The organism is Faecalibacterium prausnitzii (assembly GCF_003324185.1).
In the GTDB taxonomy this organism is placed as follows: Bacteria; Bacillota; Clostridia; order Oscillospirales; family Ruminococcaceae; genus Faecalibacterium; species Faecalibacterium prausnitzii.
This window is the reverse complement of sequence record NZ_PXUP01000018.1, coordinates 1-57,243: the sequence shown is the minus strand read 5'-3', so window position 1 is coordinate 57,243 and position 57,243 is coordinate 1. Positions and strand designations below refer to the sequence as shown.

General features: G+C 56.6%; 53 protein-coding genes and 1 pseudogene (1 of these 54 only partly in view). 16 read left to right on the top strand and 38 right to left on the bottom strand.

What is annotated here, in order from left to right; genetic code table 11:
* The 17 genes from C7J97_RS11875 to C7J97_RS11795 form a co-directional block, all read right to left on the bottom strand.
* A protein-coding gene (locus tag C7J97_RS11875) for a leucine-rich repeat domain-containing protein (RefSeq protein WP_113993043.1) crosses the window boundary here: on the bottom strand, positions 1–1,514 show its 5' portion. Its footprint begins 1,024 nt before the window's first position; only the first 1,514 of its 2,538 coding nucleotides appear in the window; its start codon is at positions 1,512–1,514; the stop codon falls past the left edge of the window.
* 50 nt (positions 1,515–1,564) lie between these two features.
* Positions 1,565–3,070, bottom strand: coding sequence for a bifunctional metallophosphatase/5'-nucleotidase (locus C7J97_RS11870; protein ID WP_113993042.1), 1,506 nt, complete (start codon positions 3,068–3,070; stop codon positions 1,565–1,567).
* 34 nt (positions 3,071–3,104) lie between these two features.
* Positions 3,105–4,178 carry a hypothetical protein gene (locus C7J97_RS11865; protein WP_113993041.1) on the bottom strand — a complete coding sequence of 358 codons (1,074 nt, stop codon included), beginning with the start codon at positions 4,176–4,178 and terminating at the stop codon, positions 3,105–3,107.
* A 35-nt stretch (positions 4,179–4,213) separates the two neighbouring features.
* Positions 4,214–4,843 carry a gamma-glutamyltranspeptidase gene (locus tag C7J97_RS11860; protein WP_242983510.1) on the bottom strand — a complete coding sequence of 210 codons (630 nt, stop codon included), beginning with the start codon at positions 4,841–4,843 and terminating at the stop codon, positions 4,214–4,216.
* A gap of 24 nt (positions 4,844–4,867) precedes the next feature.
* Entirely contained in the window at positions 4,868–5,413 is a 546-nt protein-coding gene (locus C7J97_RS11855; RefSeq protein WP_015537005.1) for a DUF6935 domain-containing protein, read from the bottom strand.
* A gap of 34 nt (positions 5,414–5,447) precedes the next feature.
* A complete protein-coding gene (locus C7J97_RS11850) occupies positions 5,448–5,879 on the bottom strand; it encodes a hypothetical protein (RefSeq protein WP_223474545.1) in 432 nt (143 codons plus the stop codon).
* A 13-nt stretch (positions 5,880–5,892) separates the two neighbouring features.
* On the bottom strand, positions 5,893–6,741 hold the full coding sequence (locus C7J97_RS11845; RefSeq protein ID WP_113993038.1) for a TPM domain-containing protein: 849 nt from the start codon (positions 6,739–6,741) through the stop codon (positions 5,893–5,895).
* A 14-nt stretch (positions 6,742–6,755) separates the two neighbouring features.
* A complete protein-coding gene (locus tag C7J97_RS11840) occupies positions 6,756–7,847 on the bottom strand; it encodes a TFIIB-type zinc ribbon-containing protein (RefSeq protein WP_005922432.1) in 1,092 nt (363 codons plus the stop codon).
* Positions 7,848–7,937: 90 nt separating this feature from the next.
* Positions 7,938–9,029, bottom strand: a complete 1,092-nt coding sequence (locus C7J97_RS11835; protein ID WP_113993037.1) for a twin-arginine translocation signal domain-containing protein — start codon at positions 9,027–9,029, stop codon at positions 7,938–7,940.
* A 20-nt stretch (positions 9,030–9,049) separates the two neighbouring features.
* Positions 9,050–9,916, bottom strand: coding sequence for a DUF4428 domain-containing protein (locus tag C7J97_RS11830; RefSeq protein ID WP_113993036.1), 867 nt, complete (start codon positions 9,914–9,916; stop codon positions 9,050–9,052).
* Between the two features lie 29 nt (positions 9,917–9,945).
* Positions 9,946–11,382 carry an SPFH domain-containing protein gene (locus C7J97_RS11825; protein WP_113993035.1) on the bottom strand — a complete coding sequence of 479 codons (1,437 nt, stop codon included), beginning with the start codon at positions 11,380–11,382 and terminating at the stop codon, positions 9,946–9,948.
* A gap of 71 nt (positions 11,383–11,453) precedes the next feature.
* A complete protein-coding gene (locus tag C7J97_RS11820) occupies positions 11,454–13,010 on the bottom strand; it encodes a hypothetical protein (protein WP_113993034.1) in 1,557 nt (518 codons plus the stop codon).
* A 37-nt stretch (positions 13,011–13,047) separates the two neighbouring features.
* Positions 13,048–14,625 (bottom strand): acid-shock protein, encoded by a 1,578-nt coding sequence (locus C7J97_RS11815; protein WP_113993033.1) that lies wholly within the window; start codon positions 14,623–14,625, stop codon positions 13,048–13,050.
* Between the two features lie 19 nt (positions 14,626–14,644).
* Positions 14,645–16,171 (bottom strand): acid-shock protein, encoded by a 1,527-nt coding sequence (locus C7J97_RS11810; protein WP_113993032.1) that lies wholly within the window; start codon positions 16,169–16,171, stop codon positions 14,645–14,647.
* 26 nt (positions 16,172–16,197) lie between these two features.
* The gene (locus C7J97_RS11805) at positions 16,198–16,866 is read right to left on the bottom strand and encodes a twin-arginine translocation signal domain-containing protein (protein ID WP_113993031.1); all 669 of its coding nucleotides are present in this window, start codon (positions 16,864–16,866) and stop codon (positions 16,198–16,200) included.
* A 75-nt stretch (positions 16,867–16,941) separates the two neighbouring features.
* Positions 16,942–17,511 (bottom strand): twin-arginine translocation signal domain-containing protein, encoded by a 570-nt coding sequence (locus C7J97_RS11800; protein ID WP_113993030.1) that lies wholly within the window; start codon positions 17,509–17,511, stop codon positions 16,942–16,944.
* Between the two features lie 78 nt (positions 17,512–17,589).
* Positions 17,590–18,216, bottom strand: coding sequence for a twin-arginine translocation signal domain-containing protein (locus C7J97_RS11795; RefSeq protein WP_113993029.1), 627 nt, complete (start codon positions 18,214–18,216; stop codon positions 17,590–17,592).
* A gap of 403 nt (positions 18,217–18,619) precedes the next feature.
* On the opposite strand from C7J97_RS11795, the gene C7J97_RS11790 reads away from it, so the two are divergent.
* From C7J97_RS11790 to C7J97_RS11780, 3 genes are all read left to right on the top strand, one after another.
* On the top strand, positions 18,620–19,951 hold the full coding sequence (locus C7J97_RS11790) for an ABC transporter substrate-binding protein (protein ID WP_005922450.1): 1,332 nt from the start codon (positions 18,620–18,622) through the stop codon (positions 19,949–19,951).
* A gap of 32 nt (positions 19,952–19,983) precedes the next feature.
* Positions 19,984–21,528, top strand: coding sequence for a helix-turn-helix transcriptional regulator (locus C7J97_RS11785; protein ID WP_005922453.1), 1,545 nt, complete (start codon positions 19,984–19,986; stop codon positions 21,526–21,528).
* Positions 21,529–21,760: 232 nt separating this feature from the next.
* Positions 21,761–21,997, top strand: coding sequence for a DUF3873 family protein (locus C7J97_RS11780; RefSeq protein WP_005922458.1), 237 nt, complete (start codon positions 21,761–21,763; stop codon positions 21,995–21,997).
* A 109-nt stretch (positions 21,998–22,106) separates the two neighbouring features.
* On the opposite strand, the gene C7J97_RS11775 is transcribed toward C7J97_RS11780, so the two are convergent.
* Positions 22,107–25,241, bottom strand: a complete 3,135-nt coding sequence (locus C7J97_RS11775) for a PAS domain-containing hybrid sensor histidine kinase/response regulator (RefSeq protein WP_242983509.1) — start codon at positions 25,239–25,241, stop codon at positions 22,107–22,109.
* Between the two features lie 375 nt (positions 25,242–25,616).
* Here C7J97_RS11775 and C7J97_RS11765 point away from each other — a divergent pair, with 375 nt between their 5' ends.
* Positions 25,617–26,417: an SDR family oxidoreductase gene (locus C7J97_RS11765; RefSeq protein WP_005922462.1), complete on the top strand. Its 801-nt coding sequence runs from the start codon at positions 25,617–25,619 to the stop codon at positions 26,415–26,417.
* A 288-nt stretch (positions 26,418–26,705) separates the two neighbouring features.
* Here C7J97_RS11765 and C7J97_RS11760 read toward each other — a convergent pair whose 3' ends face one another.
* The 6 genes from C7J97_RS11760 to C7J97_RS11735 all read right to left on the bottom strand — a co-directional run bounded on the left by C7J97_RS11760 (position 26,706) and on the right by C7J97_RS11735 (position 33,805).
* Positions 26,706–27,251, bottom strand: coding sequence for a GNAT family N-acetyltransferase (locus C7J97_RS11760; RefSeq protein WP_005922463.1), 546 nt, complete (start codon positions 27,249–27,251; stop codon positions 26,706–26,708).
* A gap of 17 nt (positions 27,252–27,268) precedes the next feature.
* The gene (locus C7J97_RS11755; RefSeq protein WP_005922465.1) at positions 27,269–28,015 is read right to left on the bottom strand and encodes an N-acetyltransferase; all 747 of its coding nucleotides are present in this window, start codon (positions 28,013–28,015) and stop codon (positions 27,269–27,271) included.
* A gap of 20 nt (positions 28,016–28,035) precedes the next feature.
* Positions 28,036–28,461 carry an RNHCP domain-containing protein gene (locus tag C7J97_RS11750; RefSeq protein WP_044960087.1) on the bottom strand — a complete coding sequence of 142 codons (426 nt, stop codon included), beginning with the start codon at positions 28,459–28,461 and terminating at the stop codon, positions 28,036–28,038.
* Positions 28,462–28,641: 180 nt separating this feature from the next.
* Entirely contained in the window at positions 28,642–29,271 is a 630-nt protein-coding gene (locus tag C7J97_RS11745; RefSeq protein ID WP_113993027.1) for a TetR/AcrR family transcriptional regulator, read from the bottom strand.
* A 186-nt stretch (positions 29,272–29,457) separates the two neighbouring features.
* Positions 29,458–32,697 carry a response regulator gene (locus C7J97_RS11740; RefSeq protein ID WP_242983508.1) on the bottom strand — a complete coding sequence of 1,080 codons (3,240 nt, stop codon included), beginning with the start codon at positions 32,695–32,697 and terminating at the stop codon, positions 29,458–29,460.
* A 388-nt stretch (positions 32,698–33,085) separates the two neighbouring features.
* The gene (locus C7J97_RS11735) at positions 33,086–33,805 is read right to left on the bottom strand and encodes a 4Fe-4S binding protein (protein WP_113993025.1); all 720 of its coding nucleotides are present in this window, start codon (positions 33,803–33,805) and stop codon (positions 33,086–33,088) included.
* 99 nt (positions 33,806–33,904) lie between these two features.
* Here C7J97_RS11735 and C7J97_RS11730 point away from each other — a divergent pair, with 99 nt between their 5' ends.
* From C7J97_RS11730 to C7J97_RS11700, 7 genes are all read left to right on the top strand, one after another.
* The gene (locus C7J97_RS11730) at positions 33,905–34,570 is read left to right on the top strand and encodes a Crp/Fnr family transcriptional regulator (protein ID WP_113993024.1); all 666 of its coding nucleotides are present in this window, start codon (positions 33,905–33,907) and stop codon (positions 34,568–34,570) included.
* 137 nt (positions 34,571–34,707) lie between these two features.
* Positions 34,708–36,195: a sensor histidine kinase gene (locus C7J97_RS11725; RefSeq protein WP_113993023.1), complete on the top strand. Its 1,488-nt coding sequence runs from the start codon at positions 34,708–34,710 to the stop codon at positions 36,193–36,195.
* Positions 36,192–36,983, top strand: a complete 792-nt coding sequence (locus C7J97_RS11720) for a response regulator transcription factor (RefSeq protein WP_113993022.1) — start codon at positions 36,192–36,194, stop codon at positions 36,981–36,983. Before C7J97_RS11725 ends, C7J97_RS11720 begins: the two co-directional genes overlap by 4 nt.
* Before the next feature lie 215 nt (positions 36,984–37,198).
* The gene (locus tag C7J97_RS11715; protein WP_113993021.1) at positions 37,199–38,233 is read left to right on the top strand and encodes a TRAP transporter substrate-binding protein; all 1,035 of its coding nucleotides are present in this window, start codon (positions 37,199–37,201) and stop codon (positions 38,231–38,233) included.
* 11 nt (positions 38,234–38,244) lie between these two features.
* The gene (locus C7J97_RS11710; RefSeq protein WP_113993020.1) at positions 38,245–38,799 is read left to right on the top strand and encodes a TRAP transporter small permease; all 555 of its coding nucleotides are present in this window, start codon (positions 38,245–38,247) and stop codon (positions 38,797–38,799) included.
* Positions 38,800–38,802: 3 nt separating this feature from the next.
* The gene (locus tag C7J97_RS11705) at positions 38,803–40,104 is read left to right on the top strand and encodes a TRAP transporter large permease (RefSeq protein WP_113993019.1); all 1,302 of its coding nucleotides are present in this window, start codon (positions 38,803–38,805) and stop codon (positions 40,102–40,104) included.
* Between the two features lie 123 nt (positions 40,105–40,227).
* A complete protein-coding gene (locus C7J97_RS11700) occupies positions 40,228–41,214 on the top strand; it encodes a TRAP transporter substrate-binding protein (RefSeq protein ID WP_113993018.1) in 987 nt (328 codons plus the stop codon).
* A gap of 142 nt (positions 41,215–41,356) precedes the next feature.
* Here the strand turns inward: C7J97_RS11700 and C7J97_RS11695 are convergent, their stop codons facing one another.
* The gene (locus C7J97_RS11695; protein ID WP_113993017.1) at positions 41,357–42,253 is read right to left on the bottom strand and encodes a LysR family transcriptional regulator; all 897 of its coding nucleotides are present in this window, start codon (positions 42,251–42,253) and stop codon (positions 41,357–41,359) included.
* Between the two features lie 116 nt (positions 42,254–42,369).
* Here C7J97_RS11695 and C7J97_RS11690 point away from each other — a divergent pair, with 116 nt between their 5' ends.
* From C7J97_RS11690 to C7J97_RS11680, 3 genes are all read left to right on the top strand, one after another.
* A complete protein-coding gene (locus C7J97_RS11690) occupies positions 42,370–43,761 on the top strand; it encodes a sodium-dependent transporter (protein WP_113993016.1) in 1,392 nt (463 codons plus the stop codon).
* Between the two features lie 234 nt (positions 43,762–43,995).
* Positions 43,996–44,928, top strand: coding sequence for an AEC family transporter (locus C7J97_RS11685; protein WP_113993015.1), 933 nt, complete (start codon positions 43,996–43,998; stop codon positions 44,926–44,928).
* Between the two features lie 65 nt (positions 44,929–44,993).
* Entirely contained in the window at positions 44,994–46,121 is a 1,128-nt protein-coding gene (locus tag C7J97_RS11680) for an SLC13 family permease (protein ID WP_113993014.1), read from the top strand.
* A gap of 225 nt (positions 46,122–46,346) precedes the next feature.
* Here C7J97_RS11680 and C7J97_RS11675 read toward each other — a convergent pair whose 3' ends face one another.
* The 3 genes from C7J97_RS11675 to C7J97_RS11665 all read right to left on the bottom strand — a co-directional run bounded on the left by C7J97_RS11675 (position 46,347) and on the right by C7J97_RS11665 (position 48,918).
* Positions 46,347–47,189 carry a class I SAM-dependent methyltransferase gene (locus C7J97_RS11675; protein WP_113993013.1) on the bottom strand — a complete coding sequence of 281 codons (843 nt, stop codon included), beginning with the start codon at positions 47,187–47,189 and terminating at the stop codon, positions 46,347–46,349.
* Between the two features lie 88 nt (positions 47,190–47,277).
* Complete coding sequence (locus C7J97_RS11670) at positions 47,278–47,889, bottom strand: class I SAM-dependent methyltransferase (protein WP_113993012.1); 612 nt, start codon at positions 47,887–47,889, stop codon at positions 47,278–47,280.
* A 246-nt stretch (positions 47,890–48,135) separates the two neighbouring features.
* Positions 48,136–48,918: a ZIP family metal transporter gene (locus C7J97_RS11665; protein ID WP_113993011.1), complete on the bottom strand. Its 783-nt coding sequence runs from the start codon at positions 48,916–48,918 to the stop codon at positions 48,136–48,138.
* A gap of 290 nt (positions 48,919–49,208) precedes the next feature.
* On the opposite strand from C7J97_RS11665, the gene C7J97_RS11660 reads away from it, so the two are divergent.
* Entirely contained in the window at positions 49,209–50,045 is an 837-nt protein-coding gene (locus tag C7J97_RS11660) for a hypothetical protein (RefSeq protein WP_113993010.1), read from the top strand.
* 120 nt (positions 50,046–50,165) lie between these two features.
* On the opposite strand, the gene C7J97_RS11655 is transcribed toward C7J97_RS11660, so the two are convergent.
* The 5 genes from C7J97_RS11655 to C7J97_RS11635 form a co-directional block, all read right to left on the bottom strand.
* Positions 50,166–50,372 (bottom strand): YbaK/EbsC family protein, encoded by a 207-nt coding sequence (locus C7J97_RS11655; RefSeq protein ID WP_242983507.1) that lies wholly within the window; start codon positions 50,370–50,372, stop codon positions 50,166–50,168.
* An 18-nt stretch (positions 50,373–50,390) separates the two neighbouring features.
* Positions 50,391–51,149, bottom strand: coding sequence for a cyclase family protein (locus C7J97_RS11650; RefSeq protein WP_113993009.1), 759 nt, complete (start codon positions 51,147–51,149; stop codon positions 50,391–50,393).
* A 286-nt stretch (positions 51,150–51,435) separates the two neighbouring features.
* Positions 51,436–52,203 carry an EFR1 family ferrodoxin gene (locus C7J97_RS11645; RefSeq protein WP_113993008.1) on the bottom strand — a complete coding sequence of 256 codons (768 nt, stop codon included), beginning with the start codon at positions 52,201–52,203 and terminating at the stop codon, positions 51,436–51,438.
* Between the two features lie 59 nt (positions 52,204–52,262).
* Positions 52,263–52,673 carry a hypothetical protein gene (locus C7J97_RS11640; protein ID WP_242983506.1) on the bottom strand — a complete coding sequence of 137 codons (411 nt, stop codon included), beginning with the start codon at positions 52,671–52,673 and terminating at the stop codon, positions 52,263–52,265.
* Positions 52,674–52,758: 85 nt separating this feature from the next.
* A complete protein-coding gene (locus C7J97_RS11635) occupies positions 52,759–53,742 on the bottom strand; it encodes a Gfo/Idh/MocA family protein (RefSeq protein WP_113993006.1) in 984 nt (327 codons plus the stop codon).
* A gap of 202 nt (positions 53,743–53,944) precedes the next feature.
* Here C7J97_RS11635 and C7J97_RS11630 point away from each other — a divergent pair, with 202 nt between their 5' ends.
* A complete protein-coding gene (locus tag C7J97_RS11630; RefSeq protein ID WP_113993005.1) occupies positions 53,945–54,598 on the top strand; it encodes an NAD(P)H-hydrate epimerase in 654 nt (217 codons plus the stop codon).
* A gap of 94 nt (positions 54,599–54,692) precedes the next feature.
* On the opposite strand, the gene C7J97_RS11625 is transcribed toward C7J97_RS11630, so the two are convergent.
* The 5 genes and pseudogenes from C7J97_RS11625 to C7J97_RS11605 all read right to left on the bottom strand — a co-directional run.
* The gene (locus tag C7J97_RS11625) at positions 54,693–54,887 is read right to left on the bottom strand and encodes a hypothetical protein (protein WP_207657496.1); all 195 of its coding nucleotides are present in this window, start codon (positions 54,885–54,887) and stop codon (positions 54,693–54,695) included.
* 46 nt (positions 54,888–54,933) lie between these two features.
* On the bottom strand, positions 54,934–55,989 hold the full coding sequence (locus C7J97_RS11620; protein WP_113993004.1) for a macro domain-containing protein: 1,056 nt from the start codon (positions 55,987–55,989) through the stop codon (positions 54,934–54,936).
* A gap of 186 nt (positions 55,990–56,175) precedes the next feature.
* Positions 56,176–56,553, bottom strand: coding sequence for a desulfoferrodoxin family protein (locus tag C7J97_RS11615; protein WP_044953414.1), 378 nt, complete (start codon positions 56,551–56,553; stop codon positions 56,176–56,178).
* A 116-nt stretch (positions 56,554–56,669) separates the two neighbouring features.
* On the bottom strand, positions 56,670–56,885 hold the full coding sequence (locus C7J97_RS11610; RefSeq protein ID WP_015536963.1) for a hypothetical protein: 216 nt from the start codon (positions 56,883–56,885) through the stop codon (positions 56,670–56,672).
* 97 nt (positions 56,886–56,982) lie between these two features.
* A pseudogene (locus C7J97_RS11605) lies at positions 56,983–57,243 on the bottom strand (hypothetical protein); the annotation flags it as partial.

Sequence of the window (57,243 nt, the reverse complement as noted above, 5' to 3'; positions counted from 1 at the left end):
TAAAGTGTTTCCAGAAATTTACTATTTCTGACATCCAGTTGCTCCAGATCGTTGTGCGAGCAATTGAGCATCACCAAATCTTTCAGATGCGATACATCCAGTTGTTTCAATTGGTTCTCGGAACAATTCAGATAGTCGATATCCGGGTTCTTGCTCAGGTCCAGCTGGGTCAGTTGATTCTTATTGCATTTCAACGTTTTCAGCTTTGGATTCTGTCTCAGGTCTAATTTCTGGATAGAATTGTTTCCGCACTTCAATTCGGTCAGGTTGGGGAACGCCTCAATGCCTCTTAAGCTGCTGATGTTCTTTCCTTCGACTTCGATTGTTTCGACTTTTCTTTGTTCTTCCACCGTGAGGACATCTCTGCCACCTGCTTTGTAGGTTTTGATGTAATTTCTAAAGCTATCGTCGGGGAAATTATTCTTATTGATGGGCAGACTGGTTTCAAAGATGAATGTGGGCTTTACTCCATTGCCGCAATTGTATTGGTAGCTCACCTTATCCTTGCCATTTTCCACTGTCAGAATCGTGCCAGAAACAAAGCCGCCGTTCCAGTTGGTTGCCTTTCCCACGTTAAAGCCGGGCAGTGTGGTCAAGTCAAACTTTCCGTCTGTACGGACAGCAATGGGACGCCTGTTGCCATTAGCCGTTATCGTACCGCCGCTGATTCCAGTAACGTCCAAACAAGCCAACCGATTCTTTGCACAATTCAGATTACTCAAACTGTGATTTTGGCTCAGGTCCAGCGTTGTCAGCTGATTATCATTGCATATCAGAGATGTCAAGTTGCCATTCTGTTTCACGTTCAGTTCCGTCAATTTATTATTGCTACAATCCAGCTGTGTCAGCTGCTTCTGGTGCCCGACATCCAACTCCATCAATTGATTTCCAGAGCAATTCAGTTCTTCCAGCTTGAGGCATTGGCTGACATCCAACGTCATCAGGTCGTTGTTGGAACAATCAAATTTGACCAATTCCCCCACGCTATCCATTACGATATTCGTTATTTTGTTATTGGAGCAATTCACCTCCTCAAGATTCAGCCCATAGAGAATGCCCAGATTCATGTAGGTCAGTTTATTATTGGAGCAATTCAGTTTTTTCAGTCCGCTTGAAAGAATATCAACCGACTTTTTCAGTTGATTCTGGGAACAATCCAGCTCCTTCAGTTTGAAATTTTTGCCAACATTAAGTGTTGTCAAGCCGATACCGTGGCAATCCAGCTTTTCGAGATCTTCAAAGAAACGAATTCCTTCAAGACTTTTGATTGCATAACTGGTTGGAATCGTCATATTCTTGATATCCACATCGAGCTTGCCATCGCCGTTTTTGTCACAGCATTCTTTGAGAAAGCGCCGAAATTCCTCATCCGGGAAATTAAGCTTAAAATCCGGCGAATTAAAATCAATTTCTGTGTTCGCCGCAAAGGCACTGAAGGGCAAAAAGGTAAACACCATTGCCAGCGTCAACAAGGCGCTGACAAGGCGCGTTCGTTTTGAGAATCGCTGTTTCATGGGGTGCTCCTTTCGTTTTTCGTGTTGTTATTGCTGTGCGGTAAAGGGGTTCAGCCGGTCTGCGCGGTAGAGGGCAGGATGGTCATTCTGCCGTCCACCACCGCGTCCACCATCTCGTGCTCCCGGAAATACTCCATCAGGATATCCTGACAGGAGGTTGCCACGCTGCGGGGCTTCTGGAGCTTGCAAAGGGTGTCGTAGGAGATGTTGAAAAAGCTTTCGATGTTTTTAAAGTGGTAGTTCTGCAAGCCCACGGTGAACAGGGCGTCATCGCCGATCTCCTTGCCGATCTCCTTGCCCACCTCCCTGCCGCAGTAGGTAAAGTAATCAAAATCGCCCTTGCGGCGGTCGTACCGCAGGCGCAGGGTGGAGGGCAGCTGGTAGAACTCCGTATGGCCGGTGTAGGCTTCCTCCCGCAGCATGTAACGGAGCATCTGGCGCAGCTGCTGGCCGGTCACCTTGAACATGAATACGCCGTCATCGTAGGGGAAACCCTCGATAAGGTCGCCGTAGGTAACGATGGGGCCAAGCTTTTCGGCCCGGATGCTGCCGGAGCCGATCAGCATCACATCCACCCCAAGGCTGCGGGTAAAGATATCGGCAAACAGGTTGCCCAGCTCGGTCTCCTGCGTGCGCTGGGGGTGGGTAAGCTCCCGGCGGAAGCGCCCTACGATGTGGCTGTACTTTTCGTCCACCTGACTGGTGAAGCGGTGCAGCACCTGCTCCATGGCGGGGTTGCGGGGGCAGGTCTCGGCGCAGATGGGCACGGTGCGCCATGTGTAGGAATCGATGCAGTTGTTGTCCGTGTCCACGATGATGTCAAAGCGCCCGATCTGGTCGGTGCCGGTGCCCGCCTGCGCAATGACCACGCCGTTTTCCTCCACCGCGTGCTCCGGCAGGGTGTGGCTGTGCCCGCCGATGATCAGATCCACTCCCCACGCCGGGTCCAGCTGGCGCGCCAGATGGCGGTCCTCCTCAAAGCCGATGTGGGTCAGCAGCACGGTAAAATCAATATCGATGCTGTTGTGGGCGTTGCAGATCTTGCCCACCTCGGCGGCAGCGGCGGCGGTGTCCACAAAGGACCCCACCAGAGATTCGGACTTAGTCTGGTTGATCACGTCCTGCGTGATGATGCCGATGAACAGGATGTTCATGCCGTCCATCCGCAGGATCTTGTAGGGGGTGAACAGCCGTGTGGGGGTGTTTTTGATGTAGAGGTTTGCGTTGATGATGGGAAAGCGCGCGCATTTTTCGATGAACAGCAGATGCGCGATGCCGTAGTCCACCTCGTGGTTGCCTATGGTAACCACGTCCGGGGCAAGGGCGTTCATGATCTCGATGGTGGAAAGCCCCTTGTATTCGGAATCAATGACCGAGCCCCGGAACATATCGCCCGCAATGACGTAGATGGTGTTGGGCTGTTCTGCCCGCACCTTTTCAATGTAGCCGGACAGCATGGAAACGCCGCCCACCAGCTTTTCGTCCACCTGCTCTGCCAGAAAGTCTCCGTGCAGATCATTGGAGTGGAGGATGGTGATCTTTTTGGTGTGTTTCATGGTGCATTCCTCCCGGTGTTGGTGTACGCGCTGGTCAGCCCATGGCCTCCTGCCGTGCAAAGTAGACCGTGTTGACAAGGCTCAGGTAGCTCTCCTGGCCGTCCAGATAGAACTTCAGGGCAAGGGTGTCCTCGTCCTCCAGCGTGACGGCGTAGCGGGAGCCGTCCTCCCCGGTAAAGGTGGCGTACCACTCCTGATTGGAGCGGAAGGGTACCTCCGGGGTGCCCTCCTGATAGAACAGGTCGGCTTCCTCCACGTTCAGCTCCGGGTAGGAGGTGATGTAGCTGGCGGTCAGGGGCAGCTGACTGCCCTCGGTGTCGGCATCAGTGGGCAAAAAGCACATCCGGTCGGCGTCTGCGGGGTCGGTGTCAAAATAGCCCTCGTCGGTGTCGCGGCCGGTCTCCAGCCAGTTACCCTCCAGCGACCATGGGCTGGTGTCGGTTTCCCAGTCGTCCCCCTCCGGGTAGATGGTAAAATCGCACACGCCCTCGGCTTCCACCACATGGCCGTTCTCGCCGGAAAGGAATGGGCTGAATACCAGCTCTTCGCCGGTGCTGGGGTACAGTTCCACCTCGGTGTTGGGGGCGATATCGCTGATGTTGCACAGCAGCAGGATGGGCTGACCGTCCTCGCTGTAATAGAGCTGTTTGCCGCGCTGGAGCGGGTTTTCGGCATCATCTGTCAGGCTCGTCTCGTAGACGAACAGGGTGGCATCCGGGTCCTGCGGGAAGATGCAGTACAAATCGCACCCGCCATCCGGTGCCACGACCCAGTGATCCTGCGGGATGTCATAGACGAAGCCCCACAGATCCCGCAGATCGGTCTGGCTGTCCAGCACCTTCTGCACATCGGTGGTCACCTCGTAGGAGCCGCCCAGATACAGCACACAGGCGCGGTATTCGTCCTCCCCTGCCAGAAGGCGCATATAGGCCACGTCCTCCGGCTCGGTGTACTCCTGTTTGGCGGAGGGCGATGCGATCATGTTGTCTCCGTCCAGCATTTTTTCGGGCTTGGAGCTGGACGCGCTGCTGCCTTTGGACGACCCGCCACAGCCCGCCAGACCGATGGTCAGCGCCAGCAGGGCTGCCAGAAGTTTCAGTCGTTTCATAAGTTCTCCTTTCTCATGCCCTGCCGGGGCGCACCTCAGGGGGCAGCGCCGGGCGTTGGGTGTTGGGAAAAATCGTCTACGCCCTCCACCGGCACAGGGCGGCCGGTCTCGGCGGAAAGCTGCGGGTTCCAGTCCAGCGGGCGTCCGGTGCTGCAATAGACCGTTACCATGGTGTCGGTGTCCTCCCTGCTGCCGTTACACAGCAGCAGAATGGGCTGGCCGCCCTGCCTGCCGTAAAGTTCTTTCCCCAGCTGCGCGGGATACACAGAGTCCTGCTTTTCGTAGACAAAAAGCGTATCCTCCTTGCGCACGGCAAAGATGCAGTACAGCTCCCGCCCGCCGCCCGGCGCTGCGACCCAGCGGTCTGCCGGGATGTCCGCAACAAACTGCCACGGCTGTTCCGGTAAGCTGTCCAGCACGGCGTGCACATCGGTGGTGCGCTCCGGGACGCTGCCCAGATAGAGCACCCCGGCAAGCTCTCCGTTTTTCCCTGCCAGCTGCCGCATTGCGGCAAGCTGCTCCGGCTCAGCGGAATCGGCACCGGAAGCCGCTGTGCTGCTGCCCTGCCCGGCGCTGCCGGGAGCGGGACGGACGGGGTCGCCGTCCACCGCACCGCACCCTGCCAGACTGAAAGCCAGTGCAAGCAGTGCTGCAAAAGTTTTCATGGCTTTCATGTCAGCCCCTTTGTTTTATGCCCACGGGTCGGCAGACGCCGGGATGCGGATGCCGGTCATCAGGTATTGCTCCCACAAGAACCACTGCCCGTCGCCCTTGCGGCGCAGCTTGATGGGGCGGGGGCTGTCGGCGCCGCCGCAGGGGATGAACAGCTTGCAATAGCCCTCCTCGGTGTTGGAGGTGTGGTTGCTGCCCACCAGCAGGGTGAAGGGCTGGCGGGGGGTATAGCCGTTTTCCGGCGACGCACCCACAAAGTAGGAGAACGGGATATAGCTCTTGCCGTCCCGGAAGCGGTCGTTCAGGAAGGAAATCTCCTGCCCGTTCATGGGGCGGGGGCCCCGCAGCCAGTTGAGCATCTCCAGCCCGATGTTTTTATCGGCACCGTAGGCGCACAGTGCGCAAACGGTGAGGGCTGCGGTCTTAAAGGGGGTATCCAGACTGGCCTCCGGCAGTGCCTGCATCTGGGCAAGGCTTTCCGGCAGAGCCTGAAAGGTAAAGGTGACGGTCTGGTTGCCGGAAACATTTGCGGCGGCCTGCTTCATCTTATCAAAAAGTCCCATGAAAATACTCCTTTCTGTTTCAGCTGTAAAGGGTTCAGCTCCGGTTCGGGTCATGGCGGGGCACGGTCCGCCTGCGGACGATCTTCTGGTTCAGGTCCAGACTGAGGTTTACAAAATAACCGTTTTCAAAATACCATGCAAGGTCTTTGGTGTCCATGCCAACGCTGTTGCACAGCCACCGCAGGGGCACCTCCGGCCCGGAGTAGCTCTCCACCCTGCGGGCGATGGTTCTTGCATGGTAGCGGCGTTTTTCGTTGCGTGCGAACAGAACAAGGGGCACTGCGCCCACCACGATCCAGAACACATACCCGACAACGTGGGAGGTGTCCTTGGCCTGCAGGTCCAGACAGAGGGTATACAACCCGCCAAAAGAGCAGAACACGCAGAAGGCAAGCCCTGCGTTCCGCAGCCATTTGAGGACACGGGGGATCTCACCCCGGGCTTTTTCCGAGAGATAAGGGTTCATAAACATGCTCCTTTCAGAACGAGCCGCCTCCACCGCCGTGGGTGGTGCCGCTGGAAGAGGTGTGGGTGGAGCTGCCGCCGGAATCGCTGGAGCTGGACTCCTTCGGCCGCTCGGTGCGGTGCACGTCACGGTACAGGAACAGCTCCCGGCTGTTGGTCAGATTCATGCTGCCCTCCCGCACATAGCTGGCGGCATTCTCCTGGAACGCCACGCTGCGCAGCTGGCTTTTCATCACATGGACGACGACCCATGCCAGCACAAGGCCGATGCCCAGCGCAAGGAACAGGTACATGAGAGACAGCGGCTCCCGGGGCAGGTTATTCACATCGTAGGGGTGGCCCGCCCGGGCAGCGTCAATGTAAGTATCCGACCACTGGACAAAGGTGCGGAATGCACCGGCGTAGTCTCCATCGGCCATGAAGGGGGTCATCTGCTCGCCAAGGTACTGGATGCCGGCATCCGTAAAGGCGGTGATGCCGTAGCCGCAGGTGGAGATGTGCCATTTGCGGTCGCCCACGCTCACCAGCAGCAGCACGCCGTCCATATCGGGACCGTAGCCGAACTGGCAGATGTCATACAGGTCATCGGCATAGGCCTCCATGCTGTCGTAGTCCACGCTTTCCAGCGACTCGATGGTGGCAATGGTCACATCGAAGCTCTGGCGCAGGCTCAGCTCTTCCAGTGCGTCCTCCAGCTCGTTGTCCTCGTCCTCGGTCAGGACCCCTGCGCTGTCGTTCATGCGGTAGTACAGGTCGGCAAAGCCGCCCTCCACCGCAAAGACCGGAACAGCCAGCGCCGCCGCAAGAATCAGTGCTGCCAGCGCCACAAAGAGGGAGTGCAGTCGGTTGGAAGTCTTTTTCATCGTTCGTCCCTCCTTTACAGGATCCGTGCCAGCCACAGCAGCCACATCACGCCGTAGGACGCGGCGGAAAGGGCAGCCGTAAGGCCCAGCATCCACTTGCGGGCAGCGCCCTTGTCCACGGGCAGGTCACCCACGAATTTGCCGGTCTGACCGTTCATGGCAAACAGATAGTTTTCACCCCGCCAGCTGGTGCTCAGCAGCCAGACCGGGAACAGCGCGTACTTTGCCTTGCCGCCGTGCAGCTGGATGCTGCTGTTATCCACCTTGACCGAATCGTAGCCGGTAACGGTCTGCTGGAACGTCTCCTCAGTGGAGCGGCGGATGCGCTTGTTGGCCCGCTCGATGCTGTCCTCGGCGCTCACATCGTATTTATCCGCCACATAGCCCGCCAGATAGGCGGTCTGGAAGGGGATGGCGTCCTGCATGGCAAAGGGCTCGATGGATTCCATCAGGTCGTCCTCGATCTTGGAGGAGCCGTCCACCGGCACGGCGTCAAAACCCAGCGTGCCGTCCCGCCGGACGGAGTAGTAGTTGGTCTCGGTATAGTCGTATTTGCTGTCCGACCAGCAGCGGGTCCGGGTGGCGGTGAACCGCAGCTGGGCGTCGGCGTCGCTGTCAAAGAGCCAGAAGGGCACATACACGCCCTTGATCTCGTCGATGTGGTTCTGGCTGCGGAACACCCGGGGCAGCAGGGTCTTGCCCTTGAGATGCTCCTGCAATTTGGCCTTGGCGGCCTTTTTGTCCAGCTTGAAGGGGATGATGAGGTCGGGCCGCAGGGCCCCGGCAAACTGTCCGGTGAGGACGATGGGATTGCCGCAGAAGGGGCAGGCCGAGGCGGCCATGGTGTCGTCGCCCACGATCTCGCCGCCGCAGCTCTTGCAGCTGTAAGTATGCAGACCGGCGGTCTCCCCTTCTGCCCAGCTGCCGCCGGGGGTCGCCCACTCCATCTCGCTGGGCTTTTCGTCCTTCAGCTCCTCGTCATAGCCCTTGAGGGTATCCACGTCGAACTCGGTGTCGCAGTAGGGGCATTTCATCTTCTGGGTGGCGCTGTCAAACTGAATGGCGCCATCGCAGCAGGGGCACTTGTATTCCAGCATTCCTGCCATAGCGTTTCCTCCTGTTGTTTCAAAGGGGGCCGGGGGCTCTTCCCCGGCCCCGCTGTTTTTGCGTTGGTCTCCCCCGCCGAAGCGGTCGGCTCAGAAATCCGTAGTGATGCGGAACACCACCGGTTCGTCCGGCTCGGTGGCTTTGCCGTGGTGGCCCACTGCCAAGAAAGCGTTTTCTTCCAGCGGCAGGAAAACATCAAAGGTGCAGAAGTCGCCGCACAGCTGGCACAGGGTCTCGCGCTCACCCACGGGAAGGGACTTTTCCAAAAAAGTGCCGTCCGGCGCGTACAGCTCCCACATATAGCCCGTGTCCAGCAGATAGCCGTTGGGGCGCTTCATCATCACGGCGTCAAAGCTGCCCACCGGCTGCGAGCTGCGGGCCAGCTCATTGCCGTCCAGATCAAAGGCGGCAAAGTAGTAGTCTCCGCTGGAGTCCGGCTCGCCCACCGTCAGCAGCTCGTCTCCGCTGAGGTTCAGGGAGGGCATGCTGCAGAAGGGGCCGATCTCGTTATCGCCCTCCAGCGTCAGCTCGGTGTACTCGCCGTCCTGCACCAGCACCGGTGCGGAGTCGGTCCAGTAGATTACGGTCAGATCCCGATCCTTGGAGGAATAGCAGCTGCCCATGTAGTCCAGTGCGTCGCCGGGCTCTTCCGGGTCGCTGCTGTTCAGATCGTAGCAGTAGACATCAAAGGGATCCATGGCGTACAGGATGCCATTGCGGTCGATGCTGAGGGCGTTGCTTCCGTCAATGTTGTACTCTGCCACCGGGGTCAGCCGGTCGTCCTTGATGGCATACTCGAAGATTTTAGCAGACTGCTCTTCATCGTCCTCGTTGTAGAAGCTGAAGAAGTAATTGCCCCGGTAGCTGTCCGCATGGATGCAGTGATGCGCTCCGTCCAGTTCCCGGCGGACGTCAAAGGGGATGTACTGCGCCTTGAAGGTGTATTCGCCGATGGTCAGCTCCCCGGTCTGGAACTGGGTCACAGGGGCCCCTGCAGGGGCGGCTTTGTCCACTGCTGATTCCGGCTGTGCCGAAGCGGACGGGGCACTGCTGCTGGAAGCCGGTGCACTGGAAACGCTGGATGCGCTGGCGGCACCGGAGCCGCCGCAGGCGGTCAGCCCGAGGGCGGCGGTGGCAAGGCCCATGGCCTTGAGGAAATCTCTGCGCTGGATCTTTCTCATATCCGTTCCTCCTTTTGGGGTCACTGCACTTTTGCAAAGGCTTCGTCAGCACGGCGGCTGTACAATGCCATGCCGCCGGTCTGGGCGTCGTTTGCCAGATTGATGTTCTCCACAAAGCGGGCCTTTTCCTGCTCAGAGAGCTGCCCGCCCTTCATGGCGGCAGATGCCACGGCACCCATGGCACCGATCATGCCCATCTGGCCTTTCAGCTCCCGTTCCTCGGCCTTGGACATCCGGCGGCCAAACATACTGGTCTCATTATCGTGGACCCCGAAGATGTGGTCCAGATGCTGCCGTGCGATGTGGGCATAGCCGATCTCCCGCCGGTCCCGCTTGCTGAAGCAGATGACCAGCTCCTGCTTGATGTAGGGGTGGGGATGCATGCCCCGTCTGGTCTCTGCCTCGGTAATGCTGCGGGGCTGCACCAGCTTCAGCTTCAGGCCGCCGCCGTTGAGGGTGGGTTCCTGGCCCGGCTCCTTGGCGGGGGTCTCGTCCAGATACTCCTCATAGCTGGCGATCTGGTCGTAGCGGATCAGCTCCGGCATCTTGCCCCGTCCGCCGGTGCGATCGTCGATGTACAGCATTCCAAGCTCATCGCAGAACACCAGCCCCATTTGCGTCGGGGTGGAGGGGTATGAGTTGACCCGGAACTCGGTCTTGTTGAACACCTCGTCGAACACCCGCTTCATCCGGGCCATATACTCCATGTGCTCCTTGACCTCGTCTAGCGTCAGCTCGCTGAGCCGGATATATTTGGAGCACTTGTTGCCGCAGTCGTCGCAGAGGAACTGTCCATCCCGGAGCTTGGAGCGGTGCAGGGTGCCGCACTCCTTACCGCAGACGGCACAGTTCTGTTTTGCGAACAGGTTGGAAAAGAATCCCATCATGGTATGCTCCTTTCATTGCTCTGTATTTGTCAAGTCTGGTCGCTGTCGTCAAAGGGGTCGCCGCACTCCGGGCAGAACTTGGGCGGATGTGCGGGGTCTGCCGGCTCCCAGCCGCATTTGTCGCACTTATATTTGGGCGTACCGGCGGGCTTGGGTTTGCCGCACTCGGAGCAGAACTTGCCTTTGTTCACCGCGCCGCAGTTGCAAGTCCAGCCTTCTGCCGCCGCCGGGCGGGGCTTGCCACACTCCGGGCAGAACTTGCCGGTGACGGTGGCGCCGCAGCTGCAGGTCCAGCTGTCCGCAGCGGGCTTCGGCTCCGGCTTTTTGCTGCCACATTCCGGGCAGAATTTGCCGGTAACGGTAGCGCCGCAGCTGCACTTCCAGCTGTCTGCCGGGGCGGGTGCGGGGCGGCTGACCTGCTGGGGCGCGTCCACGCTGTCCGGACGGGCCTGCTGGCCCATAGCGAACAGGTTCTGGGCGCTCATGCCGCCCATACCGCCTGCACCGGCTGCCATGCCCATGCCCATAAAGCCGGTCATGGCACCGGCGGTGTTGCCGGCGGCGGTCTTCATGGCGTCGATCTGGCCGCCCACCAGACGAGCTGCGGCGGTGGTGGGGTCGGTGGTCATGGCGTTTTCTTCCCATTCGGTGATCTTCTTCTGCTGCTCCTCCGGGATGGACAAGGAGTTGATGTTGAAGGAGAACACTTCAATACCGCGCTTTTTGCGCCAGACATTGGACAGCTGCTCGTTGAGGGCGTCCGAGATCTCCAGCGTGTGGGCAGGGATCTCGTAATACTGCACCTTGTTGGCAGAAAGAGTAGCCAGCGCAGGCTGCAAAGCGTTCAGCAACTCACTCTTCAGGCGGGGAGCGATCTCGGATGCGTCATACTGGGTGGAGACGTTGCTGCACACGTTGGTGTAGAACAGCAGCGGGTCGCAGATGCGGTAAGTAAAGCTGCCGTTGCACCGCAGGTTCACCGAGAGCTTGTAGCCCCGCTCCTCGCTGACCACCACACGGAACGGAATGGGGGTGGCGGTGCCGTACAGGATCTCGCCCAGCTCCTTGGTGTTGATGTAGTACACGCGCTGATCCTTGCCGGTGTCGCCGCCGTAGGTAAAGCGCTTGGCTACGGTCTGGAAGGTAGCTGCCAGACTATCGCCGAAGTTGCCGGTAAACACGCTGGGCTCGGTGGATGCGTCAAAGGTGAATTCGCCCGGTTCGGCGCACACCTCCACCACACGGCCCTGCTCCACAATGAGCATGCACTGTCCGTCTGCCACGGCGATGCCGCTGCCGTTGGTGATGATGTTGTCCTCGCCGTTGTTGGAGCTGCGGCGGGAGGTGCGCTTCTGGCCCTTTACCATCAGCACATCTTTGTCCAGAGAATCACAGTAGAAAAATTCCTTCCACTGGTCTGCAAGAGTTCCGCCCAGTGCGCCCATACCTGCTTTGATAAGACCCATAGTAATTTCCTCCTGTATGTTTTATTTGTGCAAACGATAACTTTCTGTTATCGCACGGTTTCCGGTTTTGGTCACGGTTCAAGGGGTTGTTCCGGGGAGTCGTTTTTCCAGTAAGCGGGACGTGTGTCCCGGCCAAACAACTGCTCTCCGGCGCGGTATTTCAGGCTGCAGCCGCTGGGGCTGCCGTCATCGTTCAGCAAAATGGCCCAGAACTCGCACGGTCTGCCGTCCGTGTCGGTCAGTGTAAAGTGCAGCTCAGTGCCGTCCTCGGTGCGGCTCTGCGTTCCCTCTGCGGTGCCGGTCAGAATGCCGCTCCACCCGACCCATTCCACGCTCATGCAGCAGCTGCCGTCCGGCAGGAAGGTCATCCAGCGGATGCCCTTTGCGGACTCGTCTCCGGCGCGGTAAGTGCCCCACAGCTTGCGGGGGATGGCGGTGTAGCCGATGTCGTCCCACGCGCTGGTGCGCCGGAACAGATACCACACGGTGCTGCCCTTTTTCGGGCCGGTAGAGCGCATCAGCAGTGAGCCGTCCTCCATCATGGAGATGGTCCAGCGGCTTCTGCCGTCCTCGCTGAGACTTGTCAGGTTCCAGTCCTGACTTTTTTCCCCGTCCCAGCGGGTAATTGCTCCGGCGTTCAGCTCTCCGGTGCGGGTCTCGGCAGCGGACTGGATCTGCGGGCTGACGTATGTTTCCCGGACGAAGGAGACGGACACCGTGCCGGTGATCTCGGCCTTTTCCAGCCGCAGGGTGCAGCTTTCGTTGCGGTCGGCGGGGGCATAGCTTTCACCCTGCGTCACCGCCGTGACTGCCATCCACTCGGCCAGCACCTGCTGCTCCCAGTCCTGCGGCAGCGGCTGCGCGTCCAGCGGGATGGTTGGGGCATCGTTCACAAACTCTCCCCCGGACGCGCTGAACCGGCGGACGAAAAAGGTAACGTTCCCCGCTTCGTCAAACGAAAGCGGCAGCTCATCCAGTGTAGCCCACCATGCGGTGTTGCCCTCTTTCAGGCTGCCGGGGGGCAGCAGCCCCCGCTCACAGGCGGTCTGCCGGTCCAGCTCATCCCGGCGCTTCACGTCGCGGTACAGTGCTTCTTCCAGCGCGGCGGGGTCTGCCCCCATGCGCTGCAGCAGCTGGGTGGCGGTAAGCTGTTTTCCGCTGTCAAAATCGAAGCACCAGCCCTGATGGAAGGGCGCATCCGTACCGCCGTAGCAGCTGCTGACCACAAGGCTGACGCAGTCGCCGTACCAGCTTGCGTTCCATTTCATCTCCATGCAGAAGTCCCACACGTCCGGATCGGCTGCCGCCGGGCAGTCTACATACTCCTGCACATCGTATTCGTAGAGCCGGGCGATCTCGGCGTTGATGCGGGCGGCATCGGCGCTGTCGCTTTCCAGCCGGGGCAGATGGATGTTCAGCCGGACGGTGCCGCCGTTCTCTGCCTGCACCACCTTTTCAAGGGTGTACTGCTCGGTGATCGCCGCGGTGGCGTGCATGGAATCCGGCGGGGTCGATTTCAGTTCCCGGCTGCCAGCCGGGCGGGCAGAGGCTGCGGTCTTTGCCCCGCAGCCTGCCAGCAGCGCCGCCAGCAAAACTGCCGGTATCCAGCGGAACGCTTTGTGTTTCATGGTGGTTCTCCTGTGTTCTCAGCGGCTCCCGCCGTGGTCAGTTATCCGGGCAGCGGATCAGCTGCAGCTGGGTCTTTCCTTCGGCAAAGGGGTTCTGCCCGTCGATCATGGTCAAGGTCAGGGTCTCGTTGTACAGGTCGTACTTCATCGCTGCCACAAAGGTGATGCCCGGCATCCCGTCTGCCGTCTCGTTGGTCCAGACGCCCAGCACCATGCCCTCCGGCACCACGCCCAGATAATCGGCATAGCCCTGATAGAAAACGCTGTTGTCCTGCACGCCCATCTGGACGGAGCCGTTGCTTTCCACGTCCATCCAGTCAAACTGGTCGTCGCCCATATCGTTGAACGCACCTGTGACCTCGTAGGGGAGCTCCTGCGCGTTCCACTCTGCCGTCAGGGGAGCCAGCTCCAGCACAGAGCCATCCTCCTGACGCAGGTTCACCTCGCTGCCGCTGCGTTCCAGCGCCACGCCCTGATTTGCAATATAGATAGGGTCCTGACAGACCAGAGCGCTGCCGAACATGAGGCAGTGCAGCACATCCACGTACTCCACCACGCCGTCCTGCGTCAGCAGATAGACCACCGGGTGGAAGGACGCGCCGAGTTCTCCGATGCACAGGTCGATATACTCATTATAGATGCCAAGGATGGGGTAGGTGCGGTCCTGTTCCAGCCGGATGCCGTAATCCGCGGCCCATGCGGCGGTCTCCGGCGTGCGGCGCAGGGTGATGGTGCCCTGTGTTCCTTCCAGCTGCACCGAAGCGCTGCCGTAGGTATCGGTCAGCACCGTCTGCGGCTGCGGGTCAGCAGCCTGCAGCGGGATCTCCACATCCAGCTGCCGCCAGCCCGACCCGGCGGGGGAGTTGCACCCGCCCCGGAGCACCAGCCGGTTTTGTTCCGGCAGCAGCAGGCACAGGTCCTCCAGCTGGTTGTTTTCCAGCGTGTTCATCCGCATGCTTGCCAGATTGCCGCCGCTGAGCAGGCCCTCGTAGTAGCCGCCCTGCGCCATGTGCCGGTCAAAGGTCTGCATGGCCTCGCGCAGCATCTGCTGCTGCACGGCATCCGGGTCCAGCCCCATGCGCTGCAGCATTTCAGCCACGGAGACCTGCTTTCCGGTGGCAAAATCGAAGCACCAGCCCCGGGAATACCCCGGGTCGGTACCGCCGTCGTAGCGGAACACCACAAGGCTTACGCAGTCGCCGTACCAGTAGGCGTCCCAGTTGATATAAATCTCCGGGCTCCACTCGTCCTGCTGCGGCTCGATCTCCGGGCTGTCCTCGTACTGTCGGAAGTCTGCCGCATACATGGCGGCAAGCTCATCGTTGAGATAAGCAGCGTCCGAGCCGTCGCACACCAGCTGCGGCACATGGATGGTCAGCTTCTGTGCGCTGCCCCACTCGTACAGCTGGATGGTCTTTTCCAGCGTGAACTGCTCGGTGATGCGGTCTTTTTGTGCCGTCTGCACCGCCGTGTCTGCGGTGCTCTGGGGGACAGTGCCGGAGCCTGCGGGAGCGGGGCCGGAGCCTGCAGGGGCGGCACGGTTCGCCGCGCTGCCGCACCCCGCCAGCACCACCGCCGCCGCCAGCACCGCAGCGGCAAGGCGTTTGTGTTTCATGGTCGTTCTCCTTGTCTTCTCAGCCGTAGCTGCGGGTCATTTGCAGCTGGGTCTCGCCCTCGGCAAAGGGGTTTTGCCCGGCGATCATGGTCAGGGTCAGGTTCTCGTTGTACAGGTCGTTCTTGAACGCCGCCACAAATTCGAGCTCCTCATCGGCTGCGATGCCCAGCACCACGCCCTCCGGCACCACGCCCAGATACGCGGCATCGCCCTGATCCATGCGGCTGTTGTCCTGAATGCCCATCTGGACGCTGCCGTCGCTGGTCAGGTCCAGCCAGTTCCAGCCGGTTTCAGAGGTGTAGTTGTAGGAGCCGGTGACGGAATAGGGGATCTCCTGCGCGCTCCACTCTGCCGACAGGGGAGCCAGCTCCAGCACAGAGCCATCCGCCCGGCGCAGGTTCACCTCGCTGCCGCTGCGTTCCAGCGCCACACCGTTGTTGGCAAAGTAGATGGGATCCTGACAGATCATGGCATCCCCGAACATGAGGCAGCGTAGCACGTCCACATACTCCACCACGCCGTCCTTGGTCAGCAGATAGACCACCGGGCGGAAGAATCCGTCCTCCTGCTCCCCGATGCACACGTCCACATACTCGTTATAAGCGCCAAGGATGGGGTAGCTGTGCTCCTGTTCCACCCGGATGCCAATGTCTCCCCATTGGTCGGTCTTTGGCGCGGGGCTCAGGGTGATGGTGGCCTGCGTTCCCTCCAGCTGCACCTGCACACCATCGTAGGTGTCGGTCAGCACCGGGGTGTCAGCGGGGGGCAGCGAGAGCTCCATATCCAGCTGCTGCCAGCCTTCTTCGCAGCTGTACTTACCCCGGAGCACCAGTTGATCCTGCTGTGGCAAAAGCAGGCACAGGTTTTCCAGCTCATTGTATTCCAGCGTATCCATCCGCATTTGCGAAAGCTCTCCGCCGAGACGCAGGCCCTCGTAATACGCGCCCTGCGCCATCTCCCGGTCAAAGGCCTGCATGGCCTGCCGCTGCACCTGCGCCTGCACTTCGTCCGGGTCCAGACCCATCCGCTGCAGCATCTCGGCCACGGTGAGCTGCCGGCCGGTGGCAAAATCGAAGCACCAGCCGCTGTAACGCCACGGGGCGGTGCCGCCGTAGCGGCTGCGCACCACCAGACTGACACAGTCGCCGTACCAGTAGGCATCCCAGCCTACACCGATCTGCGGGTACTCGCCGCCCGGCTGCCCGGCCTCCTCGCTGTTCTCGAACTCCCGGAAATCTGCCGCATAGATAGCGTTCAGCTCATCGTTGATGTAGGCGGCGTCCGGGCTGTCGCATTCCAGCTTGGGCACATGGACGGAAATGCACTGCACCGCGTCCTCCCCCCACACGCCCGAAACGTTCTTTTCCAGCGTGTACTGGTCGGTGATGCGGTCTGTCTGGACGGCCTGCGCCACCGCGCCGGGGGTGCTTCGGCTGCTGTCGGAGCTTTGGTCGGCAGCAGCGCTGGGGCTGCTCTGGGTGCCGCCGCAGCCGGTCAGCAGCAGCGCCGCAGCCAGTGCAAGGCTTACAAGGTGTTGGTATTTCATGGCGGGCTCCTTTTCTATGGTGTGGTTCAGCCATCTCCTATGCCTTGCCACTTGTCGATGATGTAGGCGGCCCAATAGGTCTTGTCGTTGATATCCACCACAGTGATGCCTACCTTATTCACCACCGGGTCGTCCTCATGAAGCCCCGGCACACCGCCGTAGTCCTTGATCAGTTCATCCACCAATTGCTGGAACTGGGCCTCTGTGGCGGGGTAAAGGCGATCCATGCTGTAAAGGTGCTTTCCTTCGTGGTCAAAATCCACGCCTACCCGGTACTGATTGAGCATACGGAAGATGGCTGTGGAGCCGGCACTGTAACCGGCTTCGTTCAGACCTTCCCACATCTTTGCGGAATAGTCGCCCTCCATCCGCAGCCTGAGCCCTTCGTCCGACGGGAACTCCGGGCTGCCGTTATCCACAAACATCTGCACATCTGCCTGAATGGCGTGTTCCAGACCCTTACTGTACTCGAACTTGATGTTCTCCACCTTTCGCCGGGCCAGCTCTGCGTTGAAAATGGTCAGGATCTTCTGCCCGTCCCGGATCACAGGGATCGGCGGCGAGGGAGGCGTTTCTGTGGCAGAGCCGGAGCTTGTGGAGCCGGAGGCGCAGCTATCGTCACAGGCTGCCAGCGCCAGCATCACCGCCGATGTGCCAGAGAGCTTCAGGAACGTCCGTCGGTCATATCGTTTCATGGGGGTGCTCCTTTCTATAAAGCCCCGGGCACAGGGGGAGTGCGCCCGGGGCAAACAGGGGGATGTCTTGTTATCTTATGCCGTTTTATTCCAGAACACGGTAGCGATCATGTAGGTCTTGCTCTGAACCACCGGGCAGTAGATGCTGATGAACTCTGCCTTGGCGCTATTAGAATTGTCCAGCAGTTTTGCTACAAAAGCCCGAACGGCAGCATCCTCGCAAGAATACGCATCCTCCAGAGCCACCACATTCTCGGTAGACGGTTCGGAGATGCCGGCCATACCTGCCAAACTGTCCTTGCCATACTTGTTCCGTATCTTGTCCTCAAGTCCATTGAGTTCCCCAAAAATGATCTTGTGGTCAGGGTCTTTCAACGTATGCGGTGTCTCGTTGGCCTCTTCAAAAACACGTCCGTAGCACCTTATGGCACCCACCGCATCCTGATTGAGGGTCAGCTGCTCATGGTCAACCGCCCCTGTAGCGTACTTTTCCTTCCAGACCTTGTTGATGGCTGCCACCAACTCGGCTTCTTTGGACGTAGTGGGTGCGGGAGGCGCGGAGGGCCCGCCGCAGCCTGCCAGCGAGAGCGCCACAACGGCTGCGCCGGTAAGGGTGAGGAATTCGCGTCGGTTCATCTTTTTCATGGGGGTGCTCCTTTCGATACAATATATTATAGATTACGGTTCGCAACTTGCGGGAAGTCCGTGCATCCCTGCCCCGCTTCAGATCGGTGCAAAGTTTACCATTACCGCCACCGTATAGGTCTTGCCCTTAATGGTGGGGCAGTAGAGCCCGATCATCCACTGCTCGGGATGCGGACTCGCCAGTCCATGCCCGGCCAGATACCGCACAAACTCCCTGACCTCGCTCGGACTACGAGGATACAGTTGCTTTAATTGCATACCGTCATGGGTGCCGTTAGAAACTCCCGCAGTCCCCCGATAGCTTCCGTTTCCATATTTTTTCCTGATTTCCTGTATCATTTCAGACTCACGGAGTTGGTACTCGTGGAATACATCATCAGGCAAGTTCCATTTGCGGTAATCCTCTTCGTCTACTTCAGGTTCATAGGTTTCAAAGGGGCTGGCTGTAAACTTTGCGAGGTCGGCAGCCTCCTGACAGTAGACCACAGACTTGCAGATATCAAGTTTGGGATTGGGGACTACTTCTCTGTTGACTTCATACCAGACCTCGTTGATGGCTCTGAACAGGGCCATCTCTTTGCTCTCAGAGGCCGGAGGTGTGGGAGGTGCGGGAGGTGCGGAGGGCCCGCCGCAGCCTGCCAGCGAGAGCGCCACAACGGCTGCGCCGGAGAGGGTGAGGAATTCGCGTCGGTTCATCTCTTTCATGGGGGTGCTCCTTTCTGTTTGTCCCCCTGCTTTTTAGGGGGCTCTGGTTTTGGTATTCTCTGCACTTGCAGTCCGCTCCATCTTATGCTATCCTTATGAATAGAATCCGCAGATGCCTGTTGACGCGTTTTGTGCACAGCGACAGGCTTTCTGCACCGGCGCGGGACCTCTTCTGTTTGTACTGTATCATACCCGGGAAAAAATTGCCCCCTCAGAAAAGCCGTTTTTGGGGGGCAATTCCAAAAAAATTTTTGGGGTTTGGGGCTTCCCCCTCAAAAAATCCCCCCAAAAAGCCCAAAATTGGGGGGATTTGGGGGTGGTTTCCCACCAAAACAGGCGGCTGCAGCCCTGCCTGTGCCGGTTTCCCCCTCTGGCTGCAATGTGCGGAAAGGAGTCATGAAAAATGGAACGAAGGACATTTTTAAAGCTTGCGGCGCTTGTCCCCGGTCTGGCTCTTGCGGGCTGCGGCGGCAGCAAGACCCTGCTTTCTCCCAAGGACCCCACCATGCTCAGCATCTGGCATGTGTACGGCGAACAGGCGGACTCGCCCATGAACCGCCTGCTGACCGAGTTCAACGACACGGTGGGCAGAGAGAAGGGCATCCTGCTCAACGTGACCAACATGACCAACAGTGCCGCCATTGGCGGCCAGCTGCAGGACGCCAAGGCTGGCAAGCCCGGCGCGCTGGACCTGCCGGACCTGTTCTCGGCTCATTCCGCGGACGCCAGCGCTCTGGGCATTGAGAACCTTGTGGACTGGAACGACTGGTTCACCGCCGAGGACATGGCGGCCTATGTGCCCGGCTTTGTGCAGGACGGCATCATTGACGGGAAGCAGGTGGTGTTCCCGGTGTCCAAATCCACCCAGCTCATCTTTTTGAACGGCTCCCAGTACGCCCGGTTTGCGGCGGACACCGGGGCGCAGCTTTCCACCCTTGCCACATGGGACGGCTTCTTTGAAATGGCGGGTGCCTACCGGCAGTGGTCGCAGGGCAAGCCCTTCTGCGCGCTGGATTACCCCCTGCGTCTGGTGGAGCTGAACGCGCTGGAGCAGGGCAGCGGCGAGTTGTACAAGGGCAGCTGGTACGATCTGACCAACGAGACCTTCCGCGCTTCGTGGATGGAGTTTGCCCGGGCGCTGGTGCAGGGCGATATTCTGGTGTCAGACCTGTACTCCAACACGCAGGTGATGACCGGCGAGACGCTGGCGGGCCTTGGCAGCTCTGCGGCCATCCTTTATTACAATGATTTCGTCACCTACCCGGACAACACCACCGAGCCCACCGACCTGCTGCTGGCTCCCCTGCCCCACGCCGCAGGCACCGCCACACCCCTGATGCCGCAGGCCGGTGTGGGCCTGTGCGCCTTCAAGACCACCGACCAGAAGGCCGAAGCCGCCGCCGTGTTCCTGCGCTGGCTCACCGAACAGCAGCGCAATTTGGAATTTGCCGCCGATACCGGCTACATGCCGGTGTCCAGCGCCGCCTTTGACGCCATTGCGGACTATCCCTTTGAGCAGCAGAGCTATCAGCGGCTGTACGACGTCTACAACGAAATGCGCATCCAGAACACCCCCCTGTCCGAACCGGGCATCGTGGGGTACCACGCCAAGGCCAAAACCTTGTACGACAGCCTGCGCCAGCGCCAGAAGGACTACCCCCAGCGCCTTGCGGACGGCGAAACGCTGGAAGCCCTTGCCGAGGAAACATGGCAGCTGCTGTGTGACAATGCCTGAGCCTGCCGCTCAGCCGGAAAGGAGGGACTTTGATGCACTTTGTTGACCGGCACCGTGAAAAGATCCGCCAAAGCCCCATGAGCAGCCGGCTGCTGTGGGCCTGCCTGCTGCTGGTAGTGCTGCTGGTGTTGACCTTTGGTGCGGCACTGTTCCTGTTTGCCAGCCTGCACAACACCAAAAAGGACATCAGCCGCAGTCTGCAGATCCAGTTTTCGGTGTTCCAGAACGATATGGAGCGCTATTTTGACCAGCTGGCGGTCATGGGCGTGAACCTGTCCGAGGACATGAGCGCAGAGGTGGACAAGGAGCTTGCTCTGCGGCAGATGTCCTTTGCCCAGCTGAACGACTCCCCCGAGGTGCTGAACGCGCTGGAGGAGGAAATGATCGAGCCGCTGTGCCGCCGTCTGCGCCAGACCGGCTGTTCCGGCGCTTTTGTGCTGCTGGATGCCACCGTCAACACCCGCATGGAGGGAGCAGAGCATTCCCGCGCCGGGCTGTATGTGCAGAAAAGCGGTGCCGACACCCCCACCGTGCCCCTGCTGCTGTACCGGGGCAGTGCGGAGGTGGGCAAGGCCCATAGCGTGATGCCCCACCGCAAGTGGCGCATGGAGTTTCAGACCGACCAGTTCCCGGACTACGACCGCTGGATGACCCCCGGCAGCGTCCCGCTGTACCAGTCTTACACGCTGACCGAGCGGTTCGAGCTGCCCGGCACCTCAGAGGAGGTGCAGTTGTTTTTGCTGCCCCTGCGGGGGCGGGACGGCACGATGTACGGGCTGTGCGGCTTTGAGATCAGCGAGAGCTACTTCAAGCAGAACTTTGCCCAGCCCACCGGCTTTGACCGGCTGAGCTGCCTGCTGGCCCCGGCGGGGGACGGCCTTGCCGCCGATGCCGCCCTCAGCAGCGGCACCACCGGCGGCTACTACCATGCCCCCCGGAACACGCTGGTGCTGCGCAGCATGGGCGGCGGGCTGACCCAGTTGACCGGCCCCGACAGCGCCTATGCGGGCATTTCCCAGCTGTGCCTCCTGAGCGAGAGCCAGTCCTACCGACTGGCAGTGTGCATCCCCATGGCAGACTACCGGAGACTGGTCTTTTCCGGCAATCTGCAGATGCTGCTCATCGGCCTGTTCATCGCCTTTTTCGTGGTGTTCTGCTGCATGAACTTCCACCGGCGCATCCTCTCGCCGGCGTTCCGGCAGTTCGAGGAGGACCGGCGGGAGTCCCGGCGGCGGATGGACGAGCTGCAGCTGGAACGCCAGCAGATGCAGACTGAACTATCCCGGCTGGCGGACGTGTGCCGCAACGAGTCGGTGCCCGATGCCTTCCAGACCTTTGTGGCGGGCATTCCCACCCTGACCAAGACCGAACGCCGCATCTTTGACGGCTACGCCGCCGGGCTGCGCACCCGGGAGATCGCGCAGCAGCTGGACATCAAGGACAGCACCCTGCGCTTCCACAACAAGAACATCTACGAAAAACTGGGTGTAAGCTCCCTCAAGCAGCTGCAGCAGTTCGTGGCGATCCTGAACTCCGGCAGCGGCAGCGCCCCGGACTCCGCCCCGGACGAAAAGTGACCCAGCAAGCAATGTTTTCGTCTATACAAAAACACTTTTTGCGTTGCAAAATGCTTGTTGGGGAGTGCCCCAAACCCCTTTGATCTGCATTTTCAATGCAGGCTGCGCCTCCCTGCGGGATGCTTTTGAGGATGTCAATCGTCACATCCTACGAAAAAGCCTGTACCTTTTTGGCGCAAGGGTCAATAGAAGAATTTGATGGTTCATGGTACAATAGCAGACGTTGCGTGTTGTGCGGTTTGCACACGAACATAGTGAAAAGGAGCTGCTGAACGTGGATACGATCTATCTGCTGCCCGGTGAGGAACGCTGCGTTGATTTTCGAGATGCCAATGGAGTCCCGAGAGTACACTACACTTACTGCTCTATCCGTGGCAAACTTTTCAACTGCACCTGCTGCACAAAGGATGAAGCCCAGCGGCTGTGTGAAGATTGGCTTATAAAACAGGACCGCTGCTATATAAACTAAAGAACGCCGAGGGTTCCTCCCATATGGGAAGGGATTCCTCGGCGTTCTTCATTTCATGCTTTTTGATTGCCCGGTCAACAGTATCACGCGCCTTACGGCAATGCACAGATCACAGCCACTGTTTCAGCACATCGTTCAGCTTATTCAAATCAAGCGGTTTTGCGATATGCTCGTTCATGCCGGTGTTCTTTGCCAGTTGCACGTCCTCGGCAAAGGCATTTGCCGTCATGGCAATGATGGGCACTTTGCCCCGGCTGCCGGCAAGCGCACGAATCGCAGCAGTGGCTTCGTAACCATTCATGATGGGCATCTGGATGTCCATAAAAATGAGATCGTACCACTTTTCCGGTGCTTCCATCACCTTTTCGACTGCAATTTTTCCGTTTTCGGCGCTGTCGATGGTCACGCCCGTCATGCCTATGATTTCGGTTGCGATCTCACGGTTCAGCGCATTGTCTTCCACAAGAAGGATCCGCTTGCCCGCATAGTTTTCCTTCGCAAAATCTTCCAGATAGTTCCGGGCGTTTTTCTCCTTCTTCCCGGATGTAAACTGCCGCAGAGTTGCCGTCAGACGAGAACGGAACAGCGGTTTTGCCATAAACGCATTCACGCCCACTGCTCTGGCTTCTTCTTCGATCTCGCTGAAATCAAAGGAAGTCAGGATGATGATCGTGACGTCCTCCCCAACGCATTCCCGAATCCTTCTGGCCGTTGCGATGCCGTCCATCTCCGGCATCTTCCAGTCCAGAATCACCGCAAAATAGTCGCGGCCGGTCTTGTGCCGCGCCGCGCAGCGTTCCACGGCTTCCTTGCCGGTCAGGACCCATTCGCCCGCTATGCCGATTTCCTGAAGGGTTGCAACGGTGCTTTCGCAGCAGGTCTTGTCATCGTCCACGACCAGTACCGGCAGATCGAGCAGTTCTTTTTCCTGTTCCTTCTCGTTCTCCTGAAGCTTCAGATAGACCGTGACCGTGATCTTCGTTCCCTTGTTGGGAGCGCTTTCGACCTGAATGTCACCATTCATCAGGTTGACAATGTTTCTTGCAATGGCCATGCCAAGACCGGTGCCCTGCACCTTGGTCGTCCGGTGATCGTCTGCCCGGCTGAACGGCTCGAACATGATCTTCTGGAATTCCGGCGTCATACCGATGCCGTTGTCCTCGATGGAAAACTCGTAGCAGCCAAGCTCCGAGAAGCCGTTCGGTTTTTCCTTGATCGTAAGGGTGATGTTTCCGCCATCCGGGGTGTACTTGACGGCGTTGCTCATCAGGTTCACAAAGACCTGCTGGATGCGCAGGCTGTCGCCGCAGACAGCTTCGTGCTCGATGTGCTCAACATGGACTTCGAGCTGATGCTTGTGCTCGTCGATTGCCGGTTTTGTGAGGGTGAGCAGGTTATCGACCAGCTCCGGCAGGCTGAAATCCTCCTCGGCAAGGCTCATTCGCCCGCTCTCGATTCTGGCCATATCCAGCACTTCATTGATCAGTCCCAACAGATGACGACTCGACTTTGTGATCTTGCCAAGGCACTCGACCACCCTGTCCTGACTCTCGATATTCGCACCCGCAATGGCGGTCAATCCAACGATTGCATTCATCGGTGTACGGATATCATGGGACATATTGGAGAGAAATTCCGTCTTGGCGCGGCTTGCGTTTTCCGCCGCCCGGTACGCATCCTTCAGTGCCTTATGGGATTCGATCTCGGCCTTTTTCTCCTGTGACACATCCATAGATGCCAACAGTGCTTTGACCAGCTTTGTGCCATCCCACTCCAGCGGAATGAAGGAAGCGATCTTATAGGTGTTCTCATCTATGGAGCAGTATTCAAATTTGTAGATGTCGTTCTCGCCCTGCAGATTCTTGCGGATATTTTCCGGCGAAATCAAAGCAGCCAATGCGTCCGGCGGTTCCAGTGTCTTATACTTTGCAACCACCTGCTCCACAAAATCATGGTAGGTTCCCGTCGGCGCGTATATCATTTCACCTTGCAGATTATAGAACCGATACCGGTCATTCTCCAGATCGCAGACGACAAAGCGGTCCAGCAGACGCACCATACTCTTGATCAAAAGATCCATCGATGCGTTATCTGAGGCCATCTGCATCCGCCGTGCCGTCTCTGCTTTGGACTCTGTGATGTCCCGCAGAAAAATCATCGCATATTCGGAATCTTCGATCTCACCGCGCATGACCACGTTGCTGACCCATCGTTCCTCCCCATTCAGAACGATGCGGCACTCCTGACGCAGTTCCGTCTCAAGTCCCTTTAATTTTTCCGTGATGTAGGCGCGATTATAGAAATCCGTTACAGACTTTTTGTCCTCTTCAACCACATAGTTGTCTACAAGGAATCTGACCAGTCCATCCCATGTGTGGTTCTGCTCAAAGGCCGTCATCAAAGAGGGCTCCACTTTGAAAGTGTCAAAGGTGTTCTTTTCCAGATTTACATAGTATTCGCAGAGGTTTGCGCTGGTAAATGCACGGTGAAATGCCGCTGCCCGCTGCGCCTGCATCCGGCTTCTTTTTTCCGCGTCAATGTTGCTGATGATTCCGGCAATTCGATTGGCCGAGCCATCCAGACGGCGTATCACCTCCGCCGATGCCCGGAACCAGTGGTATTGGCCATCCTGCATTTTCAGTCGGTACTCAACATTATACTTCGTAGCATTGGTTTTGTCCGCAATCGCTTCCAAAAGCAGCTGCATTACCCGGTCATAGTCCTCCGGGTGCAGAAGGTTCGACCACGAATCCAGTTTGTTCGGAAAATCCAGAATGTCATGATATCCAAGGATCTGCCGGAACGCATGGCTCCAGTTCACATGAACGATCTCACCGTTTTCATTACACTCAAAATACCATAGTGCAGAATGGATGGATTCATTAACCAGCGCAAGGTTCTCATACGCCCAGTTCATCTGTACTGACATGATCCAGATCGGTGTTCCATCCGTATCGACTGCATCTTTTTTGTAGAGACGCACATAGACGGGAGCCCCATCTGCCGTGAGGATCCGGCCTTCCCCTTCGCCTTGGAGCTGACGAAAGCGTGCATTGTCGAGGAATGCGGCATCTTTCTTATAGAAAAGATTCTTCAGCGAACCCTTTGTCTGTTCCATCAGGGATGCATAGCTGTGGTTCAGATTATGCAGCAACAGATCACTGACCGACAGGATCGACAATTCGGCATCATAGTACCCGGTAATGGTTCCGACACCGCCATTATGATAGATCGTCTCCTGCATGGCCTGAAATGCATTTTTTCCCAGCCTTACCGTATCGGAAGTGTAGATTTCATCTGTAAGTCTTCTATCGAATTTCATTTTCATCCTCGTAGGGTTTTGACCCCGCCGCACGCTTCAATTCTGGTATGCCTTTTATGGTCAACTGGCATACTGATTTGTGATCAAGCTTGTACAGTATAACTAGTATAGTATACTTGCGCAGCGTTTCGTTTTCAAGCGCTAATTGGCATTGGTTGTGTAAAAAAGAGAGGCCAATCTGCGTGAAAATTTACGCAAGTTGATTCCTGTACTTTTCCACGATCTAGCTATCCGTATAGACAGCCGCCTTGCGATGCGGTATACTCGAACCAGATCAACATTTTCAGGAGGAAAATCATGGTGGGAGAAAACAACAAGGTGGTCATCGTTACCGGAGGAAGCTCCGGCATCGGGCGGTGCACGGCATCCGCTCTGAAGGAGAACGGCTGCATCGTCTATGAGTTCAGCCGCAGAAATATCCCTATGGAGGGCGTCACCCATCTGTCCGTCGATGTGACCGATGAAGACGCTGTCACCGCCGCTGTGCAGCAGGTCATCCAAAAAGAAACTAAAATTGACGCGGTGATCAACTGTGCAGGTTTTGGCATTTCCGGTGCGGTGGAGTTTACGTCCATGGAACAAGCCAAAGCACAGTTTGATGTGAACTTCTTCGGAACGGTCACTGTAAATAAAACGGTTCTCCCCTTCCTGCGCCATCAAGGGAAGGGGCATATTGTGAACATCAGCTCCGTTGCCGCCGTAGCACACATTCCGTTCCAGACCTTCTACTCCGCAAGCAAAGCTGCCGTTTCTTCTTACTCTTACGCTCTGGCAAATGAAGTCAAGCCCTACGGCATCCATGTTACTGTTGTAGAGTTGGGTGACATCTGCACCGGTTTTACAAAAGCACGTCAGAAAAGCATTCTCGGCGATGACGAATACGGTGGACGTATCTCCCGGAGCGTCAGTCAGATGGAGCACGACGAGCAAAACGGCATGGACCCGGCACGCATTGGACGGTACATCGCCGGTATTGTGGAGAAAAAGAAGCCGGCGGTCGTTTATGTTGCCGGTGCACAGTATAAGTTCCTGAGCCTGCTGTGCAAGCTTCTGCCCGCCGCAGCACGAGGAAAGATCGTGGGGAAAATATACGGGTAACAGGCGCATTGCTCCGCAAAGCTGCTATATAAACTAAAAAATCCGCCGAGGATGCCTCCCAACAGGGAAGCTCCTCGGCGACTTTTTTTAACGTGTCTGTGTTTTCTCGGTGGTGTTCTTTTCCTCTGCAAAAAAACGTTCTACATTTTTCTGTGCCCGAACCAGTTCCTGCATCTCGTTGCGTGCCTTGCGGTAGTCCGGGTATTGTCCTCATACTGGTCAACCTCCCTACCAAAAACAGCCCTCCCGGCCGTCATGGTCAGGAGGGCTGTTTTCAGTCGATAAGCTTTACAATTCCAGCCGCATGGAGATCAGTTCTTGAAATCCAGCGTTCCGAGAGCGAAAACCTTTTGGGTTTCTGCCATATTCCACAAATCCTGCCGTCTGGTACATGGAGATTGCTCTTGCGTTCTCCGCCACTACATCCAGCTCCAACTGAGCGTATCCGGCGGTTTTAGCGCAATGGATACAGGCTTCCATCAAGGCTCGCCCGATCCCCAGACCCCAATACTCTTTTAGGATGCTGACGCCAAATTCGGCACGATGCGCCACTTTATACTGCGCTCCGATTGCATCAATTCCAGCAGTTCCTGCCACTTTACCGTCCACAAAGGCGATCAGTTCGATCTCATTCGGACTGGTTGCTTTTTTCTCCAAGTAGCGGCTTTCCTGTTCCGCATCAAAGTGATTTTCATCGGGATAACTCAGCAAATAATCTGTTTCTGCGTGTGTCAAATCAAAGTTTTCAAGCACAGCGCTTCCATCGGATGCCACACCGTTTCGGATGTGGACTGCCAGTCCTTTTGGTGTGATAACCGTTTGATCGTATTGCATTTTTCCTCCTGAATCTCTCAATCCGCTGCGCCTGCTAATTTCAAAAATTTCTTGTCCGACTGGATGCCCTGTGTCACGAATTTCCCATCCCGGAACAATGCGTATGTTGTGACCGGTGCGGGCACATTCTGTGCCGTCTCTTTCTCTGTGACGTGGATGGCTTTGAACGGGATTCCATGTTCCTTTGCAGCCTCCTGCACCTTTGGCACCCAATAATAGGTGTAGGGGCACTGGTCGGTATAGTAGAGGACAAAGCCGTTTTCCTCCACCTTGGGATGCTTGGCACAGGCCTTGAATTTTGGCGGCTGGGCACTCTCTGCAAGGGGCAGGTACATGAGGTTGATGCCGCAATCGGAGGTGTCCGAAACCTTGAAGCCCTTATGGGTCAAAAACTTTGGGTCAGCGAGAAACTCCCGTTTGCGCCCCTCTGCACACAGGATGCAAACGCCGTTTTTGCCCTGCGCCTTGGCATCCCGAAGGCATTCCTCCAGCAGTTCGCTGGAATAGCCGTGCCCTTTCAAGGAGCCGGAGACCCACAGGCAGTTGATGTACAGATAGCCATCGGCATCAATGGGCACCCATGCGTTTTCCGCCGGGATGTACTCGATAAAGCATTTGCCGCGCTCCGCACTGCGGTAAAAAACAAGCCCCTCCTCAAAGCGCTGCTTGAGCCATTCCTTCTTGGCAAGGCTCTGTTGACCGGACATGGCACAACAGATGTGTTCCTTGTCGATGTTTTCTTTTGTGATTCGGATATACTCCATCTTGTAGTTCCTCCTGCGGCTTACCGCATCCGTCCATCACCGCCCATCAGGGCGGTCATTTCCTCAATATAGTCCAGCGGGAACGGCGGAGAGCACAGCGGCTTCATGGCAATGCTCATGAGCTTCATGGGGTTGTCGTCTGCCGCCACCCGGTTGGAACTGAGCTTTCCGCAGCGTTTGCAGCGGTGGATGATGGCCCACTCGCCGCCCTTGCGTACCCAGACGGCTACCGGCTCCATGATGCCGCCGCAGTCGGAAGCGCGGTCACCGGGTTCTTCGTCCACATGAAGGCTGGACAGGCAGTTGGGGCAATAGTTGCGGTGGTCGCTGCCGGCATTTTGCGGGGTGCAGACCCGTCCGCAGACTTTGCAGGTAAAGGTGTCGTTGCAGGCGTGGGTCTTATAGTAACCTTTTTCAAAGGTCTTGCGTTTATTTTCACGATTCATGGTAATATCCTCCTGAAGAATTGTGTCTGTTCGTCTTCGGGAGGCGTGGCTTGTGGTATTTGCCAGACCTCCCGGTCAGCCAACAAGCTCCAGTGCAAATGTTGTATGTTTCAAAAAGTTCTCCTTTGATTTTAGCATTTATGGTGTTTTTCTACTTCAATATAAAATTCAAAAATTCCTTTATTTTTCACCCTCCTCGATGTTAAAGGTGCGGAAGAACAGCTTTACATGGGCGTCCAGCTTTTCAAGGCTTTCGGCTTCCCGTTCCGGCTGGCGGTCGCAGACACTGAGCAGGACGATGATAGGTGAAACATACATCCACGCCAGCGTATCAGGGTCTTCGTTTCGCAGTTCGCCGTTTGCAACCAGCGCACGGAAGATGCCTGCATGGTAGGAGATCATCCAATCTACATAGCGTTTGGAAAGCAGTTCGGCAAATTTGGGGGAACGGAACTGCTCCAGCGTCATCATCCGGCGGAACTGGCTGATGGTTTTATCGTGCAGCGAATAGAGGAAAATCTGTCGGACTTTTTCAACCAGCAGCTCCTCCGAGATGTGAGAGAAAACCGGGATGTCTTTTTGAGAATCCTGTACATGGACCGCAATCTCAGCGGTGTCTTTCTGGTAGTGCGCCGAAGTTGTCTCCAAAATCGCATCAAAAATCGCCTGCTTGCTGGGGAAATGGTTGTACAGCGAGGGCGCCTTGATGCCGACCGCCTTTGCAATCTCGCCCACACTGACGGCATCGTATCCTTTGGTGGAAAACAGTTCCAGAGACTTTTCCAGAATGCGCTGCTTGGTATCTTCCATTTTTCTTCGCCCTTCACTAACTAATGTTTGTTAGCTCCACTATAATCAAAAATGTTTCCGTTGTCAAGCGTTTTTTAAAGACAATGGAAACAAAAAAGCACCCGCAGCAGGCTTTTCAGAGGTTTTGGCCTCCGGGCGCAAATGCTGCGGGTGCATTCTTTTTTATTCACCTGACCTGCGTTTCATTTACAAAATTTTGTGCAGTTCCTGCACAAGGTCGTCGATCACGATGGGCTTGGACAAAAAGCCGTTCATGCCGCTTTCCAAGGCGTTGCGGCGGTCCTCGTCAAAGGCGTTGGCGGTCATGGCAAGGATCGGCAGCTTTGCCCGCGCAGGGTCGTCCAGTGCGCGGATTTTCCGGGTGGCGGTATAGCCGTCCATGATCGGCATCTGCACATCCATCAGTACCAGATCATAGCTGCCCGGCGCGGCAGTGCTCACCTTTTCCACCGCTACTGCGCCGTTTTCCGCCGTATCGACAAGGAAGCCGTACTCCCGCAGAATTTCCTGCGCGATCTCGCGGTTCAGTTCGTTGTCCTCCACCAGCAGGATGTGCTTGCCCTTGAAGTCGGCGTTCTTTTCCGGCAAAAGCCTCTGCACTGCATCCGCCGGCTTCTGGCCAAGGGAGCTCATCAGGGTCTCGCGCAGGTCGGACATGAACATGGGCTTGGAGCAGAAGGCGGTCACGCCGGCTGCTTTTGCTTCTACTTCAATATCCGACCAGTCGTAGGCGGTCAGGATGATAATAGGCGTATCATCGTGCAGGCTGCGGATCTGGCGGGTGACCTCGATGCCGTTCATATCCGGCAGACGCCAGTCGATGATATAGGCGTGGTAGACATCGCTCATCTCGATAGACTGCCGCGCACGCAGCACCGCTTCCTTGCCGGAAAGGGTCCACTCGGCGCGCATGCCCACCTTGACCAGCATCTTTGTCACGCTGTCGCAGGTGTTGAAGTCGTCATCCACCACCAGTGCCTTCAGGCCCTCCAGCTCGGTGATCTTTTCCACCGGGCGCTGCTCGGTCTGTGCGCGCATGGGCACGCAGACGGTAAACTCGGTGCCCTTGCCCTGCGCTGTCTGCACCTCGATGGTGCCGCCCATCATATCCACGATGTTTTTGGTAATGGCCATGCCAAGGCCGGTGCCTTGGATGCGGCTTACCGTGGAGGTGCGCTCCCGCTCGAAGGGTTCAAATATCTTTTGGGCAAACTCCTGGCTCATGCCGATGCCGTTATCCTTGATGCGGAACTCATACTGTCCGCAGCCGCGCACTTTACCGGCAAGCTGCCGCACCCGCACCGAGACCGTGCCGCCCGCCGGGGTAAACTTGATGGCGTTAGACAGCAGGTTCAGCAAAATCTGATTCAGCCGGGTCTTGTCGCAGTAGACGTCCTCGTCGGTCACGTCCATGACGTCCATGTAAAGCTCCAGCTGCTTTGCAAAAATTTGCCCGCTGACGATAGTTTTCAAATCGTGCAGCACATCCGAAAGGTTAACTTCCACCTCTTCCAGATGGATCTTTCCGCTTTCAATGCGGCTCATATCCAGCACATCGTTGATGAGGGAGAGCAGATGGTTGCTGGATGCAAGGGTCTTGCCAAGATAATCCTTCACCCGGTCTGTATCGTCAATATTGCTGAGCGCCAGCGTGGTAAAGCCGATGATGGCGTTCATGGGGGTGCGGATATCGTGGGACATATTGGAAAGGAAGGTGCTCTTGGCGCGGTTCGCGCTCTCTGCTTTTTCCACGGCGACCTGCAATTTTGCATTCAGTTCCTGCGTATCGCTTGCGGCTTTCCTTGCAGCAGCTTCGGCTTTACGCGCCTTCTGGAGCAGCATCAAAATCGTGAGCAGAACAACTGCAACAGCAATGCTGCTGATCAACATAACTTTAAAGAAGTTATCCTTTATAAAATCGCTCAGGGTAACCTTCCGCGCGGAGCTCTTATACATCGCAAGCGCGCCGGCAAGCATATTAACAGGCATTGCCTTGATCGTTTTGTTCAGGATGGACAACAGGCTGCGGTTTCCGCTATTGACCGCAAAGCAGGATCTTACAGGGTTTACCAGCGGAACGCTGTAAAAGCTGTATTTCTTGCTGTATTTATTCTCACTGCTGATCCCGGTAACAAAGCAATCTGCCTGTCCGTCTTTGACCAGCCTTGCCGCATCCTCCTGTGTATCGCAGTCCACGATCTCCCACTGCGGGTAATAAAACGCAAGGTACTTTTTCAGGGAGAGTTTGTTTTGGGGAACGGCAATGCGGTTTACATTGTTTTCGTTAAAGTGCTGTTTGTTCGTGACCGCCATCAGGTTGGAGGTCCACGTTGTGTTGGTACAGGCAAAGTGATACTCTTCCGCCAGATTGGGGTTCTGGTCGCAATGGAAGATCATGTCGATCTCGCCCGATTTCAGCGCATCCAGTTCTGCTTCCTTGCTGTCATAGCCGACCAGCTGGAATTCCAGTTCCTGATTGCCCAGACAATCTGCTGCAAACTGAATATAGTCCGTGATTACCCCGGTAAACTCCCCGGTGGCAGGGTCAAAGGTGCTGACGCCGCTGTCGCTCGCCAGAAAGCCCATCCTGATCGCACCGTGCTTTCTGAGCCACGCCTTTTCCTCCCCTGTAAGGATGGGCGTATAATCCATTGAGAAATATCTTTTGTACAGATCCGCCGTATAAAAAGGCACAGCTTCGTCCAACGCGCGCATCGCATCGTCAAGTTCTTCCTTGATATCAGGCCGGTTTTTGTTGATCGCATAGTAGATGCCGGATTCTCCCACACGGGTTATGGTCGAGATGCCACGCTCTGCCCAGAAGGATTCTTCCAGCGAAACAAAGCAGTCGATCTCGTGGTTTGCCAGCTTTTGCTTCACATCCTCGTTGTTGGAGATGTTGACGTGTTCCGTTTTCAGGCCGTATTTTTCTTCCCACTCGGCCAGCATCACTTCCGGCTCTGTTCCCATCAGAACGCCGATCTTTTTGCCGTTCAGCGTCTTGAAGTCGGAGGCGGAGATGTCTGCGCGCGAGAGATCGGCGTAGAGGTAATATTTTTCCACTCCCATCGGCTCGTCTGAAAACAGCATCTCCTGGGTGCGGTCCTCCGTATAAGAGATACCGCCAATAATGTCGATCTCGCCGTTTTTGAGCTTTTCGAAGCAGTCTGACCAGTCGCAGGTCACATACTCGAACTGCCAGCCTGTATAGCCGGACAAGGTCTCCAGCAATTCGTAGCCGTAGCCCTTTCTTGCGCCCTTCTCGTTGACATAGTTGAAGGTGTCCTCAAACGAGCCGACACGAACAACCTTTGCAGAGGCGGTTTCCGCGGCAGCTTTCACAGGGAGCACGGCTGACAGTAGCAACAGTAGGCTCAGCATCACACAGGCGCTTTTCCGTGTCAAGGTCTGCATGGTTTCGCTCATTCCAGAGTTTTTCATTTTATCCAATCTTTCTCCACCCCAGACGGTCTCATTCCGGCTTTATTTTCACTTCACCGATTTCAGGAAGGTGCTTGCAATATCATTCTCGTTCTGCTGTCAGCAGCTTTTTTGAATATCTATCCTATTATGTAGCATAATTGTAACATTATAACAGAAGCGTTTCAAGATTTTTTCTTGTAAAGAGCACCTATTTTCTATGGAACGCTTTTATCCCTTACCGGCAAAAAGCCGTTCCCGCAAAAATACTGCGATGACGATAAAAAAGCGAGCAGCCTTTTTCAGGTCGCCCGCTTATGGAATCTATGGTATTTTACCGCAAGGCAAGAAATGCGTGAAGCATTAAAAGGCGGTATAGGTCTGTCCTGTGCTTTTAATCCAGAATTTTTCCGTCAATGGAGATGGTGGCCACCTGCCACGGAATGAACTTTCCGCTGGTCTGAAGCGCCTTTTTCGCCGCCATCTCCAAGCCGCCGCAGCAGGGCACCTCCATGCGGAGGATGGTCACGCTCTGGATATCGTTGCTGCGCAGGATCTCGGTCAGCTTTTCGCTGTAATCCACAGCATCCAGCTTCGGGCAGCCGATAAAGGTCACCTTGCCGCGCATAAACTCCTGATGGAAATTGGCGTAGGCATAGGCCGTGCAGTCCGCTGCAATCAGGAGCTTTGCACCCTCAAAGTAAGGCGCATGGATGGGTGCCAGCTTGATCTGAACCGGCCAGTTGCGCAGGCGGGAGACCGGCTGCACAGGGGCGGCAACTGCACTTTCGGCAGCCTCCGGCTGTTCCAGCATCCGCATCCGGGAGCCGGGGCAGCCGCCCTCGTGGAGGTGCTTCATCTTCTCCTGCAATTCCTTTTTCTTTTTGTTCTCCTGCACCGCTGCCTCGTCGTAGGCAGGGGCTTCCCGCTCCTCAAAAGTGATAGCTCCGGTGGGGCAGCCCGGCAGGCAGTCGCCAAAGCCATCGCAGAAATTTTCCCGCACCAGCTTTGCTTTGCCGTTGATGATATCAATGGCTCCCTCGTGGCAGGCGGTTGCGCACAAGCCGCAGCCGTTGCATTTTTCTTCGTCAATATGGATGATCTTCCGAATCATATCTATACTCTCCTGTTGTGGGTGTTTTTTGCATTTGCAGGTTTATTATAGTATACTAAAGCCATCTTGTATGTTTGAATTCCAACAAGGAGAGCATTTATGCAAAAATATCTGCCTGTTCTGCGGAGCTGCCCCTTCTTTACCGGGCTTACCGATGATGAGATTTTGTCCATCCTGCACTGTGTCAGTGCAGCGAAAATCACCCGGCCCCGGGGCTCCTACATTTTCCGTGCCGGAGATTCCACGGAGGTCATGGGGCTCATGTTGTCCGGCTCCACCCTTGTGATACAGGAGGATCTTTGGGGACACCGCAATATCCTGTCCAAGTGCAATACCGGAGACTTTTTCGGGGAGCCTTACGCCGCCACCCCCGGTGCCATCCTGAACATCAGCGTGGTGGCAGAGGAGGATTGCGAGATCCTGCTGCTGAACGTCAAGCGGTTGCTCACCGCCTGCCCCACCGCCTGCGACCATCACCAGAAACTCATCCGCAATCTGGTCAGCGTTCTGGCAAACAAAATACTGCTTTTTAACGATAAGATCACCCATGTCAGCAAGCGAACCACCCGGGAAAAGCTGCTGTCCTACCTGTCCGCCGAATCCATCCGGCAGTCCTCCCTTTCCTTTGATATTCCCTTTGACCGTCAGCAGCTGGCGGATTTTCTCTGCGTGGAGCGTGCCGCCATGTCGGTGGAGCTTTCCAAGCTGCAAAAAGAAGGGCTGCTGGTCACCAAGCGGAATCACTTTGAGCTGTTGACCCGTTGACCGCTTGGCACATTGCCTGCAAGCACCGGCTTCTTTGCGGAAACCGGTGCTTTTTTTGCAGTTGCACTTTTCCCGGGAGATTATTATACTTATCTTATAAAAAAGACCGGGTGCTGCAAGGGCAGGAGGGAAAGCGTATGGCACGGAACAAAACCGCACAGGGCGGCATCTCCCTGCGCAGCAGGGTCACGGCATGGCTTGCCGCGATTTTGCTGGTCACCATGCTTTCCACCGGCATCGCTACCATGGCAGGTCAATGGACGGTGCGCTCCTTTGATACGCTGCTGGCCGACAACGCCCTCTGCTACACGGTGCAAAACGCCCTCAAGGACGAAGCACAGGCCTTTGCACGCTATGTGCGCCAGCCTACTTCTGAAACGGAGCAGGCCTATACCGCCGCCTGCGCTGCCGCCGAGCAGAGCCTTGCGGCCCTGCCCTTCGATTACGCCCGCATCGGTGAAGAGCGCTATGCCCGTACATGGAACCTTTTACAGGGGTACGCGGGCTACCGGCAGGAGCGGGATGCCTTTTTGCAGCTTTCGCCCTCGGCAGATACCTATATTGAACAGATGTACCATGTGATGGCTTTGCAAGACTACCTTGCCGCGTATGCGCTGCGTCTGACACAGGCCACGCTGGAACAGGAAAACACCCTTTACAGCAGCACGGCAACCCGCCTCCGGCATCTACCGTGGCTGTATCTGGGGCTGTTCCTGACGGCGGCCGTGCTGATGCTGCTGCTCATCCGGGTGCTGAGCCGTGCGGTGGTGCGTCCGCTGCTGCGGCTGGCGCAGGCTTCTCACAGCATTGCCGAGGGAGATTTTTCCAGCCCGGATCTTCCGGTGAAAAGCAGCGACGAGGTGGGGCGGCTGACAGCCACCTTCAACCAGATGAAGCACGCCATGGCGCAGCAGCTGACCACCCAGCAGGCCTTGCACCGGGAAGAGGTGCGGAACCTTGCACTGGAAAAGGATCTGGAACACACCCGGCTGGAGGTACTCAAAAGTCAGGTGAATCCGCATTTTCTGTTCAACACCCTGAACATGATCTCCTGTATGGCGCGGCTGGAGGATGCTTCCACCACCGACCAGATGATCGTGCATCTGGGCAGTTTGTTCCGGCACAACCTGCGTACCAAGCGTCAGCAGATCACGCTGGAGGAGGAGCTGGACGGACTGGAGGACTACATTTATCTGCAGCAGATGCGGTTCGACGGACGCATTACCGTTGAAAAAAACATTCAGGTGCAGCCTGCGGCGGTTTTGGTGCCGTCCTTTATGCTGCAGCCGGTGGTGGAAAACGCTTACTCGCACGGGCTCAAGTCCCGCGAGGAAGGCGGACGCATCCTGCTGCGGGCATGGATGCAGGGCAAGGTGCTGGTGCTCACGGTCGCGGACAACGGCAAGGGGATGACCCCAGAGGAGTTGGACGCCGTGCAAACCAAAATTGCCCAGAGCGAGCAGACCGGCCGTAACATCGGCCTTGGCAACATTTCCCGCCGCATCGGGATGCTGTATCCGGGCGGTAAAATGCAGGTGTACAGCCGCGCAGGTCATGGCACTGTGGTGCGGTTTGAACTGCCGCAAACGCAGCAACCGGAAGAAAAGGAGGAGACGCTCTCGTGAAGTGCAAATTGCTGGTGGCAGAGGATGAATTGATCGAGCGCAAAGTGCTGTGCAGGACCTTGCAGAAGTATCTGGGAGATCTGATCTGCCTATATGAGGCAAAAAACGGCAGAGAGGCTCTGGAAATTTTTGCCCGCGAAGCGCCGCAGGTGGCTGTGCTGGACATTGAAATGCCGGGTCTTACCGGGCTGGAGGTGGCGCGTAAGATCCGCGAAACAGACAAAAATTGCGCCATCCTGTTCCTGACCGGCTTTGATAAGTTCGACTACGCACGGCAGGCGATCTCTGTGCGGGCGCTGGACTATCTGCTCAAGCCCTACAACGAGCAGGAACTGGTATTCGCGGTGGAAGATGCCATCCGGCAGGTGTCGGTGCAGCTGCCTGCCCGCCCAGCACAGCCCTCTGCGCCTGCAGAGCCCCTCCGCCGGGAAGAGGACGAGGATATGCGCACCGCCATCATCCGTGCCGAGATCAGCCGCTTCATCGATGCTCACTATGGGGAGGATATCTCCATGCAGGATGCCGCCGCTGCGCTGCGCTACTCGGACGCCTACTTCTGCAAGCTGTTCAAGCAGTGCTTTAAGGTGAACTTTTCGGCCTACCTGAACGAATATCGGGTGAACAAGGCGCGCCAGCTGATTTTGGACCCGCGCCTGAACCTGAAGGATATCGGCGCTGCTGTGGGTTACAGCGACGCCAACTATTTTACAAGGGTGTTCAAGCGCCTGACCGGCCAGACCCCTTCGGAATACCGCATGGCCGCAGCGGAAAAAGCGGTACAGGGATAAATCGGATTCAAAAGAAGCGCTCGTTCTTTCCTGCCTGTCAGCAGGAGAGGGACGGGCGCTTCTTTATTTTTGCCAGTTTCTTTCGTCAGAAAAACGCAAAAATTGTACTTGGATACAACAAAGACAAAATCGTACTGCGTTTCACAAAATAATCCGGTTTCGCAAAAATGAACGGTTTGTTAAACTATGATCATAGAAAAACGCGAAAAGAGAGGATGCCATTCATGAAGAGAAGAACGTTTCTGTCGCTGATGGGCGCAGCGGCACTGACCAGCAGCATGATGCTTACCGGCTGCGGCGCCGGCTCCGATGACGACCGCAAGATCGTGCGCATCGGCCATGTGCAGTCCCAGACCCACCCGGATCATCTGGGACTGGAAGCCTTTGCCAGCTACATCAACGAGAAGCTGGGCGACAAGTACCGCGTGGAAGTGTACCCCAGCGAGCTGCTGGGCTCCCAGACCGAAATGGTGCAGCTGACCCAGACCGGTGCCATCGACTTTGTGGTGGCGTCCAATGCCATCATGGAGACCTTCAGCGCCAAATACCAGATCTTCAACCTGCCTTACCTGTTCTCCAGCGTGGAAGCCTACCACGAGGCGATGGACGACCCCGAGGTGACGGACCCCATTTTCAAGACCACCTCCAAAGCCGGTCTGGAAACGGTGGCATGGCTGGATGCCGGTACCCGCAACTTCTACACCATCAAGACCCCCATCAACCAGCCCTCCGACCTGAAGGGTCTGAAGATCCGTGTACAGCAGTCGCCCACCAATGTGGAAATGATGCGTCTGCTGGGTGGCACCGCTACTCCCATGGGCTTCGGCGATGTGTACACCGCATTGCAGGCCGGTATTCTGGATGGTGCCGAGAACAACGAGCTGGCTCTGACCGATAACGGTCACGGCGATATCTGCAAGTATTACTCCTATGATATGCACCAGATGGTGCCGGATCTGCTGGTGGCAAACTACGCTTTCCTGAACGAGCTCAACGACGAGGAGCGCGCGATCTTTGAAGAGGGCTTCCAGATCGTGAAGCGCACCGAGCAGGACGCCTGGGAGGATGCTGTGGCTGAGGCCAAAGACAAGGCCGAGAATGAGCAGCACGTCAACTTTATTTACCCGGACACTGCACCGTTTCAGGAGGCTATGGCCCCCCTGCACGATTCCGTGCTGGCAGCAAACCCGGACTTGCAGCCCATTTATGACCTGATTCAGCAGCACAACGCTGCCCATACTGCGGATTGAGGAGGAGCATCATGGAAAAACTGAGCAATACCCTGAACAAGGTGCTCAACCTGCTGGCAGGTCTGAGCATGACAGTCATGGTGGTGCTGACCACCTATCAGGTCATCGTGCGTTACATCTTCAACTCTCCCTCCACATGGTCGGAAGAGCTGGTGGGTTATCTGTTCGGCTGGAGTACCATGCTGGGTGCTACCATCGTCTCCGGCGAGCGCGGCCACATGAACATCCCCGTGCTGGTGGACCGGTTCAACCCCATCATGCGCAAGGCGTTCCACATCTTTGCCGAGGTCATCGCCTTCCTCTTCTCCGCGACCATTCTGGTGTTCGGCGGTTTTCAGGTGTCCCAGCTGGCTATGGGACAGCAGACCTCCTCGCTGGGCGTAGCCGTGGGCGTGTTCTACTGGGTCATGCCCATCTGCGGCGTGATTATTCTGGTGTATTCCGTGCTGAACATTATCGGTATCGCCAACGGCTCCATCTGTCTGGATACCCCGGAGGATGCAGACTTTGCAAAAGTGGAAGCCGAAATGGCTGCCGATGCCGACAAGGAAAACAAGGAGGACTAAGCTGTGGCAATTCAAGCGTTACTCGTAATTCTGGCAGTGCTGCTGGTGCTGCTGTTCCTCGGCGTGCCCATCTCGTACGCCATTGCAGTCTCTTCCCTGACTGCCATCCTTTCTTCTATTGATCTGAATGTGGCCGTGCTGACCGCTGCCCAGCGCACCTTTGTGGGCATGAGCAAGTTCAGCCTGACCGCCATCCCGTTCTTTATTCTGGCCGGCAATATCATGAATCAGGGCGGCATCGCCAAGCGTCTGGTGGATTTCGTCATGGCCATTCTGGGCAAGCTGCCCGGCGCACTGCTGGTGACCAACATCGGCACTAACGCCCTGTTCGGTGCCATCTCCGGCTCGGCTTCCGCTGCGGCGGCTGCTGTTGGCTCCATGATCCGCGACGGCGCCGACGAGCAGGGCTACGACCCCGCCGTGACCGCTGCCACCAACGCCGCTTCCTCCTGCTCCGGCCTGCTGATCCCGCCGTCCAACGCCCTGATCACCTACTCTCTGGCATCCGGCGGCACCTCTGTGGCTGCGCTGTTCATGGCCGGTTACATCCCCGGCATCATCTGGGCGCTGTGCTGCTGCGTGGTGGGCGTGCTGCTGGCGGTCAAGCTGGGCTATAAAGGCACCCCCGGCAAATTTGACTGGAAAAACCTCGGCGTATGCACCCTGCGCGCTCTGCCTTCTCTGTCCTTGATTATCGTGGTCATCGGCGGCATCATCGGCGGCGTGTTCTCTGCCACCGAAGGCTCTGCCATTGCCGTTGTCTATGCACTGGTGCTTGCCTTCTGCTACCGCTCCATCAACCTGAAGAGCCTGTGGAAGATCATCGTGGACTCTGCCAAGATGTCCGGCATGGTGGTGTTCCTTGTGGGTGTTTCCAACATTCTGGGCTGGGTCATGGCCTTTTTGCAGATCCCGGATGCTGTGGCGGCAGCCCTGCTGAGCCTGACCAGCAATAAGTACATCATCCTGCTCATCATGAACGTGATTCTGCTGGTGTCCGGCACCTTCATGGACGTGACCCCGGCCATCCTCATCTTCACCCCGCTGTTTTTGCCCATCTGCCAGAGTTTTGGCATGAGCACCATCCAGTTCGGTCTGATCCTCGTGTATAACCTTTGCATCGGCAACATCACCCCGCCCGTGGGCAACGCCCTGTTCGTGGGTATCAAGGTGGGGCGCACCTCGCTTTCCAAGGTCATGCCGTATATGCTTATGTACTATGTGGCCATCATCGACGGACTGCTGCTGGTCACCTTTATCCCGGCAGTGTCTACTGCACTGCCGCAGGCAATGGGCCTGATGTAACTGAGACATTCCCTTCTTCTCCTAAAAAGGCGGTACCTGCTTTGCAGCGGGCACCGCCTTTTCTTGTCTCTTGCACAAAGGCAGTCTTGTGCGCTATACTATCTGCAAAGGGAGGGAGACACCATGCGCAGACGGACCTTTTTAGCCGGGCTGGGCTTTGCAGCCTTGCAGCTGGCAGGCTGTGGCGCAAAGCCGCAGACCACACCGGACTATGTGCTGACCTATGCCGACAACCAGCCCGCCGGGTACCCCACTACACAGGGCGCGCAGTATTTTGCAGACCTTGTGCAGCAGCAGACCGGGGGCAAGGTGGTCATTCAGGTCAAAGCGAACGGCGAGTACGGCTCGGAACAGCAGGTGTGGGAGCAGCTTGCCATTGGCGGCGTAGATTTTGCGCGTGTGTCGCTTTCGGCGGCCACAGACGATCTGCCCCGGCTCAACGTACTGCTGCTGCCGTATCTCTACCGGAATGCCGACCATATGTGGCGTGTGCTGGATGGCAGCATCGGAGCAGAGTTTTTGCAGGACTTTACCGCACAGGGGCGGGTGGGACTGAGCTGGTACGACGCGGGTGCCCGCTCGTTCTATGCCCGTCAGCCGGTGCGCAGCCTGAACGATCTGCAGGGCAAGACCATCCGCGTGCAGGATTCGCAGATCGTGATCGACATGATCCGTCTGCTGGGCGCGGTGCCGGAGACCACGGCTTACAGCGACGTGTACTCGGCGTTTGAGACCGGGCAGATCGATGCCGCCGAAAACAACTGGCCGGCCTACTATTCCATGGAGCACTACAAGGTGGCGCGGTACTACATGGCCGATGAGCACAGCCGCGTACCGGAGGTGCAGCTGGCTTCCGGCCGCACATGGGATGCACTGCCGGAGGAGTACCAGCAGATTCTGCAGAAATGCGCCCGGGCATCGGCGCAATACGAGCGCCAGCTCTGGGCACAGGAAGAAACTGCCGCCCGAGAAGCGGCATTGGCTGGCGGGTGCCGGGAGCTGCCGCTACCCGAAGAGGAAATGCAGAACTTCCGCCAGCTGGTACAGCTGCTGTACCGGAAATACTGTGCCGACTATCTGCCGCTGGTGGAAGAGATACAGGCAGAATGACAACAGAGAAAGTCCTTTGAGGGTGCAGGGAACTGCTCCCCACCATCGTGCGCGATTTTCAGGCGGTCATCTCCAAGGAGATCAAGGAGTTGCTGCTGGGAAAGCGGAGAGCGGCTTTTATACCGTTCTCCGCGCTTTGTTCTTATTTTATCTCCGGTGTTTCCTTTCGCTGCCGGGTGGAGCTCAGATATTCCAGCAGCGTCTGGCTCACCACCGAGCTCGCCGTCTTGGAAAACGCCAGCCCCAATGTCCGGCAGCAGGCAGGCTCCAGCGGGCGGGACACCACACCGGGGCAGCCAAATGCCTGCATCACCAGCTCCTGTGAGATGGTCACGCCCAGTCCGCTGCGCACGAACGCCATGATGAGGGTATCGTCCCGGAAGCTGTAAAAAATATTCGGCTTCACCGGGCATTTGAGCATCAGGTGCTGGATGTCGTTATCACAGCCGGGCGTTTCGATGATGAGCGGATACTGAAACAGCTGCGGCAGGGTCACACTGGAATGTGCAGCCAGCGGATGCCCCTCCGGGAACACAGCGCACAGCGGGTCGTCCCGGAGCGGGTAGAATTTCAGGTCGTCTGCCACAATGGACGAGAGGAAACCGCAGTCCACTTGCCCACGGATGATCCATTCCCGGATCTCATCATAGTTGCCGTCCAGAATTTCAATCTTCACCTTCGGGTAGTTTTCCTTGAAATAATGCACAACTTCCGGCATCCAGAGCGTTGTGATGCTGGAAATGCTGCCCACCCGCAGCTTGCCCTCCACCTTGTGGTTGATATTGAACGCCGCCTGCCGCAGCCGGGTCTTCTGGTTGGCCAGCTCCCGGATGTAGGGCAAAAGGCGGGTGCCGTTATCTGTCAGGGTCACGCCCCGGTTGATGCGGGCGAACAGCTGCACGCCCAATTCCTCTTCCAGCCCTGCCATCATCTGGCTGATGCCGGATTGGGTATAGTTCAGTGCCTCCGCTGCTTTGGAAAAACTGCCCGTTTCACATACTTTCAAGAATATCTCGTATCGGTCTTTCTGTTCCCGCATTGCAAGCGCTCCATAAGTAAAATTTATAGGTCGTAGTAATTTTATTGGGTTTACTGATATGATACTTCATGTTATCCTATATTACAATAGGTTTTTAGGATAGGAGTTTGAGAATCATGGAAAAGAAAGCAAGCAGTTTCTCCGGACAAATCGGTTTTGTCCTTGCTGCCGCCGGAAGTGCGGTGGGTGTCGGCAACCTGTGGCGGTTCCCGTACCTTGCCGCAAAGGATGGCGGCGGTTTGTTTTTGCTGGTGTATCTGGTGCTGGTGCTGACCTTCGGTTTTACCCTGCTCACCTCGGATATCGCCATCGGACGCCGCACCAAGCAGAGTGCCATCCGCGCCTACGAGACCATGCGCCCCAAGTGGAAATTTCTCGGCATCCTGACCTTTCTGGTGCCGGTTCTGATCATGACCTACTATGCCGTCATCGGCGGGTGGATCACGAAATATGCGGTGGTCTACCTCACCGGGCAGTCTGCCGCCGCTGCGGAAGACGGCTATTTTACCAGCTTCATCACCTCGCCGGTGTCGCCTGTGGTGTTCGCTCTGCTGTTCATGGGCGTGACGGCTTTCATCGTGTACAACGGCGTGGAGGGCGGTATTGAGCGGGTGTCCCGCTACATGATGCCCATCCTGCTGGTGCTGGTGGTCGTGATTGCGGGTTACGCCCTCACCCTGCGCCACGAGGACGCCTCCGGCCAGATGCGCACCGGTCTGGAGGGGCTGCGTTACTACCTGACCCCGCACATGGAAGGGCTGACCGTCAGCCGCTTTTTGCAGATCTTGTTGGACGCCATGAGCCAGCTGTTCTTCTCCCTCAGCGTGTCTATGGGCATTATGATCACCTACGGTTCCTACGTCAAACCGGAGGTCAACCTGAACAAAGCGGTGAATCAGATTGAGATCTTCGATACCGGCGTGGCTCTGCTGGCCGGTGCCATGATCATTCCTGCCGTGTATGTGTTCTCCGGTACCGAGGGCATGAGTGCAGGCCCCAGCCTGATGTTCGTCTCGCTGCCCAAGGTGTTTGCCGCTATGGGCAAGGCCGGTACTTTCGTGGGCATCCTGTTCTTTGTCACTGCTATTTTTGCCACTCTCACTTCCTGCATCTCGGTGCTGGAATCCATCACCGCCAACTGCATGGAGATCTTCCACTCGGGCCGCAAAAAGACGGTGCTGGTGCTGACGGTCATTTATCTGGCCGCGTCCGCCATCATTGCGCTGGGTTACAGCATCTTCTATTTTGAGGTGCAGTTGCCCAACGGCTCTGCGGCTCAGCTGCTGGATATCATGGACTACGTCAGCAACAGTGTCATGATGCCTTTCATCGCCCTGCTGTCCACCATCCTGATCGGCTGGGTCATGACGCCGGATTACGTCATTGACGAGATGCAGCGGGGCGGCAAGACCTTCCGCCGCAAGAAGCTCTACCGGGTGATGATCCGCTATGTTGCCCCGGTGATGATGCTGGTACTGTTTTTGCAGTCCACCGGGATTCTTGCTTAAAAGGCTACTCTTCCATGTATCAGGACGTAAACTTCTGCATTCCCACGGAAGTTGACACCATTGAGGGTGCATATAAGTATCGGAAAGACTGATGATGCCAGTTTTAGCGGATGGTTCTGCGGAGCCATCCGTTTTTTCTTGCTCTAATCGTATTTTTTCTGTTTTCTCTTGACGATGCCCCGCTAATGGAGTAGGATGGTGCTGCAAAAACGAATTGCAAAAGAGGAGTTCTAAATGCAAATCAGCCTTTTATTGATGCAGCAGATCGCGCAGCTATTTCTGGTTCTGCTGATGGGATATGCCGTTGTAAAAACCGGCCTGTTGAAGGCATCGGACAGTAAGGTGCTGTCTGTGGTCTTTGTCTATCTGGTCATGCCCTGTGTCGTTCTGAACGCCTTTCAGATCAAGGATACACCGGAGATCCGCACCGGCCTGCTTTATTCCATGGGCATCGCCGTTGGAATGCACGTTGTATTTCTGCTTCTGAATGCGCTGTTCCGCAAAGCTCTCAAGCTGGACGCCGTGGAGCAGGTCAATATCATTTACAGCAATGCCGCCGCGCTGGTCATTCCCATTGTGCAGGCCCTGCTGGGGGAGGAATATGTTGTCTACTCCTGCGCCTTTGTCATTGTACAGCTGGTACTGCTCTGGACCCATGCCAGTGCCTGCCTGCAGGGGTCTGCCCGGCTGGAATGGCGCAAGCTCCTTACCAATGTCAACCTGATCGCCATTGCAGCCGGTGCTCTGCTGTACCTGCTGCACGTCTCGCTGCCTGCCCCGATCACCAGCACACTGAGCAGTGTCGGCAATATGATCGGCCCCATGGGAATGCTGCTGGCAGGCATGGCTATTGCGGAAGTGCCCCTGAAAAAGGTTTTCTGCACCCCGCGCAACTATCTGCCGGTATTTCTGCGTCTGCTGGGTGTTCCGCTGGTCATTGTCTTGCTGCTTTGGGCAGTTCACGCATCCCTTTGGATCCCGGACGGCAAGTCCATCCTGATGACGGTCTACCTTTCTGCCATTACCCCCGCCTGTGCAACGGTCACCTCCATGGCACAGCTCTATGACCGGGATGCTTCTCATTCCAGCGCGATCTATGTCCTGAGCACGCTGCTTTCCATCCTGACCATGCCGCTGATGATCGGGTCGTTTGAGCTGTTGCTCTGAAATACGGAAAAAGGCCGTCCGGCACCGTAGCAGGGCAGCCTTTACAACTACAAGGATGTGTCTCTATGAAACTCAAACAATTCATTCAACAGGAAACGGTCCTCACCGCAGCCGCTGTGCTGGCCGTTGTCTCCGCCTTCTTTGTTCCGCCGGATGCGCAGTATCTCGGCTACATCGACCTGCGCACGCTGGCGATTTTGTTTTCCCTGATGACGGTCATGGCCGGGCTGCGGCGGCAGGGCTTTTTTGATGGACTGGGACGGGCATTGCTGTCCCGTACCCACAGCACCTTTCAGCTGACGCTGGTACTGGTCGGGTTATGCTTTTTCGGAAGCATGTTCATCACCAACGATGTTTCCCTGCTGACCTTCGTTCCCTTTACGTTCGTGGTCCTGAGCCGTCTGGGAGCGGATGTCCGCCGCGCTCTTCTGATCCCGGTGGTCTGTATGCAGACCATTGCGGCAAACCTTGGCAGTATGCTGACTCCCATCGGCAACCCGCAGAACCTCTATCTTTACGGAAAAAGCGGCATGAGCATCGGGGGATTTGTGCTTCTTATGCTGCCCTACACCCTGGTCTCTCTGCTCCTGCTGCTGGCTTGGGCAGCGCTGGTCTGCCGGAAAACCTCTGCCGCCCTCTCCGTGGACGAGCTTGTTTCTTCTGCATCTCAGGGGGATCAGAAAATTATCCTGCTGTATCTGGTTCTGTTTGCCGTCTGCCTGCTGTCCGTGATTCGGGTGCTGCCCTATGACATTGCCTTTGCCGCTGTACTCGTCTGCGCCCTTTTTGCAGACCCGCACACCTTACGGGCAGTGGACTATTCCCTGCTTCTGACCTTTGTGGCTTTTTTCATCTTCATTGGCAATCTGGGGCGCATTCCGGCTTTTTCCGGCTGGCTGCAGGAGTTTTTGACCGGCCGGGAAGTTCTGGTGGCAGTTCTTGCTTCGCAGGTCACCAGTAATGTTCCTGCCGCCCTGCTGCTGTCCGGGTTCACGGCAGAGACACAAGCCCTTATTATCGGTACCAATCTGGGAGGTCTTGGCACTTTGATCGCATCCATGGCCAGTCTTATTTCCTACCGACAGATCGCACGGGAGCTGCCACAGGGGAAGAAGCAGTATTTTGGGCTGTTCACCCTGTCCAACCTGATCTTCCTTGCGATCCTGCTGGGCGTGTGGTTCTTGCTCCGTTGACCATGGCAGATGACTTATGGTTTTTCTATAAAGCTAAAAAAGGGGAGTTCCGTCACGGACGAAGATCCGGGCAGAGCTCCCTTTGGTTTTATCGTATACAGTTATCAAATAAAGAATAAAAGTTTTGCAAAACAACCACTACAAAGCTCAAATCGTAAGCGGTCAACTGCTTTTGAAAAGAGCCGGCAAACAGCACCCACATCCCCATGGGCATCCCGGCATATTTCATTGTCTGCCCCCAAATCCGATCTTCACGATCTGCATTTTCATCCCGTTGTCCCCGACCTTGGCGAGAAATCGGAAAAAGCCGCTGACAGAAGGATCTTTCAAATCGTTGTAGCCCATCATATAGCCCCGGCTGGACACTTGCAAACGGCTGTCCCATGGGGAAAGCTCGCTTTTCGCATCCGAAACCGCGAAATATGCCCCCACATCCTTGATTTTCGCCGTCCTGAGCCACGTTTTGGCGATCATCTTCACCGCCGTGCGGTTGGCGGCATCGAACACCAGCACCCCGCCGGGAAAAGCATCTGCCATCCCCTGCACCAGCGCCTTGACCTGCTGGGTCAGGAAGTAATAGAACACCCCGGAGGCAAAAAATACCGCCCCGCCGGAGGCATCGATCTTGTCAAACCATGCGGGATCTTTCAGGTCGCAGGGGATGTTTTGCTCCCGCTCCCCGGCGGGCAGCAGCTGCTGCCGCAAGGCGATAACATCCGGGAAGTCCAGATTGTAGATTTTACAGCTGCCGTTGTCGCAGGCTCTGCCGGTGTTATCCAGCCCACAGCCCAGGTTGACTACCGCCGCACAGGGGTGCGTTTTCAGGTATGCCTGCACCTCAAAGGCAAGGTCATTCTGCCGCATGGCGACCTCCAGCGCACCAAAGCGCTGCATCAGGCTGCGGGAGTTTTTCTCTGCCTCTGAAAAGTCGTAGTCGATCTGGTCGATCAGATGCACCGCTGTTTCGTCCCGATAAAGGTTCGGATACAGCTCGGTACACAGCTTCCGGGAATACAGCGGGAGGATCAGCGTCTCCTGCACGGTGTTTTTCTCGATTTTGTATTTCATAGGTTCCTCCCTGTTCTCCTTATTCTGCTTTCCGGCAGGCAAACCATGCCATGCTCTTCACGGTTCCAAATGTTACGGTTGCACTACTTCACCGCTTTTGCGCCGTAATGCAAAGCCAGCCCTTTTTATTTTTGTGGCTCTGAATCTGACAAAATCCTGCTTTTTCCAGATACTCTTTCAGTGCAATATCCGTATAGATGGTCATGCCATCGATGATCTGCGTCCATTTGTCGTCTTTTGTCGTTTCGCCGTTTGCTTCGTTACAGATAAAAAAGATTCCGCCGGGCTTCAGCACTCGATAAACCTCTCTGAAATTCTGCGCAAGTTCCGGCCAGAAATAGACCGTTTCAAAGGCGGTCACCACATCAAACTGCTCCGCTTTAAACGGCAGTTCTGCCACACTTGCCTGTTGCACGGTACACCGTCTTGCCGCAATGGCTCTAGCATTGACTTTTCGTGCTTTTTCCACGCTGACGGCTGAGTAGTCGATGCCCTGCACCTTGCCGTTGGGGCACAGTTTCAACAGCGTTTTAATGTTCGCTCCACCGCCGCAGCCGCAGTCCAGCACCATGGCATCCGGGGCAGTCTGTAAAAAACTCAGCCCCCATTCTGCCATTGCGCTGTGTCCAAAGTTCATCATAGCAACCATGATCTTCCCGCCAAGGCCTACGGGCTTTCGGGTGTTTTCAAAAAAGGACATAACGCCCCCCTCTTTCTATTTACCGTTCACAATGCAATACTTTTTACCAGATGCGCCCACTGCTCCGGGTGACAGGCCAGCAATTCCTCGTGCTGCAAGTTATGCAAAGCTAACTTTCTGTTCTATAAAAAGCCGCTTCTCAGCGGTTCTTCTGCCAAAATAATACGCCCTGCTGTTGCCTCTGTCAAGAAATTTAGGCATTTTCGGAGATTCCGAAAAAGATTTCGCCTTCGAGGGCTCCATCCGTCACTCCAGTGCCACATCCAGCACCATCATCACGCTGAAGCCCACCGCGAAAAATACCGTGCCAACGTTGGAGTGCTGTCCCTGCGACATTTCCGGAATCAGTTCCTCCACCACCACATACAGCATGGCTCCGGCGGCAAAGCTGAGCAGATAGGGCAAAGCAGGCACCACGATGCCTGCTGCCAGAATCGTCAGCACTGCCCCGATGGGCTCTACGATGCCGGACAGTACACCGCCCCAGAACGCCCGGCCCTTTTTCATTCCTTCCGCCCGCAGGGGCATGGAAATGATGGCACCCTCCGGGAAGTTCTGGATAGCAATGCCAAGGGAAAGTGCCAGCGCCCCGGCGGCGGTGATCTGAGCCGTTCCGGCAAGGTATCCGGCATAGACTACGCCCACTGCCATACCCTCCGGGATGTTGTGCAGCGTTACCGCCAGAACCATCATGGTGGTGCGCTGGAGCTGGCTTTTGGGCCCTTCGGCCTGCAAACTGTTCTGGTGCAGATGCGGGATGAGATGGTCCAGCAGCAGCAAAAACAGGATACCCAGCCAGAAACCCACCGCCGCCGGGAAAAATGCCAGCCTGCCCAGATCTGCGGCCTGCTCCATAGCCGGGATCAGCAAGCTCCATACCGATGCCGCCACCATCACTCCGGCGGCAAAGCCGGTGAGGGCGCGCTGGATGCCGTCACGCAGAGAGTTTTTCAAAAAGAACACACAGCCCGCCCCAAGACTTGTGCCCAGAAAGGGGATCAAAATCCCCCAGAATGCGTCTTGTATCATGTAGTACCTCCTTGTGGTTAAATGCAACTAACTGCACAAGCAGTATACTGCGCTCCGGCAAAAAGGTCAAGGGCTTTGCGGTATAGAGGATGCAGATCGTTTCCTGCACCGAAAAATTTACCTCTGCAAACTTGCCGGTTTCTACTTGACAACGCCCGGTGGGAGTGCTATTTTTATTTCGCGAATTTGTTTTGCCTAACCATCTGAGGGGCGTTGCCCCTGCATTTTTTTGCATCGATTGTTAGGTAAAGCTAACTGCTTTTTCAAAACTGAGATAGAGGTGTGTTACCATGAGATTGAAACAAGTATTTGCAGGTGCACTTGCGGCCGCTATGCTGGTATGCGCTGTGGCAGTCCCGGCCTTCGCTGCGGAAGAGGTGGAACAGGAAAACTGCCTGACCTCCAGCTATGTCCAGATGAACATCCCCTACGCCGACTTCTACAAGGCTGCCGGTGTGGACAACGCATCTGAGATCGACGCTGTGACCAGCGCCACCAAGAACAAGACCCGTGCGGGCAACCTTGCCGCCGGTTCCTACCACGTCAACGCAGATGGCACCGACATCACCGGCGTTTCCTTCCCGGTCAAGGTGCTGACCCCGTGGGCGCTGAAGAATGCAAAGCAGGTCACCGATGCCGACAGCTACGATATTACCGTTACCCTGAAGGGCAAGGAATCCACCACCACCTACACCGGCGCAGATGCCTTGTTTGAGAACGAGAGCTACGCTTACTACAAGCTCAGTGAGACCCCTGCCTACTACATCACCGCATGGTATAACCTGCTGAGCGGCAAGTGGGAGTTTGGCAAGGTCCACGCCACCGAGACCACCGTAGAGGGCACCACTGTGGAGCTGAATACCAACGGTCACCACACCACCTACGAGATGAAGCTCTCCGGTTTTGATCTGGACTACAAGGCCAACAAGGTCTACGGCGTAGTTCTGACCACCGCCGATGGCAGTGAGTACGGCCTGCATCATGTGACCAACATCTGGCATGGTACCAAGCTGGGCTTCAATGCCGATGATCCTTACTTTGCATCCATCATCGGCAAGACGATTACTCAGATCACCTTCTACGCCGCCGACGGCGTGTATGTCCTGCCGGTCAATGTGGCGCTGTGAATACACGGGAAACTGCCTAATTTATTGTAAAATATAACACAAAAGGGCAAGGTCTCCTGCACGCAGGCGGCTTTGCCCTTTTTTATTGCAGATGGAGCCCAATCGCAGGGTCAACAGTTTTTACGTCTGCAATACGGAATCAATATTGCCGGCATTACTCTGCAAATCACAAAAGGGTTCATCCAACAGCGTTTTGGCGATGCTGGCAGGCTCTACGCCCAGTGCGTGAGCTGCCTCTGCCACGGTTGCCGAGGACTCGCTCAGCACAATGACATGGTCTCCCAGACCTTTTTCTTCCAGATCTGCTTTTGCTTTTTCAAAGGACATTTTCCCACTTCTCCGCTCTTATTCGGTAATGGCCCAGACCCGTGCGGGCAGACCAGTTGCACCTTCAATGCGGGGATAAGAAACGATGACCACCGCACCGGCAGGCTGAACTTTATCCAGATTTGCAAGCACCTCCACCTGCAGCTTGTCGTTGTCCAGAACATAGCGCTCGCAGGCAAGGTCTCCCTTTTCCTCCGCCACCACAGAGGAATCGGTATCCAGCGTTTCGTGGCCGTTGGCGGCGGCGTTGCGCACCTTGTAGATATACTCCAATGCTTCCAGCGACCAGCCGGGAGCATTTTCTTTGCCCTCTGCGTCGATGCCGGACAGCGCATCCATATCCGGCCACTTCTTGTACCAGTCGCTGCGCAGAGCCACCAGCGCACCATCCGGGATAGGACCGTACTTTGCCTCATAGGCCTTGATGTCCTCCACCGTCACAGCGTAGCGGGGGTCTTTCTTGGCCTGCTCAGAGATATCAATGACCACCAGCGGGAAAATCAGGTCATTCACATCGTACTTTTCGGACAGTGCTTTGCCCTTGATGAAGTGACCCGGGAAGTCGATATGGGTACCAAACTGTCCGGGGAATTTGAAGGTCTGGATCAGGCATTCCAGTTCCGGCTTGCCCCAGTCCCACACGGTCTTTGCCAGCTCCACAGAGCCTTCCGGGATGCCGGACCAGTAGGGGCTTTCGTTGTTCAGCGAGTGAGAAAGTTCCACCCAGCGATATTTTTTAGCATCCTTCAGTGCGTTCCACAGTTTATAATCAGCCATTGTCGGTTCTCCTTTTATTGTGACGATGTATGTTCGGGCACTTCTCCCAGACAACGGCATCTTCCTGTTTTTTCTCAGTCTGTCTGCCGGAAAAATGTCTGGGAGCAGCGCATTCGCCCGGGCAGCCTGTGCCGGGCATCTGTTGTACGTTTCATCTGCCTGTGCTCCCTTCCTTGTGTTGGGGATAGTATAAGCCTATTTTCACACCATGTCAATAGGTTTATACTCTCAAAGACAAATCTGCCTTCTCGTCAGCCGGATGCCCACTGCCGGAGCCCCCTTAATTTCATACGTCCTGCTTCTTTTCCAGTGCTTCAAAGTGATACCGGGGCTTGCCTTTGCTCTTTTTGCCGTACTCGATGGCCTCTTTGGGGCAATAGCAGATGCACGCCATGCAGTGGGTGCAGTTTTTGCCCCAGACCGGCCTGCCGCTTTCCAGATGGATATTGTTCAGCGGGCACAGTTCCACGCACTTACCGCAGCCGATGCAGGCGTCCGTTGCCCGGAAGGCATCGGCTTTTACAAAGAAGCGATAGAATACCGGGTTCACCGGGCCGCTCATAAAGCGGTCGTAGAGGGTCTCGCTCGGCGGAGGAAACTCCTGCCCGGCTTTGAGCTGGGTCAGTACCTTCTGAAGTGCAGGCTCTGCCTGCTCCACGATGCTCCGGGCCTGCTCCTTACGGGGCGCATTGAACATGGCAATGTAGTTTTCCAGCATGACGATCTGGGCAGTCCCCATATACTGCAGCTGCTTTTGCGCCGCAAGCTGCCGGTTGTATTTTGCCGCATTGCCGATCTCGCTGCCGCAGTCCATCACAAACCAGATACACTCTGCCCCGGTCAGCGCGTTCTTGCCCAGCCACTCCGACACCACCCGGGGGATACGCCATGCGTAGGTAGGCGTGACCAGCACCACATCCCGTCCGGTCTGCACCGGGGCGGTATCCCCTGCCTTGATGCAGGCGTTCAGATCGTAAAGCGGCATCTCCAACCCTTCGGCAATACGCCGTGCCAGATACCGGCTGTTGCCGGTTCCCGTAAAATAAAGTACCATGGCTGCTCCCTCGTTTTTGTATGGTTTTTCAGATGCCTGTCTGCCCGGCAAACTGGAATTTATCTACAGTCACTTTCTTTTCGTTTTCCAATTCCTTTTCTGTAATCTTCCATGAGTCTAACACAATGACCTGCTATATCGTGCATTCCAAGTTCCTGAAAAAAGACAATTTGCAGTTTCATCAGTTCTTCGCAAACCGTCAACTTCTGTTCATCCATATTGCCGACAGCAAGCCATGGGAAAGCCTTATATTTCCTCGTGTCACCAATAAGAAAATTATACCCTATTAACTGATTTTCACGGAGAACGAAATAGAATTGTGGACCCGAATTCGGAACTGACTTTTCCATAATCCGCTGCATTGTTTTCACACCGCCGTATGCCGGGAAAAAACCGATTTGCGCAAGAGCATTTAATATGTCAAGCCGTTTATCCGTGGGTATATCTCTGTAATTGAGAATCTGTTCCATTTGCTTTGCCCTCATTAAATCCCGAGTTGTCGCTCTCTGTATATCATAGTTTTCGCACGCAAAAGACCTGCGGCAAGGTGTGCGCTTACACCTCGCCCACAAACTTCATGCCCCAGCTCATGCGGGTGTCGTACATCAGGCGGGTCAGGGCAAGGCTGTCCTGCGGGGTGTAGCGGTCGCTGCCGGTACGCCCCTGCTTGACGCAGCGGCTTGCTTCCCGGATCTCATACTCAAAGCCGTTGATGTCCACCGGGCAGCGGATGACCTCCGGCTCTTTGCCCTCCACTTCCAGCGTCATGGTCTCGGCGTGCTGGAAATCCGGCAGGAAAATACTGCCCTCGGTGCCAAGGATGCGTGCATTGCGCTCCAGCTCCTGCCCGATGGTCTGGACCGACTCTGCCATGCAGCCGCCGGGGTAGGTCAGTGCAAGGCGGCTGTAATCGTCGGTGCCGTACTCGTTGATGTGCACCTCTTTGGTCTCCACCTTCTCCGGGTCCTGTCCGGTGAGGATGCGCAGAAAGCCCAGATTGTAGATGCCGATATCCAGCAGCGCACCGCCGCCCAGACCGGAATCAAACTTGCGGTCCTTCCGGGCACCGGAGGCCACAAAGCCGTACTGGCAGGTGATCTGCTTCAGTTCCCCGATAGTGCCCGCCGCAAGGATCTCGCGCAGGCGGTCGTACAGCGGCAGCAGCCAAATCCAGAACGCCTCCATGAGAAAGCGGTGCTTTTCCTCCGCCAGATGATACAGCTCCTGCGCCTGCTCCGGGCTGATGGTAAAGGGCTTTTCGCACAAAACGTGCTTGCCCTGCTCCAAGCAGAGCTTGCAGTTTTCGTAATGCAGGGTGTTGGGGGTGGCGATATAGATGGCCTCCACCTCCGGGTCGGCGGCAAGGGCTTCGTAGGAGTCATAGCAGCGGGGAATGCCGTACTGCTGCGCAAACGCCTGTGCGCTTTCCATGTGCCGTGACCCCACGGCAACAAGCTGCTCTCCTTCTGCGCCCATCTGTTCCACCGTAGACGCAAACTTTTTGGCAATGGTGCCGGTCGCTAAAATTCCCCACTTCATAACGGTACCTCCCGGTTTATTACTTTGGATTCGTTGCGTTCAGTATACCATGGTTTTCCCTTGCGGAAAAGATAGTGAAAAGCAAAAATGCCCCCGGAGGGCTTATTCCGACTCTCCGGGGACAGATTCTATGCACCGGTATCTTTCATCTTGTTCCAAACATTCTCATCCATTATAATAGAGATAGAAAGAAGGTGCCAACATGAAACATCGCATTGTGACAGCTGCGCAGATGAAGGAAATTGAACGGGCCGGGGATGCCCACGGTCTGCCCTACCTGCAAATGATGGAAAATGCCGGAATGGCGGCTTATGCTGAACTGCAAAAGCAGTTCCCGCATCCCGGCAGGCTGCTGGTGGTCTGCGGGAAGGGCAACAACGGCGGCGATGGGTTCGTGATTGCCCGTGCCGCTGCAAAAGATGGCTGGAGCGTGACCGTTCTTCTGGCCGAGGGCGAGCCGAAAACTTCTGACGCCATCCGCAATTTTGAACGTCTGCACTCCCTGCCGGTGCACATCTGCACTGACGGTTCTGTACTGGAAACCCAGAGCTTTGCTGCCGTTGTGGATGCCCTCTACGGCACCGGATTCCATGGTGAACTGCGGCCTTCCGGCCTTGCTACCTGCGGACTGATACGCCATCTGCACAAGGGCGGTGCCTTTGTGCTGGCCGTGGACCTGCCCAGCGGCATCAATACGGACACCGGCGAGGTTGCCGACGGTGCTGCCCATGCAGATTTGACCGTAACCTTCGACAGCTATAAACCGCTGCATATCGCAAAAATCTCTGCGCCCCTGTGCGGAAAGATCGTCTGTGCCGACATTGGCATCCTGGATGAATGGCACCCGGAATTTTGACGAGGGCTTGCCGCTGCGGAAAAGCACCTGCACACAAAAGAGCCGCCGCACAAATCATTGTGCGGCGGCTCTCTAGCTCTCAGCACCGGCGGTGTCACATCCTACGCTCAAGGTTCTGCCGGAACAGCGCATACGCTGCCCGCATCTCCTCCGGCAGACGCTTCAAGGTCTCCTGCTGCAATTCAGACGGCATCCCGTAAAAAGCTTCGGCAATGCCGCCGGTAATGCAGGCAAGGGTGTCGCTGTTTCCTCCTTTACCCCTGATGCCGCTTCTGGAAATCGGCTTCAATTTCCTCTTTCCACTCTGCGCCGATGGATGCCGGGTAGGCGACAAATCACGCACCCAGCTGTTCCTGATCGTATTCAAACAATAGCGTATTGACCTGATTGATGTTATAGATTTTGTGTTCCAGACAGTACCGCACGATCCAATCCCGCTTGGAGCCGTCGGAGAAGGCATAGCCTGCGCTTTGCAGCAGGTCGATGGTCTCATCCTCCGACAGATGCAGCCCCACCGCAAAGGCAAGCACAGTCTTCTTTTTGGGGTTGTAGTCCCGGTTGCACTGAATTTTGGAGAAATGCTGCCGGGAGATGTTGGACTGCTTGTACACGGTGGAGTCTTTCAGCCCCCGCTCATCAATGAGCCGCAGCAGCCGGGTGGTGAAGCTCTCGCCCAGATTATTCATCAGGCTTTCCAGACTGCGGGCTGCCATGGGGGTGGCAGGCGCAGGCGGTGCAGCCGCAAAGACCGGCGGCGCGCACTCTTGCGCAGGATACTCTCGGTCGGCAAGCGCAGCATCTTCCCAGCGTTCCACGTATTCTCTGCGCCGACGGTCAAACTGGTAGCTTTCATCGTTCTGGGCTACATAGTGGTCGTCGATGTACTCCTCCACCGAGGTGAACAGCTTGCGGCTCACCGCCAACGAGTGCCGGTCGTAAAGCACCAGATACACGGTCAGGTCGTGCTCCATGACGTACTGCGTGATGGTGTCCACCGCAATGCGGAAGGCCTGCTCCTTGGGGTAGCCGTAGTTTCCGCTGGACAGCAGCGGAAAAGCCACGCTCTCGCAGTGGTACTCTGCGGCTAATTCCAGCGCAGAATGGTACGCACCGGCCAATTGTTTTGCTTCGCCAAAAAATCCACCGTGCCATGCCGGGCAGACCGCATGGAAGATATACTTTGCGGGCAGCCCGAATGCCGGGGTACACACTGCCCTGCCCGGCTCGCAGTGCCCGATGGCTTCACGGGCGGCGGTCAGCTCCTGCTCCCCTGCCGCCTGATAGATGGCACGGCTGGTACCGCTGCCCTGCAAAAGGTTCCGGTTGGCAGGGTTGACGATGGCATCCGCTGCCACCTTGGTGATGTCGTTGCGGATCATCAGAAAAGGCATGGTGGTTCCTCCCTCATGTGGTTTTCTTCATCCTATCACATCCGGCAGGGTGGTGCAAGGGCTGCGCTTATTTTGCTGTCCACACAACCATTATAACGGTGTCATGCTTCCTTTCCACGGAAAAGCATCTGCACGCCAAAACAGGCTCCTGCAAGCGTCAACTACTGGCAGGAGCCTGTTTATTTCTTAAAGTTTCGTCATCCACAGACCATGCAGGTTGCAGTAGGCGTAGACCGCCACCGGCTTTTCGCCGCCCAGCTCAAATACCGCCTTGGGTGCCTGCCCGGGAGTAAGATAGCGGAGCTGTCCGCCGTTTTCGGTCTCCACAAAGAGCCACTGGATGTGGTGCACATCCACCATGGGGTGCTCCACCGCACCCACCGTGACCGTGAGGGTGCTGCCGGAAAGCTCTGCCACCGGCAGATGCTTTTCGCCGCTGGCTTCCACGGTGTTGGGGAGCAGCTCCTTCATCTTTTCGCCGCAGCAGACCAGCGGAACGCCTGCGTTGTGGATGGTGGTGACCAGATTGCCACAGTGCTCACAGATATAAAACTTTGCCTTCATATTCAAATCCTCCATCGGAATGTTGTTAGTGTTTTCTATGGCTATATGATAACATTTCCTAGTTATGTTTTCTGTGACCGGGTCACGTAAGACAGCCTTGTGCTATGGAAATGCCCTCAGTTCCCCATGCCGAGGAGCACCAGCACGACCACCACCGCAATGGCGATGAGGCAGCCGCAGCCGCTGCCATCTCCCCCGCCACCGCCGCCATTGTTGTGGTTCCCACCGCCACCGCCGCCGGACGAGCCGCCGAAGTTGCGGTTGAAAGCCGTCATGTACTGGGCATAGCCCGTGTCACCTTTGCCGAAATAGCCGTAATCACCGTTTGCCATTGTGTTTTCCTCCATCCGAAGTGTGTTTTGCTTCTTCTGAGGTCATTTTACCGAAAAAGCTGTCCCATAAACCTCTCTTTCAGCATTTCTTGTCATTTCATTCTTCCCGGATTCCCAGATATGCGTCAATTTCCATAATGCCTTCCCCGCTGACCTCCACCAGATCTTCAAAGGGCACCACGGTGTCGCCCACCTGCAAGGTGCGGAACACCGGGTCGATGCGGTCCGCTTTTCCGGTCAGGGTGATGTAGTTGCCCACCGCGGGAACCTCCGGGTGGGCAGTATCCTCTTTGAAATACCGCGCTGTGATGGTCATGCCCTTGGTGACCTGCATCAGCCGATCGGCCAGAGCCGACAT

Coding starts and splice junctions, on each gene's coding strand:
- C7J97_RS11790 (WP_005922450.1), top strand. CDS start 18,620: ATGGAACGAAGGACATTTTTAAAGCTTGCGGCGCTTGTCCCCGGTCTG.
- C7J97_RS11860 (WP_242983510.1), bottom strand. CDS start 4,843: ATGAAAACTTTTGCAGCACTGCTTGCACTGGCTTTCAGTCTGGCAGGG.
- C7J97_RS11700 (WP_113993018.1), top strand. CDS start 40,228: ATGCGCAGACGGACCTTTTTAGCCGGGCTGGGCTTTGCAGCCTTGCAG.
- C7J97_RS11775 (WP_242983509.1), bottom strand. CDS start 25,241: ATGCAGGAGACGATCTATCATAATGGCGGTGTCGGAACCATTACCGGG.
- C7J97_RS11655 (WP_242983507.1), bottom strand. CDS start 50,372: ATGTCCTTTGAAAAAGCAAAAGCAGATCTGGAAGAAAAAGGTCTGGGA.
- C7J97_RS11850 (WP_223474545.1), bottom strand. CDS start 5,879: ATGAACCCTTATCTCTCGGAAAAAGCCCGGGGTGAGATCCCCCGTGTC.
- C7J97_RS11835 (WP_113993037.1), bottom strand. CDS start 9,029: ATGAGAAAGATCCAGCGCAGAGATTTCCTCAAGGCCATGGGCCTTGCC.
- C7J97_RS11640 (WP_242983506.1), bottom strand. CDS start 52,673: ATGGAACAGATTCTCAATTACAGAGATATACCCACGGATAAACGGCTT.
- C7J97_RS11735 (WP_113993025.1), bottom strand. CDS start 33,805: ATGATTCGGAAGATCATCCATATTGACGAAGAAAAATGCAACGGCTGC.
- C7J97_RS11710 (WP_113993020.1), top strand. CDS start 38,245: ATGGAAAAACTGAGCAATACCCTGAACAAGGTGCTCAACCTGCTGGCA.
- C7J97_RS11685 (WP_113993015.1), top strand. CDS start 43,996: ATGCAAATCAGCCTTTTATTGATGCAGCAGATCGCGCAGCTATTTCTG.
- C7J97_RS11620 (WP_113993004.1), bottom strand. CDS start 55,989: ATGCCTTTTCTGATGATCCGCAACGACATCACCAAGGTGGCAGCGGAT.
- C7J97_RS11670 (WP_113993012.1), bottom strand. CDS start 47,889: ATGTCCTTTTTTGAAAACACCCGAAAGCCCGTAGGCCTTGGCGGGAAG.
- C7J97_RS11815 (WP_113993033.1), bottom strand. CDS start 14,625: ATGAAACACAAACGCCTTGCCGCTGCGGTGCTGGCGGCGGCGGTGGTG.
- C7J97_RS11610 (WP_015536963.1), bottom strand. CDS start 56,885: ATGGCAAACGGTGATTACGGCTATTTCGGCAAAGGTGACACGGGCTAT.
- C7J97_RS11865 (WP_113993041.1), bottom strand. CDS start 4,178: ATGAAACGACTGAAACTTCTGGCAGCCCTGCTGGCGCTGACCATCGGT.
- C7J97_RS11695 (WP_113993017.1), bottom strand. CDS start 42,253: ATGCGGGAACAGAAAGACCGATACGAGATATTCTTGAAAGTATGTGAA.
- C7J97_RS11740 (WP_242983508.1), bottom strand. CDS start 32,697: ATGAGCGAAACCATGCAGACCTTGACACGGAAAAGCGCCTGTGTGATG.
- C7J97_RS11820 (WP_113993034.1), bottom strand. CDS start 13,010: ATGAAACACAAAGCGTTCCGCTGGATACCGGCAGTTTTGCTGGCGGCG.
- C7J97_RS11615 (WP_044953414.1), bottom strand. CDS start 56,553: ATGAAGGCAAAGTTTTATATCTGTGAGCACTGTGGCAATCTGGTCACC.
- C7J97_RS11680 (WP_113993014.1), top strand. CDS start 44,994: ATGAAACTCAAACAATTCATTCAACAGGAAACGGTCCTCACCGCAGCC.
- C7J97_RS11785 (WP_005922453.1), top strand. CDS start 19,984: ATGCACTTTGTTGACCGGCACCGTGAAAAGATCCGCCAAAGCCCCATG.
- C7J97_RS11825 (WP_113993035.1), bottom strand. CDS start 11,382: ATGGGTCTTATCAAAGCAGGTATGGGCGCACTGGGCGGAACTCTTGCA.
- C7J97_RS11750 (WP_044960087.1), bottom strand. CDS start 28,461: ATGAATCGTGAAAATAAACGCAAGACCTTTGAAAAAGGTTACTATAAG.
- C7J97_RS11855 (WP_015537005.1), bottom strand. CDS start 5,413: ATGGGACTTTTTGATAAGATGAAGCAGGCCGCCGCAAATGTTTCCGGC.
- C7J97_RS11725 (WP_113993023.1), top strand. CDS start 34,708: ATGGCACGGAACAAAACCGCACAGGGCGGCATCTCCCTGCGCAGCAGG.
- C7J97_RS11730 (WP_113993024.1), top strand. CDS start 33,905: ATGCAAAAATATCTGCCTGTTCTGCGGAGCTGCCCCTTCTTTACCGGG.
- C7J97_RS11765 (WP_005922462.1), top strand. CDS start 25,617: ATGGTGGGAGAAAACAACAAGGTGGTCATCGTTACCGGAGGAAGCTCC.
- C7J97_RS11690 (WP_113993016.1), top strand. CDS start 42,370: ATGGAAAAGAAAGCAAGCAGTTTCTCCGGACAAATCGGTTTTGTCCTT.
- C7J97_RS11630 (WP_113993005.1), top strand. CDS start 53,945: ATGAAACATCGCATTGTGACAGCTGCGCAGATGAAGGAAATTGAACGG.
- C7J97_RS11845 (WP_113993038.1), bottom strand. CDS start 6,741: ATGAAAAAGACTTCCAACCGACTGCACTCCCTCTTTGTGGCGCTGGCA.
- C7J97_RS11745 (WP_113993027.1), bottom strand. CDS start 29,271: ATGGAAGATACCAAGCAGCGCATTCTGGAAAAGTCTCTGGAACTGTTT.
- C7J97_RS11755 (WP_005922465.1), bottom strand. CDS start 28,015: ATGGAGTATATCCGAATCACAAAAGAAAACATCGACAAGGAACACATC.
- C7J97_RS11830 (WP_113993036.1), bottom strand. CDS start 9,916: ATGATGGGATTCTTTTCCAACCTGTTCGCAAAACAGAACTGTGCCGTC.
- C7J97_RS11650 (WP_113993009.1), bottom strand. CDS start 51,149: ATGGCTGATTATAAACTGTGGAACGCACTGAAGGATGCTAAAAAATAT.
- C7J97_RS11870 (WP_113993042.1), bottom strand. CDS start 3,070: ATGAAACACACCAAAAAGATCACCATCCTCCACTCCAATGATCTGCAC.
- C7J97_RS11660 (WP_113993010.1), top strand. CDS start 49,209: ATGAGATTGAAACAAGTATTTGCAGGTGCACTTGCGGCCGCTATGCTG.
- C7J97_RS11645 (WP_113993008.1), bottom strand. CDS start 52,203: ATGGTACTTTATTTTACGGGAACCGGCAACAGCCGGTATCTGGCACGG.
- C7J97_RS11675 (WP_113993013.1), bottom strand. CDS start 47,189: ATGAAATACAAAATCGAGAAAAACACCGTGCAGGAGACGCTGATCCTC.
- C7J97_RS11795 (WP_113993029.1), bottom strand. CDS start 18,216: ATGAAAGAGATGAACCGACGCGAATTCCTCACCCTCTCCGGCGCAGCC.
- C7J97_RS11715 (WP_113993021.1), top strand. CDS start 37,199: ATGCCATTCATGAAGAGAAGAACGTTTCTGTCGCTGATGGGCGCAGCG.
- C7J97_RS11805 (WP_113993031.1), bottom strand. CDS start 16,866: ATGAAACGATATGACCGACGGACGTTCCTGAAGCTCTCTGGCACATCG.
- C7J97_RS11800 (WP_113993030.1), bottom strand. CDS start 17,511: ATGAAAAAGATGAACCGACGCGAATTCCTCACCCTTACCGGCGCAGCC.
- C7J97_RS11760 (WP_005922463.1), bottom strand. CDS start 27,251: ATGCAATACGATCAAACGGTTATCACACCAAAAGGACTGGCAGTCCAC.
- C7J97_RS11635 (WP_113993006.1), bottom strand. CDS start 53,742: ATGAAGTGGGGAATTTTAGCGACCGGCACCATTGCCAAAAAGTTTGCG.
- C7J97_RS11665 (WP_113993011.1), bottom strand. CDS start 48,918: ATGATACAAGACGCATTCTGGGGGATTTTGATCCCCTTTCTGGGCACA.
- C7J97_RS11840 (WP_005922432.1), bottom strand. CDS start 7,847: ATGGCAGGAATGCTGGAATACAAGTGCCCCTGCTGCGATGGCGCCATT.
- C7J97_RS11810 (WP_113993032.1), bottom strand. CDS start 16,171: ATGAAATACCAACACCTTGTAAGCCTTGCACTGGCTGCGGCGCTGCTG.